This window comes from Rhizobiales bacterium NRL2, from assembly GCA_001664005.1.
In the GTDB taxonomy this organism is placed as follows: domain Bacteria; phylum Pseudomonadota; class Alphaproteobacteria; order Minwuiales; family Minwuiaceae; genus Minwuia.
Window position 1 is genome coordinate 4,222,036 of sequence record CP016093.1, and the last position, 56,927, is coordinate 4,278,962.

The window sequence follows — 56,927 nt, forward strand, 5'->3', positions numbered from 1 at the left end:
ACTATCTGCTGAACAAGCGGCTGATGGCCGCCGACGGCAAGCTGCTGCGCCTGGCCGAGAAGCATGGCGTCGACCGCCAGGAGTTCCTCGACGCGCACTACGATTCCGAGCTGGACGAGAACTGGACCGCAGAGGTCGCCAAGAAGGGCAAGCCCTGGATGGCCTTCGCCTCCAACGAACTGGAGCGCGTCGAGGCCCTGCGCGACGAGTTCCGCATCGTCGCCGCGCTGGCCGGTCTGACCATCAGCGACTTCCGCCGCATCGTCTCCACGATCCAGCAGGGCGAGCGCGACGCCCGCCGGGCCAAGAAGGAGATGGTGGAGGCGAACCTGCGCCTGGTCATCTCCATCGCCAAGAAGTACACCAACCGCGGCCTGCAGTTCCTGGACCTGATCCAGGAAGGCAACATCGGCCTGATGAAGGCGGTGGACAAGTTCGAGTACCGCCGCGGCTACAAGTTCTCCACCTACGCCACCTGGTGGATCCGCCAGGCGATCACCCGTTCCATCGCCGACCAGGCGCGCACCATCCGCATTCCCGTGCACATGATCGAGACCATCAACAAGCTGGTCCGCACGGGCCGGCAGATGCTGCACGAGATCGGCCGCGAGCCGACCCCGGAGGAACTGGCCGAGAAGCTCGGCATGCCGCTGGAGAAGGTCCGCAAGGTGATGAAGATCGCCAAGGAGCCGATCAGCCTGGAGACGCCGATCGGCGACGAGGAAGACAGCCATCTGGGCGACTTCATCGAAGACAAGAACGCCATCCTGCCGATCGAGAGCGCGATCCACTCCAACCTGCGCGAGACCACGACCCGCGTGCTGGCCAGTCTGACCGCCCGCGAGGAACGCGTCCTGCGCATGCGCTTCGGCATCGGCATGAACACCGACCACACCCTGGAGGAGGTCGGCCAACAGTTCTCGGTCACCCGCGAGCGCATCCGCCAGATCGAGGCCAAGGCGCTGCGCAAGCTCAAGCACCCCTCGCGGTCGCGCAAGCTGCGCAGCTTCCTCGACAACTGAACCGACTGCTGACCGGCGTCCCTCCCCTCCTTGTCATGCCCGCCGCCATCCGGCGCGCGGGCATCGAGGGCCCATGGGACTCCGGGACCCGGTTTCTGCCGATCCCCGAGTGGCGCCAAAGCCATCGGGGATGACGTCAGGACGATGCAGCCCTGAGCCGCGCCGGCGACCCATTCCCTTGCGCCCGGCAATCGGCTAGCTATCGGACTGGTTGTTCCTGGGGAGGGGAGCCTTTGGCTCATCGTCACGTGCTGGACGGCGTCACCGTCCTGGATTTCACGCAGTTCATCGCCGGTCCGGCCTGTACCCGCCTGATGGCGGAGATGGGTGCGGAGGTGATCAAGATCGAGGTCGCCCCCAACGGCGATCTCTGCCGCGTCCTGCCCGTGCTGCGGGAGGGACGCTCGGCCTATTTCGTCCAGCACAACCAGGGCAAGAAGTCGGTCTGCGTCGACCTGCGCAACCCGGACGCGATCGAGCTGCTCAAGGGGCTGATCGCCCAGGCGGACGTGGTCATCGAGAACTTCTCGCCCGGCGTGATCGGCCGCCTCGGCCTCGGCTGGGACGTGGTCCATGCGGTCAATCCGAAGGCGATCATGTGCTCGATCTCGGCCTTCGGCCAGTCGGGACCGCTGAAGGACCTGCCGGGCTTCGACTACATCGCCCAGGCCTTTTCCGGGGTGACCTCCATGATCGGCGACCCGGACGGCAAGCCGCCCCTGGCGGGACTGGCCGTCGGCGACGTCGGCACCGCCATCTCGGCGCTGGCGGCCATCAACGGCGCGCTGTTCCACCGCGAGCGCACCGGCGGGGACGGGCAGTATCTCGACATCTCGCTGGTCGATTTCTACTTCCACGCTCACGAGATCAACGTGCAGACCTATTCGATGTCGGGCGACACGCCCCATCGTTCGGGCAGCCTGCATCCGCTGGTGGCGCCGCTCGGCATCTACCAGGCGAAGACCGGCTTCATCGTCATCGTCGCCATCGGCGAGCAGTGGGAACGGCTGTGCCGCGCCATGGAGCGTCCCGATCTGCGCGAGGACACGCGCTTCGCCACGCCCGAGAAGCGGCTGGAAAACCGCGAGACCCTGTCCGACCTGATCGAGGCCTGGCTGGGCGGTTTCGAATCGGACGCCGCCGCCATCGCCGCGCTGGAGAAGGCCCGCGTGCCGGTGGCGCCGGTGCTGAGCGTCGCGGAGGCGACCAACCACCCGCACCTGATCGGCCGCGGCACCGTGCGCACGATCCACGACCGCGGCGTCGGCACCTTCCGCATTCCCGGCATGCCGCTGCGCTTTTCCGACTTCCCCGGCGAACTGGATCTGACCGCGCCCTTCCTGGGCGAGCACAACGCCGAGGTGCTGCAGAGCCGGCTGGGCCTCGACGACGCGCGGCTGGCCGCGCTGCGCGAAGCCGGTGTGCTGGTGGAAGCGCGGCGCTGACCGCCGCCGCCGCCCCGTCCGGTCGGGCCCGGTTGGATCGCGGCCCTCCAGCGCCTACAGTAGTGCGGCCTGCCGCGATCTGGAGTAGCCGTCATCGCCATGGGTGAATCCGAGGAGAGCGCCGACGCCTTCACCCTGAAGGTGACGGGCGACATCTCGACCGTCGCCGCCGAGGACTGGGACGCCTGTGCGGGCGGTGACAATCCCTTCGTCTGCCACGCCTTTCTGCTGGCGCTCGAGGAATCCGGCTGCGCCAGCGCCGAGGAGGGCTGGATGCCGCAGCACCTGCTGCTGGAGGATCCCGCGGGGCGGCTGGTCGGCGCGGCGCCCATGTACGTGAAGTCCCACAGTCAGGGCGAGTACGTCTTCGATCACGGCTGGGCCAACGCCTTCGAGCGCGCCGGCGGGCGCTATTACCCGAAGCTGCAGATCGCCGTGCCCTTCACGCCGGCCACGGGCCCGCGCCTGCTGGTCCGCGCGGGCGAGGATCATGCCCATGTCGTGCGCATGCTGCTGCAGGGGGCGGTGCGCGTGGCCGAGCAGTTCGACGTCTCCAGCCTGCACGTCACCTACCCCACCGAAGCCGAGGCGGAGATCGGCCGCGAGTTCGGCCTGCTCCACCGCACCGGCGAGCAGTTCCATTGGTTCAACGAGGGCTACGCGGATTTCGAAGCCTTCCTCGCCGCGCTTTCGTCACGCAAGCGCAAGGCCATCCGCAAGGAGCGCCGCGAGGCGCTCGCCAACGGCATCGAGGTCGAGGAAGTCACCGGCGACGCCCTGAGCGAGGATCACTGGGACGCGTTCTACGCGTTCTACATGGACACCGGCAGCCGCAAGTGGGGCCGGCCCTATCTCAACCGGCGCTTCTTCTCGCTGCTGGGCGAGCGGCTGGGCGACCGCGTCGTGCTGATGCTGGCGAAGCGCGAGGGCCGCTACATCGCAGGCGCCCTCAATCTCGCCGGGACCCGGGCGCTCTACGGCCGCTACTGGGGCTGCGTCGAGGACCACCGCTTCCTGCACTTCGAGCTCTGCTACTACCGCGCCATCGACTGGGCGATCCGCCACGGGCTCCAACGCGTCGAGGCGGGCGCGCAGGGGCCGCACAAGCTGGCCCGCGGCTACCTGCCGGTGACGACGCACTCGGTGCACTGGATCGCCGATCCCGGCTTCCGCCGCGCGGTCGCCGAGTATCTGGAGCACGAACGCCGCGAGGTGGAGCGGGAGATGGACTATCTCGGCGAGCTCTCGCCCTTCCGCAAGGACGGCCCCCACAAGCCGGACGAAGACGCGATCTGAGCGTCGAAACCTCCCGCGTCCCTATTCCCGCGGCTTGACGGTCAGCTTGACCTCGATTTCGCCGGCGTGCTCGAAGATCAGGGTGACGGGAATGCGGTCGCCGGCTTCCACCTTCTGGGTCAGGCCCATGATCATCAGGTGCAGCCCGCCGGGTTCGAGTTCCGCGCCGCCGAAGGGATTGATCTCGACCGCCTCCACGGGCCGCATGCGCATCACGCCGTCGACCTCCGAGTGGCCGTGCAGTTCCACCCGGTCGGCCTGCGCCGAGCGTGCGCCGACCAGCCGGTCAGGCGTCTCCTTCATCGAAATGATCTCGAAATAGCCCGCCATGACCTTCGCCATGCCGATCGGCGCGGGCGTCCATGGATCGGCGATGTGGATGCCGCCCTTCTCGTAGTCGTGGGCCAGGGCCGGACCGCAGAGCAGCAGGACAATGAAAAGCAGGAAGCGGCGCGGCATGTTCTCGAACTCCTCGAAGGCTGCAGGCGCTGCTTCACTAGCCCAGCCGGCGGACAGTGCGAAGGCGGCGCGGCGTCGCTCCCCCCGGCGCATGCGCTACGGCCGCGGCAATGGTAGGATTCCGCCGCCGCCAGGGAGAGCCGTTCATGAAGATCGCCGCAGGCCCCGTCATCGGACCGATCGAGGACTTCGGCGTCCCCGGCGCCTTCGAGGCGCTGGAAATGCGGCCGGGGGCCGACATCGCCCATCTGGCGCTGCGCTATCAGGGCTACAGCGAAACGGTCTCGAGCCTTTCCGTCGATCGGATGCCGGCGGCGCTGTTCTTCCCCGTCATCGTCAATTTCGGCTCCCGCTTCGTCATCCATCCGGCCGACGAGGACGCGGCTGCGCGGGCCCATGACAGCTTCGCCGCCGGCCTGATCGACCGCTTCACGACTGTCCGCTTCCAGGAGCGGGCTGCCTGCATGCAGGCCGACTTCTCCCCCTTCGGCGCGCGCGCCTTCTTCGGCCGCCCCCTGCACGAGCTGACCGGCCAGGTCGCGGCGCTGGAGGATGTGATCGGCCCATCGGCGCGGGAGCTGGAAGACCGCCTGCGCGCGGCGCGCGACTGGCCTGCGCGCTTCCGTCTGCTGGATGGCTTCGTCCGCGACAGGCTGGCCCACGCGGCGGCGCCCCGGGGCGAGGTCGTCCACGCCTGGCGGCTGATCTGTGGGAGCGCGGGCGGGGTCCGCATCGGCGACGTCGCCCGCGAGGTCGGCTGGAGCCGCCGCCACCTGATCCAGACCTTCCACGAAGCGGTCGGCCACCGGCCGAAGACCGTCGCCGGCATCCTGCGTTTCCAGCACGCGCTGCGTCTGGCGCATCGAAACGGCTTCGACTGGGCGGCCACCGCCTACGACGCCGGCTATGCCGATCAGGCGCATCTCGTGCGCAGCTTCGGCCGCTTCGCCGGCCTGAGTCCGACGGCCTATGTCAGGTCAAATTCGTTCAATATGCGCCAGCCCGAAGTCGGCATGCTCGACGGAACGCAACCGAACGGAGGACCGTCATGAGCGCCGATATCGAGCCGCCCCGCATCTACGCCACCCGCCGCTACCGCGACACGCGCAGCATGATCGACTGGCTGGAAAAGGCCTTCGGCTTCCAGCGTCACTTCATCGTCGACGGCGAGGATGGCGGCGTGGCCCACGCCCAGATCGCCTTCGGCTCCGCCATGATGATGATGGGCGATCACCGCGACGACGACTTCTCGAAGAAGGTGGGCGCGCCCGGCGGGGACTCGGGCGGCCAGTCCGTCTACATCGCCGTCGACGACGCGGATGCGCTGTACGAGCAGGCGAAGGCGGCCGGCGCCGCGATCGAGCGGGAAATCGCCGACACCCCCTATGGCAGCCGCGAGTTCGGCTGCCGGGACCCGGAGGGCCAGCTGTGGAACTTCGGCACCTACTGGCCCAGAGCCCACGAGGCGCCCGAAGACGCGTGACGCGGCGCCGAGCCATCTTGACATTTGCACCTCCCCGCCAAATAGTACGCTAACGTACTAAATTGGAACCTGGGGAGGTTCGCCATGCGCCGCGACCGGCAGCTCGAACTGATGCGCCGTCTGATGAAGTACCTCGACGAGGGCTCGACGGCGAAGAAGGAGCGGATGTTCCGCAATCCGATGTCGGCCTATGCCGACCCGGAACGCCACAAGCGCGAGCGCCAGGTCTTCTTCCGCGACCGCCCCGTGCTGCTGGGCCTCACCGGCCGCATCCCGAATCCCGGCGACTACGCCACCGACACGGTCGACGGCGTGCCGCTGATCCTGGTGCGCGACAGGCAGGGCGTCGCCCGCTGCTTCGTGAACGTCTGCCGCCACCGCGGCGCGCGCCTCGTCGAGGGCGAGGGCTGCGGGCTGAAGATGTTCTCCTGCCCCTATCACGCCTGGACCTACACCCTGGAAGGCCGGCTGAAGGGCATCCCGGACGCGCGCAGCTTCGACGAGGTGGACAAGGCCGAACAGGGTCTGATCGACATCCCCGTCCGCGAATCCCATGGCCTGATCTGGGCCGGGCCGATCAACCGCGACGCGCCGGTTTCCGACAGGGACCCACTGGGGCCGCTGGAGGGCGAGATCGAGGAATGGGGCTTCGAGAGCTACGTCTTCTACGACACCATCCGCATCGTCAGGCCGATGAACTGGAAGTTCGTGATGGATACCTTCATGGAGGGCTATCACATTTCGGCGCTGCACAAGAACACGATCGATCCGATCATCCACACCAACCTGTCGACCTTCGACGCCTATGACGACCACCACCGAATGGTGATCGCGCGCAAGACCTTCGACGAACTGCGCGGCAGGCCCGAAGAGCAGGTTGATCTGATCCCCTACGCCGGCTTCATCTACAGCCTGTTCCCGCAGGCCATGCTGATCATCCAGGGTGCGGCGAACGTGGAACTCTGGCGGGTCTCGCCGACGGGCGACAACCCGGGCGAGTGCCAGATCGAGATGACCTCCTACATCCCCGAGGCGCCGAAGTCGGAGAAGGCGGACAATTTCTGGCGCAAGAACTTCGACCTGGCGATCAAGACGGTCGAGTCGGAGGACTTCACCCTCGGCGCGACCATTCAGGAGAATGCCGCCGCGCGCCTTCAGAAGGAAGTCATCTACGGCAAGAACGAGCCGTCGCTGACCCACTACCACTCCGGCATCCGCCGCCACCTGGGTCTGGACAGCCTGCCCGGCATGGAGGACTGACAGGAAAATGCGTCACGAAGATCAGATCCAGATGGTCCGGCGTGTCATGCGGCACGTCGAGGAAGGCACGACGACCTACGCCGACAGAATGCACCGCAATCCGGTGTCGGCCTACACCTGCCCTGAGCGTTTCGAGCGCGAGCAGGAAACCGTGTTCCGCAAGTGGCCGCTGCTGATCGGCATGAGCAACCTGGTTGCGGAGCCCGGCGACTACGTCACCGAGGACATCGCCGGCATCCCTGCGATCATCGTGCGCGACCGCCAGGGAAAGGTCCGCGCCTTCAAGAACGTCTGCCGCCACCGCGGCGCGCGCCTGGTCGAGGGCGAGGGCTGCGGCCTGAAGATGTTCTCCTGCCCCTATCACGCTTGGACCTACACCCTGGAAGGCCGGCTGAAGGGCATCCCGGACGCCAAGAGCTTCGACGAAGTCGACAAGGCCGAACAGGGCCTGTTCGAGATGAACGCCATCGAGAAGTACGGCCTGATCTTCGTCCAGCCCGAGGGCGAACCGGTCGACATCGACGAGGCCCTGGGCGGCATGCAGAGGGACATGGAGGGCTACGGCTTCGAGAACTTCCACCCCTATCGCCACCTGACGATCCGGCGGAAGTTCAACTGGAAGCTCAGCCCCGAGACCTTCATGGAAGGCTACCATCTGCAGTACCTGCACAAGGACACCGTGGGGCCGATCTTCTTTTCCAACCTGATGCCGTTCGACGAGTTCGGCCGCAATTCCCGCCTGGTGGTGCCGCGGCGGCGGATCATGGAGCTGAGGGACCGGCCGGAGGACGACTGGAAGCTGATCCCGGAGACGGCGATCGTCTACACCTTCTTCCCGCACGTCACCTTCATCATGCAGGCCGGCCATGTGGAGATGTGGCGTTCCTACCCCGACGGCGCCCCTGACCGCGCCCGTGTCGAGGTTTCGGTCTACACGCCGCAGAAGGTCGAGACCGAGAAGGCGAAGGCCTTCTACGACAAGAACATCGATCTGGCGATCGCCACGGTCGACAAGGAGGACTTCCCGCTCAGCGAGGGTATCCAGGCGGGCCACATGGCGGCGATGCAGGATCACGTGACCTATGGCCGGAACGAGCCGGCGCTGATCCACTACTGCACCACGATGGAAGCGGCGACGGCCTGACTCGCCGCGGTCGACGGGCCGGGGCAGGGCCGGTTAGGCTTCGCGAATGGATAGCGAGAAGTTCCGCAAGCTGCTGGAAGAGCGCCGCCAGGCGCTGACCGAGCTGCGCGACATGTCGGCCGAGTCCCGGCGCGCCGTGGAACTCGACCAGAGCAAGGTCGGGCGTCTCAGCCGCATGGACGCGATGCAGCAGCAGGAAATGGCCAAGGCCTCCGAGCAGACCCGGATCCGCGAGATCCAGCGCATCGACGTGGCTCTCGAACGGATCGAGTCCGGCGACTACGGCTACTGCACGGAGTGCGACGAGGAGATCGCCGAAAAGCGCCTGCTCATCGATCCCGCCGCCGCCCGCTGTATCGACTGCGCGGAGCTGGCCTGACCGGTAGGCGCAAGAGATCCGGGGCGCCTTCGCCGCAAATCGTCGGTTTGACCGGATGCCCGCATGAAGCGGGCATGACACGCTGATCCGGCCTCAGCCGAATTTGCCGGACTTGTTGAAGCCGCGCGGCGGCAGGCGGCCGGCGGAGGCGCGCTTGCCGAGCCAGCCCATCAGGTCGTCCTCCCGCATCACCCGGCCCGAGGCCGTGATCCAGGTCAGCCCGTCGGCCTTCGCGAAGCACTTGATGTCGGCCAGGCCGCCGTCGCGGTAGCGCTGCAGCATCACGCCCTTGCCGCGGGTCAACTCGGGCAGTTCCTCCAGCGGGAAGACCAGCAGCTTCCGGTTCTCGCCGATCACCGCGACCATGTCGCCCTCGGCGGGAACGGGAACGGCGCATTTCGCCTCCTCGCCGGAACCGACGTTCAGCACCTGCTTGCCATTGCGGGTCGAGGCCAGCACCTCATCCTCGGCGAAGACGAAGCCGCGGCCGGCGTCGGAAGCGATCAGGCGCTTGCGGCCCGGCTTGTGGACGAACAGGTCGACGATGTCGTGCTCGTTGTCCATGTCGACCATCAGGCGGATCGGCTCGCCATGCCCGCGCCCGCCGGGCAGCCGGTCGCAGGGCAGGGTGAAAATGCGGCCGTTGGTGGCCACGACCAGCAGCCGGTCCGTGGTCTGCGCCTGAATGACGAAGCGGCTGCGGTCGCCTTCCTTGAACTTGAGCTCGCTGCCGGGATCGATATGGCCGCGCGCCGCGCGGATCCAGCCCTTCTCCGAGCAGATCACCGTGATCGGCTCCTTCTCGACCAGGATCTCTTCGGCCGCCTGCGCCAGTTCCTCCGACGGCGCTTCGGCGAAGCCGGTGCGGCGCAGCCCCAGATCCGGGCGCTCCGTCAGCCATTTCCGGAGTTCGCGGATCTGGCCGGCGATCGTCTTCCAGCGCCGCTTCTCGTCGGCCAGCAGCGCTTCCAGATCGGCCTGCTCGGCGGTCAGCGCCTCGTGTTCCTTGCGGAGTTCCAGTTCCTCCAGCTTGCGGAGCTGACGCAGACGCATGTCCAGAATCGCCTGGGCCTGGCGCTCGGTCAGTTCGAAGCGGCTGATGAGGACCTCTTTCGGCCGGTCCTCGGTGCGGATGATGCGGATCACCTCGTCCAGGTTGAGGAAGGCGACGAGATAGCCGCCCAGCACCTCGAGACGGTCGGCGATCTTCGCCAGCCGGTGCCGCGTGCGGCGCTCCAGCACCACGTGGCGGTGGTCGAGGAAGGCGACGAGCGCCTCCTTCAGCGACATCACCCGGGGCGTGCGCGTGGCGTCGAGGACGTTCATGTTGAGGCCGAAGCGGACCTCCAGATCGGTCTGGCGGAACAGTTGCTCCATCAGCGCGTCCGCGTCGACGGTGCGCGCGCGGGGCTCCAGCACCAGCCGCACGTCGTCGGCCGATTCGTCGCGCACGTCCGCCAGCGCCGGCAGCTTCCGGTCGTTGATCAGGCCGGCGATCTTCTCCACCAGCTTGCCCTTCTGGACCTGGTAGGGCAGTTCGTGAACCACGATCTGGTAGCCGCCGCGGCCGGTTTCCTCCTTCTCCCAGCGCGCCCGGAGCCTCAGGCTCCCGCGGCCGGTCTCGTAGGCGTCGACGATCCTTGCCCGGTCCTCGGTCAGGATGCCGCCGGTGGGAAAGTCCGGCCCCGGCACGTGCTCCATCAGTTCGGCGACGCTGGCCGAGGGCTTGCGGATCAGCAGCTCCAGCGCCTCGCAGAGCTCGGTCGCGTTGTGGGGCGGGATGTTGGTGGCCATGCCTACGGCAATGCCGGAGGCGCCGTTGGCCAGCAGGTTCGGGAAGGCCGACGGCAGGACGATCGGCTCGGATTCCTCGCCGTCATAGGTGGGCTGGAAGTCGACGGCGTCCTCGTCGATGCCCTCCAGCAGCCGCTCCGCGATCTCCGTCAGCCGCGCCTCGGTGTAGCGCATGGCCGCGGCATTGTCGCCGTCGACATTGCCGAAGTTCCCCTGCCCCTCCACCAGCGGATAGCGCACCGCGAAGTCCTGCGCCAGGCGGACCAGCGCGTCGTAGATCGCCGAATCGCCATGCGGGTGGAACTTGCCCATCACGTCGCCGACGATGCGCGCGCACTTCTTGAACCCGGCGTCCGGGTCGAGGCGCAGCAGCCGCATCGCATAGAGCAGCCGCCGGTGCACCGGTTTCAGCCCGTCGCGCACGTCGGGCAGCGAACGGGAGACGATGGTGGAGAGTGCGTAGGCCAGATAGCGCTCGCTCAGCGCTTCGCCGAGGGGGACGGGCTGGATGTTCTCGCGTTCGGGAGGGGTCTGTTCAGTCATGGGTTCAAATCACCAGATGTTGTGGTCTCACGCAACAGGATCTCCACAAATCGTCCTCTGACAGCCGGCATCCCCTTGCTTTCATGGCTGAAGACATGCCGCTCCAGGAAGTGGCCGGTGAGCTGCGCGGCGTCGGCGAGATCCGTCCGGGGATGATTCGCGATCGGGCGGCCCCTTTCGCCCACCAGAAAGCGCGGCAGGGGCAACAGCTTCTCCCGCCAGGGCGCGCCGGCCTCCAGCGAGACGGCGCGGCCCGACTTCGGCGAGACGTAGCCCAGGTTCTCCCGCCGCCCGTCGCCGGCGCACTTCTCCAGGTCGAGTCCGAAACCGAGTTCGGCCAGAAATCCCAGTTCCCAGGCGAAATACGCCTCCGCCCAGTCGTCCGTCGCGGCGGCCAGCGCATCGAAGAGCACGGCGGTGGCGTTGTAGAGCGCCGGATGGGCTTCCCGCTCCATCAGGCCCTGATCGAGCAGGGCGCAGGCGCTGGAGAGCGCCGCCAGCCGCGCCGCATCGTCCATGATGAAACCGGCCCGGGACATCGCGGGCTCCACATGGACCGTGCCCAGATGATCGGCGATGCGGGCGCGCCAGCTCGCCCGGACCTCGTTGCCCGGCATGACGACGCCACGCAGGCGCTTCGAGCCCGCGCCGCGCAGCAGGCCCGCGTGCCGCCCCCGCTCCCGGGTCAGAAGGGAGACGATGGCCGACGTCTCGCCGTGCCGGCGGGTCGAGAGCACGATGGCCTGATCGGTCCATTCCAAGGCTTCAGACCACCTCGATCCGGGCGCTGGCGCTGCTGCGTGCGTTGTAGTCTGAAATCCAGATCACCTCGATCAGGCCGGAGTCCACCGCCTTCAGGTGAAAGCTGAGATAGGGGTTGGCCGAGACCGAGCTGAACCAGTCGGCGCTGAAGACCTCGACGCCGTTGTAGAAGGCCGTGACCGCCTGGAGGATGTGGCGCGGATGCACGATCAGGTTGCCGGCGTCGAAACGCACGCCCGGCTCCATCGGATGCCGCGCCAGGGTGCGCACCAGAAAGACCTCGCCGCGGCGGACGCGCTCGGGCACGTGGATGCGCCGGTCCGTCCCCGCCATCAGCCGCAGGCCCCGGCCAGCACTTCGACGCGCTTGCGCACCAGCCCGGCGCGGCCGTCGGCCATCTCGGCGACGATGACGACCTCGGAGCTCTGGCGCATGCGCATGCGCATCTCGGTCCGCGCGCTGCCGTTCCACGGCCCGTAGCGGTAGCGCGCGACCTCGGGAAAGGGATTGTCGATGACGAAGATGTGGACCACCGCCGGGTAGTCCGAGCCCTCCATGGCGCAGTTCACGTCGAAGACGAGCGGCACCGATTCGCCGTTCTCGGCGATGCCGCCCAGGTCCAGTTCGATCAGGTCCGGCGCCGGCTCGCGGCCGCGCAGCACGCGGGCGACCATGCGCTCGGCATAGTCGGGATCGGGCGGCGTCGGGAAGGTCTGGCGAAAGCGGGCCAGCCGGTTGCGCACGCTCTCGGCCAGCGCCGCCGGGGCGGTCCCGAGCGTCAACAGCCCGACCGCCCAGCCCAGCAGGCGCCGCCGGCTCGTGCCGGCATCTCTGCTCTCACCGGGCTTCATCGGCGGGTGCGTCCTCCGTCAGGGTGAGCAGATAGGCTATCACGTCCTCGATCTCCCTCGCGCTCAATATGGGTTGACCCGCCCGGTCGCGGCGGACGCCGTGCAACCCCTCGACCCGGTGGAAGGGCGGCATCACCGTCGCCCGGTTGACCCGGGTCGAATCCACCAGACGGAGACGCAGTTCGCCGGCCGAGAAGACGGCGCCGACACCATGCAGCGGCGGGCCGATGGTGCCGTGGAACGGCTCCTCGGGAATGGGCGCGGCGTGACAGGCCAGGCAGTTGCCGCGGCGGCCGGCGACCACCGCCCGGCCCCGCTCCGCGTCGCCCGCCAGGCCGCAGAGCGGCCGCTCGATCACGCCGCCCTCGCTGACCTCATAGGGCGCGACGGGATCGCCGCAGGCGGCGGCGGGCCGAGGCGCGAAGGCGATCACGAAAAGCGGCGCGAGCACGATCGGGACGCAAGCGAAACGATGAAGGTTTGACAGAATGACGTAGCGTCCCCCACTATTTCTTCCATTGGGGATTGATTAACGGGTCGAAACAAGCTGCCGTCAAGGCGAGTCCCGCGACAATCACCTGCCAACAACAGAGAAGCAGGCGCCGGAAAAAACAAGGGCGCTCAACGGGAGGTAACATGACCACGCTCAAGATCAACGGGGCGACCAAATCGGTCGATGTCCCCGCGGATACCCCCTTGCTGTGGGTGATCCGGGAACATCTGCGTATGACGGGCACGAAATTCGGTTGCGGCAAGGGGCTCTGCGGCGCCTGCACCGTCCATATCGACGGCGTCGCGACGCGGAGCTGCGTCACGCCGGTCGAGGCCGCCGAGGGCGTGGAGATCACGACCATCGAGGGTCTGGACCCGAACGGCCAGCACCCCGTCCAGAAGGCCTGGATCGCCGAACAGGCGCCGCAATGCGGCTACTGCCAGTCGGGCCAGATCATGACGGCCGCCGCCTTCCTCGCCGAGAACAGGAATCCCAGCGAGGACGACATCGTCAATGCCATGACCGGCAATCTGTGCCGCTGCATGGCCTACACGCGTATCAAGAAGGCCGTGGCGCGCGCCGCGGCCGATATGGCGTGAGGGAGGCGACAATGACCAAACAGGAAAAGATCGCCCTTTCGCGCCGCGGCTTTCTCGTGGGCTCGATGGCCGTCGGCACGCTGACCATGGGTTACGCCCTGCTGGGCGGCCCGCTGGGTATCCGCGAGGCCATGGCGCAGGGAACCTTCGCGCCGAACGTCTGGTTCGACATGGACAGCCACGGCAAGGTCACCGTCAACATCACCAAGGCCGAGATGGGCCAGCATGTGGGCACTCCGCTGGCGCAGGCGCTGGCGGAGGAACTGGACGTGCCGTGGGAGAACGTCTCGATCCGCTATGTCTCGACCGCGCCGCAATACGGCCTGTTCGTCACCGGCGGCTCGTGGTCGGTCAACTGGACCTTCGACCAGATGTCGCGCGCCGGCGCCGCCGGCCGCATCGCCCTGGTCGAGGCGGCGGCGAAGATGTTCGGCGTCCCGGCCTCGGAGCTTTCCACCGAGGACGGCATGGTCGTGCATTCGGGCTCGGGCCGGAAGATCAGCTATGGCGCGCTGGTCGGCCAGGGCGTCGAGCCGCGCGAGTTCTCCGAGGAGGAACTCAAGGCCATCCAGCTCAAGGACCCGACGACCTGGCGCTATGTGAACCAGTCGGTCCCCGCGCTGGACATCCCAGCCAAGACCAACGGCTCGGCACAGTTCGGCCTCGACGTCTTCGTCGACGGCATGGTCTACGGCACGCCCAAGGTGCCGCCGGTGCGCTACGGCGCCAAGGTGACCTCGGTCGACGAGAGCGCGGCGAAGAAGGTCGCCGGCTATCAGGGCCATGTGGTGATCGAGGATCCCACCATGACGACCACCGGCTGGGTCGTGGCGCTGGCGGATTCCTATCCGCAGGCGATCAAGGCCCGGGACGCGCTCAAGGTTTCCTATGACGAGGGCCCGACAGCGAAGGTTTCCTCGGCGGACATCCTGAAGGAAGCCGAGGAACTGCAGAAGTCCGGCAAGGGCGCGCAGCTTTTCGTCATGGACGGCGACTCGGCGGCGGCCATCAAGGGCGCCAAGACCACCCACGAAGCGACCTACACGACGCAGCTCAACATCCATGCGCCGCTGGAGCCGCTCAATGCGGTGGTCGAGGTCAAGGACGGCGTCTACCACATCCACACCGGCAACCAGTTCCAGACCCTGGCGCTGGGTCTGGTGCCGGCGGCGCTGCAGATCGAGCCGACGCAGGTGGTCGTGCATCAGTACCTTCTGGGCGGCGGCTTCGGACGCCGGCTGGAATCCGACTACATCGTGGTGGCGGCGCTGACCGCGAAGTCCGCGGGCAAGCCGGTCAAGCTGATCTACAGCCGCGAGGCCGACAACCTGATGGACTTCACCCGCACCATCACCCACCAGGTGCTGCGCGGCGGGGCCAGCGACGGCAGGATGGTCGGCATGGAGCAGCAGGTCGTCTCGGCCTGGGCCACCGCCCGTCAGGCGCCGGCCTTCCTGGCCGATTCCGCCGACAAGTCGGGCAAGGTCGACCCGTTCTCCATCAACGGCTCCGACCACTGGTACACCATCCCCAACCAGACGGTCCGGACCATCAAGTCGGAACTGGCCCAGGCGGCGACGCCGGCCGGCCAGCTCCGTTCGGTGGCGCCGGGCTGGACGTTCTGGGCGGTGGAGTGCTTCCTGGACGAGATGGCCCACAAGGCCGGCATCGACCCGCTGAAGTTCAAGCTCGCCATGCTCGACGCCACCGGCAAGAACGCCGGCGCGGCGCCCATGTCGGTGGGCGGCGCGAAGCGGCTGGCGAACGTCCTGCAGATGGCGGCCGACAAGGCCGGCTATGGCGGCAGCATGCCGTCCGGCACCGGCGTCGGCCTGGCGGCGGTCTCCGCCCAGGAACGCGCCACGCCCACCTGGACGGCCTGCGCCGCACAGGTGGCGGTCGACAAGTCCACGGGCGAGTTCGACATCCAGAAGCTCACCCTGGTCATCGACGTCGGCACCGCCGTCAACCCGGACGGCGTCAGGGCCCAGGTGGAAGGCGGCGCTCTCTGGGGCGTCTCGCTGGCCACCAAGGAACTGGCCACCATGGAGAACGGCGCCCTGCAGCAGGACAACTTCGACACCTACACCCCGCTGCGCATGGAGGACATGCCGGAGCTGGACGTCACGGTGCTGTCCACCGGCCACTACCCGGTCGGCGCGGGCGAACCGGGCGTGACGGTCACGGCCCCGGCGATCGCCAACGCGATCTTCGCAGCCTCCGGGGCGCGGGTGCGCGACCTGCCGATCACGCCGGAGAAGGTGAAGGCCGCGCTCGGCTGACGCTTCTCCAAGGGCAACGGAAACGGGAGCGGCGCCGGAGCGATCCGGCGCCGTTTCTGTTTTGCCCGATGATCGGATGCCGCGCGCTACCCCACCATGCGCCCGGAATCGGGCCAGTATTTCGCGCGGATGGCCTTCTTGTCGGGCTTGCCGATGGGCGTGACCGGGATCTCGTCGACGAAATCGACCGACTTCGGCGCCTGCACCGCGCCCTTGTGATCCTTGACCAGCTGCATCAGCGCCTGCGGATCGGGCCTGACGCCCGCCTTCGGCACGATCAGCGCCTTAACCGCCTCGCCCCATTTCTCGTCGGGCACGCCGATGACGGCCGCCATGGCGACGTCCGGGTGGGAGGTCAGCACGTCCTCGATCTCGCGCGGGAAGACGTTGAAGCCGCCGGAGACGATCATGTCCTTCTTGCGGTCGACGATATAGAGATAGCCCTGCTCGTCGGCACGGGCGATGTCGCCGGTGTGCAGCCAGCCGCCGGCGAAGGTCTCGGCGGTCTGCTCGGGGCGGTTCCAGTACTCGTCCATCACCTGCCCGGAACGGACGCAGATCTCGCCCGGCTCGCCCTCGGCCACCTCGTTCAGGTCTTCATCCAGCAGGCGGACCTGCACGTTGGGACAAGGAAAGCCGCAGGAGGCGAACAGATCGGGCCGCTTCCTGTCGTGATCGGCCTTGCGCAGCACCGAGATGGGATAGCCCTCTGTCTGGCCGTAGAGCTGGCCGAAGACCGGACCGATGCGCTCCAGCCCCTCCATCAGCCGCGTCGGCGACATGGGGGAAGCGCCATAGAGCAGGTATTCGAGGCTGGAGAGGTCCGTCTTCTCCAGCCTCGGGTGGTCGAGCAGCAGGTAGATCATGGTCGGCACCAGCAGGCTCGTGGTGATCCGCTCGCGCTCGATGGTCGCCAGAACCTCCTCCGGGTCGAAACCCTTCATGAAGGTGACCTTGCCGCCCAGGTGCAGCACCGCCGGCAGCTTGGTGCCGCCCACATGGCTGATCGGCGCGACGGCCAGATAGTTGGTCCAGGCGGGGAATTCGAAGCTGGCGAGGATCGAGGTCGCCATGGCGACGAAGCTGGGATGGGTGCGCAACCCGCCCTTCGGCTTGCCGGTCGTGCCACCGGTATAGCTGATCCAGACCGGGTCGTCGGTATGGGCCTCGATCACCGGGTTGACCGCGCCTGCGGCCTCTGCCCCGGCGCGCAGATCGAAGCCATAGTCCGCCGGCCCCAGCGTGAAGGTCTGCTTCAGCCGGCCGACGCCACCGGTCAGCTCCCGGCCCCGGTCCATGTAGTTCTCGCTGTCGACGAAGAGATAGTCGATCTCCGCGTCTTCCAGCGTGAAGCGGTGGTCCTCGAGGGAGCCCAGCGTGTGCAGCGGAGTCATGCAGACGCCCAGCGCCTGCGCGGCGATGCCGGCCAGATAGGCCTCGGCGCGGTTGGCGTTGAGCAGGGAAATGCGCTCGCGCCGCTTCACGCCGTGCTGCTTGAAGACCGCCTGATAGCGGGCGACCAGATCCAGCGCCTGGGCATAGGTGCAGCGCCCGCCATAGCCGTCGAAGGCGACCCGGTCGCCGAAGCGCCGGAAATCGCGCATCACCATCTCCGACGACGTCATGCCCGTATGAAGACCGTCGCTCATGCTCGTCTTCCTCCCCTGTGCCGTTTCGCGCATTGTTCCTCCGATGACGGCCGCTCGGCAATGACGCAGATGAGGCGACGGAGACCGCCGGCCTGCGCTACAATCGGCCGTCCGCAGCGGGGGGAGATGAGTGATGAAGATCCGGAACGTGACGGCGCGCGCGGTCCTCGTGCCCATGAACCGGCCGCTGGTGACCGGCGGCGGCTCGGTCGAGAAGACGGCCTTCGTGCTGGTCGACCTGGAGACGGACAGCGAGATCACGGGCCGGGCCTATGTCTTCGCGGTCAGCCCGGTGCTGGCGAAGGCCCTGGCCGAACTTGTCGAGGGCATCGGCGCGACGCTCCAGGGGGAGGCCGTTGCGCCGCGGCCCCTGCACGAGCGCATGTCGAAGTCCATGCGCCTGGCCGGCATGGAGGGCTTCATCGGCTGGGCCGTGGCCGGCATCGACATGGCCGTCTGGGACGCCTTCGCCAGGAACGCCGGCCTGCCGCTCTGGCGCCTGCTGGGCGGCGAGCGCCGCCAGATCGACGCCTACAACTCGAACGGGCTCGGCCTGATCGGGCCGGACGCGGCGGCCAACGAGGCCGCGGAACTGGCCGTGGGCTATGGCGCGGTGAAGGTGCGGCTTGGCTATGGCGACATCGACACCGACGTGGAGGTGGTCGAGGCCGTAATGGAAGCCGTGCCCGCCGACATGCCGGTGATGTGCGACTACAACCAGTCGCTGACCCGCGCCGACGCCAAGGCGCGCATCGCCGCGATCGACGATCTCGGCCTCGCCTGGATCGAGGAGCCCATCGCCCATGACGACGTCGAGGGTTACGCCTCGATCTGCGGCTATGCCGAGACCGCCATCCAGCTGGGCGAGAATGCCCGCAGCCCCGCCGAGGTCGGCCGGCTGATCGCGGCGGAGGCCGCCGACCTGCTGATGCCCGACGTCGCCAAGATCGGCGGCATCACCAACTGGCTGAACGCCGCCGAGCAGTGCCACGCGGCCGGCATCCGCCTCTCGACCCATCTCTTCCCGGAAGTCAGCGTGCACATGATGGCGGCCAGCCCCGCCGCGCACTGGCTGGAATATGTCGACTGGGCCAATCCGTTTCTGGCCGAGCCGCTGCGGGTCGTGGCCGGCAAGGCGACGCCGCCCGAGACGCCCGGCCTCGGCATCGACTGGAACGAGGACACGGTCGAGGGTTTCCTGATCTGAATCGCGCCATCACCGTTTCCCAGCGTCACCCCCGCCCCCCGAACGGGGGCAGGGGCAGGCTTGTGCGGGGGTCCGGTCGGGACAGTAGTGCAAGCTCGGGAGCAGCCATCGGCTCTTCCCGGATGCCCGCACGAGGCGGGCATGACATCGCCGGGGCGCCCGCCCATGCGTTCTAAGCCCCCTGCCGCATCACCACGCGCTGGCGGCGGCGGCCCCAGTCGCCGGGCGGGCCGTCGAAGCGGCCTGGCAACTGCGTGCCGCAGTTCACGCAGGCGCCGCGGTGATCCAGCCGCCAGTCGGAGAGCCGGTGCCAGTCGCGGCCGATCACCTTCGTCCCGCAGCCGTGGCAGTAGGTCGACTGCGCCGCCTCGTCATGGATGTTGCCGACATAGACATGGCGGACGCCGTTCTTCAGGGCGATGCGCCGGGCGCGGTGGAGCGAACCGGGCGGGGTCCGCTCCTTGTCCATCATGCGGAAGTCCGGGTGGAAGGCGGTGAAGTGCATGGGCACGTCGGGGCCCAGGGCCGCCACGACCCATTGCGTCATCTCCTCGATCTCGGCCTCCGAGTCGTTCTCGTCCGGGATCAGCAGCGTGGTGATCTCGACCCAGACGTCCGTCTCGTTGACCAGATAGGCCAGCGTCTCCTTGACCGGCGCCAGCTCGGATCCCGTCACCTTGCGGTAGAAGTTCTCGGTGAACGCCTTCAGGTCAACGTTCGCCGCATCCATGTGGCGGTAGAACTCCTCGCGCGGCTCGGCGCAGATATAACCCGCCGTGACCGCGACGTTCTTCACGCCCGCCTCGCGGCAGGCGATGGCCGTGTCGACGGCGTATTCCAGGAAGATCACCGGGTCGTTGTAGGTATAGGCCATGGAGCGGCAGCCCAGCCGCTTCGCCGTGTCGGCCAGCATCTGCGGCGGCGCGGCGTCCGCCAGCGTGTCCATCTCCCGGCTCTTCGACATGTCGTGGTTCTGGCAGAACTTGCAGGTCAGGTTGCAGCCAGCAGTGCCGAAGCTCAGCACCGATGTGCCGGGGTGGAAATGGTTGAGCGGCTTCTTCTCGATCGGGTCGATGCAGAACCCTGACGAGCGGCCATAGGAGGTGAGCACCATCTGCGCGCCTTCGCGCTTGCGGATGAAGCACAGGCCGCGCTGGCCGTCCTGGAGCCGGCAATAGCGCGGGCAGACCTCGCAGCGGACGCGTCCGTCCGGCTGCATGGAATAGTATCGGCCCGGCACGGTGCCTACATGATCGAGCATTGTTTCATCGTGGCGGTTCAGGCCCTGTGGCACAATGGACTCAAGAACGCGACTTCTCGCGACAGGCGGATCGCCGCGATTGCGGCGAACGAGGTGGGTGCTATCCTTCATATTCAATCGCCATGGGAGAAATTGTGATGGCCGAACGTAAGCCGACCGCGGCGAGTGCGCCCAAGCGGCCACGGCTGGAGGAATTGCTTCGCAAGGCGCGTGGGACTGTGCTTACGGAGGAAGACCTGCGGGAGCAGCAGGCGAGCTTCGTCTTCGGGAACGCGCCGGAGGGCTCGAAGATCACGAAGGACTCGGCACGAGAGTCGGTGGGGCGCATTCTACTCCGTGACCCCAAGCCTGTGAGCTGATCTCCGGGCCAATGTTCATTCTTCGCCAAGAGGATGAAGATCTTTTCGATCGCGTAGAGCAGCAGAATCTGATCCGCCAGTATGGCCTGCTGTCCAACTGCATCGAGATCGGACTGCAGAAGGGGCCGGTGGCGTTCGACAAGCACCTCTTGTGGGCGCTCAACCACGTGGCGGTCGCCAATATCTCGCAATTCGGCGGTCGCTTCCGGCGGGAACCGATCTATGTCGGCGACCACAAGCCGCCACATTTCAATGAAGTCGACGAGCAGATGGACCGGTTCATCTCCAATGTGCAGGAGAACTGGTATGTCTGGGAGCCGACGGAGTTGGCGGCCTACGGCCTCTGGCGCATGAACTGGATTCACCCGTTCATCGAAGGCAACGGACGAACGGCACGGGCGGTCTGCTACTATCTGCTCTGCACGCGATCGGGCATGATGCTGCCGGGACGGAAGATTGTGCCGGAACGGATTCGTGAGACGCGAAATGAATATGAAGCAGCGCTGAAGGCAGCGGATCGCGCTTGGGACGACGGCGAACTGAACTTCTCGCAAATGGAAGAATATCTCGCTGCGCTGCTTGAGGCCCAACTTGATGACGATGGCCTGCCCTATCAGGGATCATCGTCGGTTTGACGAAGGGAATGCGGTGAAGAGCATCCGACCCGCTGCGGTGGCCGGCGCCTTCTATCCCGGCGGCCGCGAAGCCCTGATGCAGAGCGTCGACGGCCTGCTGGCCGAGGCGGAGAGCCGCATGGCCGGGCCGGTGCCGGTTCCGAAGGCGATCATCGCGCCGCACGCCGGGCATGTCTTTTCCGGCGCCGTGGCCGCCAGCGCCTATGCCCGCGTCGCCCAGGAACCGAAGCGGTTCAGCCGCGTCATCCTGCTGGGCCCCGCCCACCGCGTGGCCTTCCGCGGCTTCGCCCTGCCGTCGGTCGACGCCTTCGACACGCCGCTGGGGCCGGTGAAGCTCGACCGTGAGATCCTCGACCGGCTGGCCGCGCGTCCCGACGCCGAAATCCGCGACGACGCCCATGCGCAGGAACACAGCCTGGAGGTCCACCTGCCCTTCCTGCAGCGTGTCCTGGGCGATTTCACGCTGGTCCCCGTCGTCGTCGGCGACGCCCGCCCCGAGCAGGTCGCGGACCTCCTGGAGAGCGTCTGGGGCGGCGACGAGACCCTGATCGTCATCTCCACCGACCTCTCGCATTTCCACGATTACGACACCGCCCGGCGGATCGACGGCGAGACCGCGCGCAAGATCGGCCTCATGAAGGCCGGCAGCTTCGGGTCGGAGCAGGCCTGCGGCAGCCGTCCCGTCAACGGCCTTCTGCTGCTGGCCACGCGGCTGGGCCTGCGGATCACCGAACTCGACGTGCGCAATTCCGGCGACACCGCCGGCAGCAGGGACCGTGTGGTCGGCTACGGCGCCTGGGCGCTCACACCTTCCGACGGCTCCGGCTTTGCCGACAGCCACCGGGACCTCATGGTCACCACAGCGGCGCGGGCGCTGGGCGTGCGGCTGGCCCGCAACAAGCGGCCCGCGGTGAACCTGGAGACCTTCCCGCACGAACTCCGCACCATGGGCGCGAGCTTCGTGACGCTGAACCTGAAGAAGCGGCTGCGCGGCTGCATCGGCTCGCTCAGGGCGCACCGCCCGTTGGCCGAGGACATCGCCTGGAACGCCGTCTCCGCCGGCTTCGAGGATCCGCGCTTCGAGCCGTTGACGGTGGCCGAGTTCCGCGACAGCGAGATCGAGATCTCGGTGCTCTCGGCGCCCGCGCCGATGGACTTCCGCGACGAGGCCGACCTGGCGGCGCAGCTTCGCCCCGGCATCGACGGCCTGATCCTGCAGGACGGTGAGCGCCGCGGCACCTTCCTGCCCAAGGTCTGGGAAAGCCTCGACACACCCGGGAGCTTCCTCGCCGGACTGAAGGTCAAGGCCGGTCTGCCGCGCAATCACTGGTCGGCCGACGTGAAGGTCTGGCGCTACACCACCGAGACTTTCGGCGGTCCGGTGCCCCGGAGCCTGTTCACAAAGGCCGCGTAGCGGACCTGACTGTTCCCCGCTGGCCACCCCCCGCCTTCGTGCGGGGGTCCGGAGCGGCTTCGCCGCGATTCGATGGTTTGCCGGATGCCCGCACAGGGCGGGCATGACACACCAGAATGGGTGAATCGACAGTCGCTATTGCGGCCAGTGGCAGACCGCCTGCAGCTTGTTGCCGTCCGGGTCGCGGACATAGGCCGCGTAGTATTTCGGGTGATAGTTCAGCCGCAGTCCGGGCGCGCCCTCGTCGGTTCCGCCATGGGCCAGGGCGGCCTTGTGAAAGGCGTCCACCGTGGCGCGGTCCTTCGCCAGGAAGGCCGCGTGCCAGCCGTTCCCCCGGTGCATCTCCTGCCCGTCGTAAGGCCGGGTGACGACGAACTCCGGCTGAAAGGTTTCGGATGTGGACTCCGAAAGCTGCATCACGCCGTAGCCGACGGCCTCGCCCGCTTCCTCGAAATTGCGCGGGATGCCGAGAACGGCCATGACGGCATCGTAGAACTTGCTGGCGCGCTCGAGGTCACTGGTACCGACAGTGATGTGGCTGAACATCATCTACCTCCGTCGGGTGGGAACGATCCGGACCAGCATCGCCGAAACGGTCCAGGCGATCCAGAAACCGAAACTGGCGCTGACGGTGTTGAGCATCAGGTCGAATCCGGCGGGCGCACGGTTGGGGCTGTAGAGCTGCAGCATCTCGCAGAGCGCGGCGAATCCGATGGCCAGCAGCCAGATGGCGGGCGCACTCGAGCGCCCCCGCGCCAGGCTGAAGGCGAAACCCACGCCCAGGAACATCAGCACGTGTCCCGCCTTGGCGATGGAGAACATGTTGGCCGAGACGGCGGCCTGCCTCTCCTGCTCCGTCGCCGTTTCGCTGGCGACCAGGTCGACGGCGCCCGCGGTCACGTCGCGGGCCGGCGCCGTGGCCTCCCCCGGCAGCACGCTCAGGGTCATGGCCGTCACGCCCACCAGCCAGCAGAAGCCGATCAGCCACCGCCGCTGCCGCACGCGCAGGCCGGCCCAGACCGTCACCGCCAGCGCCAGCAGCGCCCAGCCGCCGGTCAGGAAGGCGGCGGCGGGCCGGAACCCGGGCGCTTCCGCCAAGGGTGTCGCGGTGACCGAACGCACCTCGAGCCGGCCGGCGGCCTTCAGCAGTTCCAGGCGAAGCTGCAGGCTGGCGGCGCCGGGGCTGGCGGCGAAGATCTCCTCGAAGGCGCCCTTCGGCGTATCGCCCCGCAGCAGCGCCACGACGTGGGGCAGATCCCAGCGGCCCCGGCCTTCCGCGTCCCGCTTGACGAAAACGACCCGGCCGCGCTGCCAGGGCCGCGGACCGGCGGCGATACCGATCGCCTCGGCCAGGGCGCGGATGCGGACGAAGGGCGTCGCCGGGTCCAGCGGCACGTCGATATCCAGCCGCTCGACGCCCTCGCGGTCGGGGTTGTCCAGCACGACGCCGCCCGGCGGCAGCAGCTCGACCGCCGGCCCGGTCGCCTGGTAGCGGTCGAGGGCGAAGAAATTGAGCCCGGTCAGTGCCGTCAGCAGCAGCGCCGCGCCGATCAGCAGGACGGCCCAGCCCTGGCCTGACTCAGGACCGGAAGAGTGCGTCATAGGCGGCCAGCAGACGCGGGACCTCGTGATCCCAGCTCAGTTCCTCCTCCACCCGGCGGCGGCCGAAGGCGCCCATGCGCGCGCGCTTCTCCGGATCGGCGAGCAGTTCCAGGATCTTCTCCGCCATGTCTTCCGGGTCGTTGCGCTTCGCGTAGAGCGACGCCTCCTGCGCCGAGAAGCGGCCCTCGGTCAGGTCGAACTGCACGATCGGCTTCCCCAGCGCCATGTATTCCACGATCTTGTTCATGGTCGACTTGTCGTTCATTTCGTTGAACGTGTCCGGGTTCACGCAGACATCGGCCGTGTTCAGCATCTCCAGCAGCGTCCGGTCAGGCGCGCGCCCGGTGAAGGTGACATGGTCCGCGACCTCCAGCTCGGCTGCCATGCGCTTCAGGTCATCCAGTTCCGGCCCGCCGCCGACGAGGCCGAAATGCACGTCGGTCCGGCCCTTCTCGTGGACGATGTGGCGGACCGCCTGCAGCAGCAGGTCCAGTCCCTCCTGCGCGCCCATGACGCCGACATAGCCCACCAGGTAGTCCCGCCCCTGCTTCAGTTCCGGCACGGGGGGAATGATCTTCAGCCGCTCCAGGCTGGGGCCCGAGCGGACGACGAAGACCTTTTCGGGGTCCATCTTCCCCCGCTCGATGGCGATCCGCCTGTAGCTCTCGTTGGTGGCGATGGAGACGTCGGCGGTGCGGAAGGTCCAGCGCTCCCAGGCCAGCATCACGCGGTAGAAGAAATCGCGCCGGCCGAACTTCGCCTCGTAGAGTTCCGGGTTGATGTCATGGTGGTCGAACAGGAATTTCTTCCGGAACAGCAGCTTGAAGAAACCGCCGACGAGGAAGATGTTGTCGGGCGGGTTGCAGGCGTGGATGGCGTCGAAACCGCGGGTCAGGAACACCCGCCAGGCCAGCACGAACTCCCAGAACAGCGCCGCCGAGTATTCCAGCGCGTAGCCCGCCGCGCCCTTGGCGTCGAGCGGCAGGTCGTGGCGAAGGATGTGGATGCCGTCGATGACCTCGCGCTTCTTCTCGTAGCCCTTGCCCGTCGGGCAGATGATCGTGACCTCGTAGCCATGTTCGTGCAGCGTCGTCGCTTCCTGCCAGACGCGCCGGTCGAACGGGCTCGGCAGGTTCTCGACGATGAACAGGACGCGGCGCGGCTTGTCCTCTCTCACGGAGCTACCACGCCACGCCGTCATAGCGGCCGGGCTCGCTCTTCGCGTTCATGACGCGGACGAAGTCGACCAGCACCTGGCCGTCCTTCATCCGGTCCGGCACCTGGCGGAAGGCGGGATCGCCATTGCCGATCACGAGCACCTCGGCGTGATCGATCACCTCCTCGACCGAATCCACCATCAGGTTCGAGATGTGCGGGATCGCCTTCATGATATAGTCGCGGTTGGCGCCGGTCAGCCGGGCCAGCGAGACGTTGCGGTCGTAGAGCTTCAGATCCATGCCCTTGCCCAGCAGCCGCTCGATCACCTCCACCAGCGGGCTTTCGCGCAGGTCGTCGGTATTGGCCTTGAAGCTGAAGCCGAGCACGCCGACCTTCCGCTTGCCCTTCGACAGCACCATGTCGACGCCGGCCTCCACCTGCCAGCGGTTGGACGGCAGCACCGCGTTCAGCATGTGCACCGGCAGGTCGAGCTCGCGGGCCTTGTAGGTGATGGCGCGCAGATCCTTCGGCAGGCAGGAGCCGCCGAAGGCGAAGCCGGGCTTCAGGTAGTAGGGCGAGATATTGAGCTTGGTGTCCTGGCAGAAGATGTCCATGACCCTGTGACTGTCGATGCCGAGACGCTTGGAAATCGCGCCGATCTCGTTGCCGAAGGTCACCTTGACCGCGTGCCAGGCGTTGTCGGCGTACTTCACCATCTCGGCGACCTCGATCTCGGTGCGGATCAGCGGCGCGTCCAGATGGGCGTAGAGTCCGGCCAGGGCCGCACCGGCGCGTTCGTCGCTTTCCCCGATCACGGTCTTGGGCGGCTCGCGGAAGTCGCGCACGGCCGAGCCCTCGCGCAGGAATTCGGGATTGTTGCAGAGGCCGAAGCCTTCGCCTGCCTTCTTGCCCGAAGCCCGCTCCAGCGCGGGCTGCACCGTTTCCCGGATGGTGCCGGGCAGCATGGTCGAGCGGATGACGACGATGTGGAAGTCGTCCTTGTCCTTCAGGCAGGCGCCGATTTCCTCGCAGACCCGGACGAGGTACTGCAGATCCAGGTTGCCGTTCGCCTGACTGGGCGTGCCGACGCAGACCATCGACAGCTCGGTGTGGCGTACCGCCTCGGCCGGATCGGTCACGGCGCGCAGCCGCCCGGCCCTCACGCCCTCCTCGATCAGCTCGGCCAGGCCCGGTTCGACGATCGGCGAACGGGCGTCGTTGATCAGCCCCACCTTGGTCTCGTTGGGATCGACGCCGATCACGTGGTGGCCGTCCGCGGCGAAGCACGCCGCCGACACATTGCCGACATAACCCATGCCGAAGACGCTCAGGCGCATGGCCTTTCCTTCCCTCCTGATCCCGCGGCGCCGAGCATAGCGGCCCCTTCGTCCATCGCAATCATGGCGGCCCGTCGCCCACCGAGAGCCCGAACACGACCGGGGTGCCGGTCGCCAGTTCGCCCGCGAAGACGATGCGCGGGGCCGGCGCGCGGACGCCGAAGCCGGGCGAGTGCCAGCCGCGCTCGGGCGCGGTGCGGCCGGTCTCGACCCAGCCCGACAGCGGCCCGTCATGGCGGATGCTGAGCGTCGTGGCCGTCTCGTCGCGGATGACGAACCCCGTGCCCGACGCCTCCACCCGGAAATGCGGCGAGACCAGGAAGCCGATCTCGACCCGATGGTCGCCCGGCGCGCCGGTCAGGCTGTCGGTCAGGCGGAAACGCCCCGCTCCCGCCCGCTCGACACGGCGTTGATGGCGCACGCGGTGCGTCTCCAGATAGCCGTCATGGTCGGCGGTCACCGACCAGCGCTCGGGATCGTCGTCCAGCGCGAGGACGCGCGCCCCGGCCTTGCGCGCCCAGTTGAAGGGACCCGAGATCTCGGAGCTGTTCTCGCCGGCGATGGTCAGCGTGTTGTGGGCCACCGTGCCGCGGAAGTGGTCCCGCCAGGCATGACCGGCGTGATAGAGGTAGGTGCCAGCGTCGATCAGCACCGGCCGCCCGTCGACGTGCAGCCACAGCGCAAGGGTGTCGGCATGGCCGTGGGCGGCGATGGAAAGATAGCCCACCGGGCCGTGATCGAAGACCAGCAGATGGTCCGGCACCCCGCCCGCGCGGTTGCGGCGGTCCACCGTATAGCCGCCCTCGGCGAAGTGGCGCATGCCGACGGGCCAGAGCCGGTCCGGGACCGGCGCGGGGAACAGCGCGTTCCTGAGGTGCGCCGTCGGCACCGGGGGCGCCAGCGCGGCCTCGCCGCAGGCGCTGGCGATGCAGCCCAGCACTGAATTGATCGTGTCTTCGCTCGCCATGCCGTTGCCGATGACGCGGCTGTCGTCATCGTCGCCGATACGCGGCTGACCGCCGGTGCTGTCGGTGATCCACTTCAGGAACTCGCCGGCGCGGGCGATGCGCCGCCAGTAGTCGCCGGAAAAGGCCTCGCCCGTCCGCCGGCCCAGATCGCCGGCAAGCAGCAGCCATTCCAGCGTCAGAGCGGCATAGGCCGGCGACTGCTCCCGGCCCACGCCGTCGGGCGCGATCTGGTTCAGCACCTCCCGCTCCAGACTGCGCCGCCCCTGGGTCCGCCAGCGCCGCGCGCCCGGCAGTTCCGGGGCCAGCGCGCCGAGCAGATAGAGCGCGGCGGCCTCCGCCACCAGATGGTTGTTGGCCGAGGAAAACCGCGAGGGGAAGCGGTCGATCCACCAGCCGTGCTGGTAGAGGGTGCGCATGATCTTCCGCCGCAGCGCCGCATCGATCCGCGCCTTCAGCAAGGTGACGATGACGATGATGCTGACGACCCTGAACGCCAGCTCGATCATCGACGGCCAGTTGACCCCCCTGTAGGGCGGATTGGCGTCGATCCAGGCGGAAAGATGATCCAGGCAGAGCCGGGCTGCGGCGTCGTCCTCGGCGACCACGGCATAGGCGGCCACCGGCTGCAGGTACTGCAGGCGCGACAGCTCCCAGACGTTCTTGACGTCGCCGAAGTCCGTCTCGTGACGATAGGGAATGTCGAAGCACCACGCGTCCGGGGGCCAGCGGCGACCGGTCACCGGGTCCAGATGCCAGTCCGGCGGCGCCCCCGGCGACGCCGCCTCCGGCCAATCGATACCGAGAAAACGGAACCGCCCGGCGCGGACAGCCTCGACATGGGCCGCCCACTGCGTCATCAGCCTGGTGCCGGCAGCAAGGCCGCCGACGCCCTCGGCCAGGCCCGGCCATTCGGGCAGGGCCATGTCGCCCGGATCGAAGGCCGTGACGGACGACGGCAGGCGGCGGGCCGAGACCAGCCGCCGCGCCATCTCGAGCACGCGGTGGGCGATCTCTCCCGCCGACATGGCGCGCAGACGGTTGCGGTACCATCTGACCCGCCGCACGAACCCCGCCAGCGCGGCGGTGCTGTCGGCCTGCGTCCCGCTCATTCTCCGTTCCCGGCCAGCAATCTCCGGTAGCCCCCCTCCAGCACGTCGAGAACCCGCTCGGCGACGAACTGCCGCCGGAGCCGCTCTTGCGCGGATCGTGCCAGTTTCAGGCGCAGCGCCTCGTCCTCCGCCAGCCGACGGATCGCGCCGGCAAGGCCCCCGGCGTCGCCGGGCTCGATCACCAGGGCCTCGGCCTCGTCGTCGGCGATCTCCGGCACCGCGCCGACGGGCGTGACGACGCAGGCCAGCCCCGCCGCCATCGCTTCCAGCAGGCTGTTGGGAAAGCCTTCCCCTAAGGAAGGCATGAGGAAGATGTCGGCGGCCCGCAATTCCTCGATGAACTGCGCGTGCTCCATGAAGCCTTCCAGTTCGATCCGCTGCGGCAGGCCGGCATTCCCGATCTGCGACGCCAGGGGCTCGATCACTGCCAGAAAGCGAAACGCCGCGCGCACTTCGGCCAGTTCGGGCGTGGCCAGCGCCTGCAGCACCACCTGTGCGCCCTTGCGCACCGATTCCGAGCCGGCGAAGAACAAGACGCGCGGCGGGTCGTTGCGCGGGCCTTCGATGGGCACGATCGAGGCCTCGGGGACGGAATTGTAGAGCACGATCACGTTCTCGCTGCGACCGACCGTGGCGAGATAGCGCCGCCAGCTTTCCGACTGCACGATCAGGATGTCGGGCGCGGCGACGCCGCGGCGGATCAGCCCCTGCACGCGCGGGGACGAGCCTTCGTAGAACTTGTCGAAGACGCCGCCGAGACGAAGCATGGTGGGCCGGCGAAGCGCCTTCGCCATCAGCAGGTAGAGGCAGCTTTCCCAGAAGGTCTGGAAATCCGAGGACTGGATCTGGACCAGGTCGACGCGACGGAAGAGAACCACGAAGGGAAAGGCGACGAGGTGCCAGAGCGTCGCCCAGGCGGCGCGGATCAGCCGGCCGACGCCACCCTTGAACATGGCCGCATAGCCGTAGTTGTCGACGACGTTCTTCTTCGCCGGCCGGGAGGTCGTGTGGGCGATGAAGTCATAGCGATCCGCCAGCGGCGAGCCCATGACGTTCAGCATGAACGTGGTGACGCCGCCCCGGGTCGGCGGAAACGGCCCGACCATGAGAATGCGCGGCTTGGTCACATGGTCCGGCACTGGCGTCAGCTCCCGGCGGGGCGGATAGGCACGGCGCGGCGCAGCCGCTATAGATGTTGCGAGTCGCTCTCGCATCCGGTCTAGGGTCGGGGCCGACGCCTGTCAATCGAAGGGGATGGCATGCTCTGGAAACTGTTCCGCCGGTTCTCGCGCCATTCCCGGCAGAAGCGGGCGCAGCTGTTCCGCGAGAGCTTCGAGATCGGCCCCAATACCCGGATCCTGGATCTGGGCGGCGGCACCGGCGGCCATATCGCCTCCATCCTGACCGGACCGGCGGCGGTGACGGTGGCCGACATCTCCGAAAGCGATCTGGCGGAGGCTGCGGGCCGCGGCTTCGCGACGGTCCGGCTCGACGGCGACGACGAACGCCTGCCCTTTGCGGACGGGGCCTTCGACATCGTCTTCTGCTCCTCGGTGATCGAGCACGTCACCGGACCGAAGGAGGAGATGCGCTGGATGACCGACGACCGGCGCTTCCGCGAAATGGCGGAACGCCACCAGTCGGCCTTCGCCGCCGAGATCCGGCGGGTCGGGCGCGGCTATTTCGTGCAGACGCCCTACCGCTATTTCCCGGTGGAAAGCCACAGCTGGCTGCCGGTCTTCATCGTCATGCTGCCGCGCAACCTGATGGTGCCGACGATCCGTTTCACCAACCGCTTCTGGCCCAAGGGGACGCGGCCGGACTTCCAGCTTCTGACGCACCGGTCCATGCGCCGGCTGTTCCCCGACGCCGAGATCGCCGAGGAGCGCGCGGCCGGATTCACCAAGTCGATCATCGCCATCCGCCGCCCCGCCTGATCCGTTTCTTGCATGCCCGGCCGGCAGGTCAATTCAGGAGGTCCTTCATGAACCGCGTCCTGCACCTTCTCGCTTCGATCGGCATTGCATTATGCGGTCTGGCCGCGACCGCGGCCGATCGCGTCGACCCCTGGCAGTACTACATCGAGACACTGCCCGAAGGGCCCGAGATTTCCGACTGGCTGTCGCCGCAGACCGAGCTGGAAATGCCGGTCTATCCGTTCAACGCGGCGGTGGCGGTGCAGAACCCGCCGGTCTTCCACTGGCGCTACGAAGGCGAGGATCTGTCCTACGAAGTGGTGATCGAGCCCGCCGGGAGCGGCGCAGAGCCGATCCGGCGGATCACCGAATACAACCACCTGATGCTGAATGCGCCGCTCGCCATGGGCGACTGGCGCTGGCGGGTCCGGCGCTGGCACGACCGCGAGGGCGCCGGCGACTGGGGCGAGTGGCGGTCCTTCCGTATTCACGAGAAGGCCCACGAGTTCGTCGCGCCATCGGTGCAGACCGCCTGGGACCGGGCCTGGGAGCGGCGGCGGCCGCGCAGTTTTCCCGGCAAGGAAGGCTTCAACACGCTGCGCCGGGATCTGAACCAGGGTGAACGGCGGCTGGTCTTCCGCGAGGTGATGCAGAACGTCGAGGAGAACATGATCGGCGCGGAGCTGGACCCCGAACCGCCGACCGCGACCTTCGAAGTGGAGGATTTCTACGAGCGCATCCGCGTCGCCCGCTTCATCGCCCAGGTGGTCAACCGTGCGACCGTACAGCTCGGCACCACGGTCTATACCTGGTACCTCACGCGCGACGAGAAGATGCTGGAAGAAGCCTGGCGGCGCGCGCTGGACCTGGCGTCGTGGGATCCGGAGCACTCGACGGGCGTGCGCTCCAGCGACCTCTCCAACCTGCGCATCGCCCTGGCGCTGGCGCTGGTCTACGACATCACGAAGAACGAGCTCGACGAGGACAAGGAAACCACGCTGCGGCGCATGATCGAATACCGCACCCAGGCGGCGTTCGACGAGTATGTCGTCAACCCGCGCCGGGCGCTGGAGCTCAAGCCCTACAACAGCCACGGCTTCCGCCAGGCGGGCGCGGTCACCGCCATCGCCGCCCTGATGGCCAGGGACACACCGCGGGCGCAGAACTGGTTCTTCCGCACCTATCCGATCTACCTGGCCGTCAACAATCCCTGGGGCGGGGCCGATGGCGGCTTCGGCAATGGCGTGAACTACGGCATCTGGGACGCCGTCAACAACATGCAGTACTGGGACATCATCGAGAACGCGATCGACGTGAACCCGACGCGGATGGGCTGGCCCATGCAGGCCGGCGTCTTCTTCCAGTACCTGGTGCCGCCGGGCACGCCCAACAGCAGCTTCGGCGACGGCGGGGAGAACTGGTTCCCCGACGTCTGGGCACTGGTGGCGATGATGTACCGTCAGCGCATCGACACGCCGATCAGCCGCCGCTTTGCCGCGCAGTGGGAGCCGCAGCGCCCCGAATACTACCTGCATCTCTACGGCCCCCTCTACGAGGAACCGGAACGTCCCTTCGACCCGGCGAAGCATCCCGAACTGCCCGACACCGCGGTCTTTCCGTCCATCGGCTGGGTGGCGATGCATTCCGAGCTGGACGACCCCGACCGCTATTCCATCCTGTTCAAGTCCAGCCCCTATGGCAGCTTCAGCCACAGCCACGCCGACCAGAACAGCTTCATCATCAACGGCCGGCAGCAGTCGCTGGCGCTCGATTCGGGCTATTACGACACCTGGAAATCGAAGCATCACCTCGCCTGGACGATGCAGACGAAAGCGCACAATGCCATCACCTTCGACGGTGGGCAGGGCCAGCCGGAACAGGACCGCGGCGCCCAGGGCCGGATCGCCGATTTCGCCCGCTGCGGCCACCACGACATGGCCGTCGGCGACGCGACCCGGGCCTATGGCGGCGCGCTGTCGAAGGCGGTGCGGACCATCGCCTATCTCAGGCCGAACCTTGCCCTGATCTACGACGATCTGGCCTCGGACGAGGCGCGGACATGGGAGTGGAACCTGCACGCCTGGACGGAAATCGCCGAGGAAGGCGAAGGGCGCTTCAACATCGACATGGGCAAGGGCAAGGCCTGCTTCCGGGTGCTCGCGGCGCCGGACTACGCCGCGAGCCAGACGGACAGGTTTCCCGAGGATCCGGATCCCTTCTTCGTGCCCGACTGGAAGAACCAGTGGCACCTGACGCTGGCCAGCACGGCGAAGTCGACGAAGGCGAAATTCCTGGTCGCCGTGGACCTGGACTGTACCGGCGCCGAGATCGGAACGCCCGAGGCGGCCGGCGATGGCGGCTTCGCCGTGCGTCTGGGCGACCATCGCGTAGAAATCGACGCATTCGGCGCCACGGCGCGCCGCCTCGGTCCCGCCGCGGAACCGCCGGTCTGCGCGGTGCCCCCGAAGGGGCGCGCGGCGGCGGACCGGTAGGTTCCTAGTCGTTCAGATTGGCGTAGCGGCCGCGGAAGAAGACCAGCGGCCGGCCATCCGGATCGGCCTCGATCCGGCTGACGCGGCCGATCACGATCCAGTGGTCACCACCTTCATGCAGCGATTCGCAGGTGCACTCCAGATGCGCCAGAGCCCCCTCGATCACGGCGCAGCCATTGTTTCCGGTGGTCCAGGTGAAATCCATCTCGGCGAACTTGTCGTCGGTCTTGGAGGCGAAGTGGTTCGACTGCGGCTGCTGGTCGTCGCGCAGCACGTTGACGACGAAAGGCCGTCCCTCGGCGAAGGCGCTGGCGCAGTTCGCGTTGCGGTCCAGGCTGAAGAGGATCAGCGGCGGATCCAGGGACACGGAATTGAACGAATTCGCCGTCAGGCCGACGGGCCGGTCCTGATCGTCGACGCCGGTAATGATGGTAACGCCTGTCGCGAACGAGCCCAGCACGTCGCGCAGTTCCCTCGGGCTGACCGCCATGTTCCTCCCCATCGACAAGTCGGTTCGGGGCGGAGTTTACCAGCCGAACGCCGCGGCGAAAGCCCCGGCCGCGGAACGCGCAGCGCTAACGCCATCTTAACCGTGCGCGGGCGACACTCGGCGCCGATCGAGATCAAACCGAAGCGGAATAGCTCCATGTTCTTCATCATTGGCGTCGTGGTCGTCATCGGATCCGTCCTCGGCGGGTACCTGCCGCACGGCTCCTTCGCGGTGCTGATCCAGCCCCTGGAGGTGGTGATCATCTGCGGATCCGCCTTCGGCGCGTTCATCATCTCCAACCCGAAGACAGTGATCTTCGGCGTATTCAAGTCGATCGGAAAGATTCTCAAGGGCCAGCCCTACAACAAGGCCACCTACGAGGAACTGCTGACGCTTCAGTACACCATCTTCAAGCTGGCCAAGGCCAAGGGCATGCTGGCGCTGGAGGCGCACATCGAGGACCCGGAGAAGAGCTCCATCTTCACCGCCTTCCCGGGCTTCATGAAGAACCATCACGCCGTCGAGTTCGTCTGCGACTATCTGCGTCTGATGACCATGGGCACCGAGAACAGCCACGAGATGGAAGCGCTGATGGACGAGGACATCGAGACCCATCACCACGAACAGCACGCGGTCTCCGCGGCCGTCACCACGGCCGGCGACGGCCTGCCGGCCTTCGGCATCGTGGCGGCGGTGCTGGGCGTCATCATCACCATGCAGTACATTTCCGAGCCGCCCGAGGTGCTGGGCGGCAAGATCGCCGCGGCGCTGGTCGGCACCTTCCTCGGCATCTTCCTCGCCTACGGTTTCGTCGGCCCGATGGGCAAGAGCCTGGAGGCCTATGCCGAAGCCGAGACCAAGTACTACCAGTGCATCAAGGCGGGGCTGCTGGCCTACATGAACGGCTACGCCCCGGCGGTCGCCGTGGAGTTCGCGCGCAAGACCCTCTACAGCCACGAACGTCCGTCCTTCAAGGAAGTCGAGGACGCCGTCGAGAGCGCTCCCAAGGTCTGACGGAGCGCCCCTGCCATGGCCGACGGCAACCAGCAGCCAATCATCGTCAAGAAGATCGTCAAGGGCGGTCATGCCCACCATGGCGGCGCATGGAAGGTCGCCTATGCGGATTTCGTGACCGCGATGATGGCCTTCTTCCTGCTGCTCTGGCTGCTCAACGTGACCACCGACGAGCAGCAGCGCGGCATCGCCGACTACTTCGCGCCGGCCGCCGTTTCCCAGCAGCAGTCGGGCAGCGGCGGCGCGATGGGCGGTCAGACGATGGTCCGCGACGGCGCGCGCATATCCAACGCCGGGCTGCCGACTGTCGTGGTCTCGATCGGCGATATCGAGGACGAGGAAGAGAATCACGACGACGGCAAGAAGTTCGACCCTGCCGGTGACGAGATCGACGAGGAAGGCATCTCCAACAACGACGAGAAGGTCGAGGACAGCGAGCGCGGCAAGCAGGGCCGTCCCGGCGAGGACGACGTCGCCGAGGAACTGGCCCGGCGCGAGGAGGAAGCCTTCAACGAGGCCATGGACGCCATCGAGCAGGCCATCGAGCAGGCCGCGCCGGAAATGCAGGAACTGGCGCAGAACCTGATGGTCGACATGACGCCGGAGGGGCTGCGCATCCAGCTGGTGGACTCCGGCGGCCGCTCCATGTTCCCGAAGGGCAGCCCCGCCCTGGAAGGCCACGCCAAGCAGATCCTGATGCTGGTCACCGACGTGATGACCCGCCTGCCCAACAAGATCAAGATCACCGGCCACACCGACGCCACCCCCTATCGCTCCAGCAACGGCTACGGCAACTGGGAGCTGTCGGCGGACCGCGCCAACGCCAGCCGCCGGGCGCTGCTGGAACTGGGCGTGCCGCAGAACCGCATCGACCAGGTGACGGGCAAGGCGGCGCAGGAACTCCTGGTCGCCGAGGACCCCTATGCCGACGCCAACCGCCGCATCTCCATCGTGCTGATGCGCCAGGCGGGCCTCGCCGCCGAGCAGCAACCGGTCGACGCGCTGAAGAGCATCGGCCTGAAGGTCCACGGCGTGGAAGACAGCGGCCGCTGATCCGCCGCGACGCCGGCGCCGTAATCTGGCCATGAGACATCGCGGCACCGCCTGCCTATATGAAGGGCAGACGGACAGGCGAAGGGGTTCCATGGCCAATCGGGAAGACGGCTTCGGCTCTCAGGTCAGACGCTATGCGCGCGTCGGCCGCTCGATGAGCGGCCTGGCGGCGAAGCTGGCCGGCGAGCGCTATCTGGGCGTGAAGATCGATCGCGACGACCACGCCCGCGAACTGCGTGCGGCGCTGGGCGGGCTCAAGGGCCCGCTGATGAAGGTCGCACAGATCCTGTCGACCATCCCCGAGGCCCTGCCCAAGGAGTATGCGCAGGAACTGGCGCAGCTCCAGGCCGACGCGCCGTCCATGGGCCCGGCCTTCGTCAAGCGCCGCATGACGTCGGAACTGGGACCGGCCTGGCGGAAGAAGTTCGGCGCCTTCGAGCGGGAGGCGGCGGCCGCGGCCTCACTGGGTCAGGTGCATCGGGCGGTCGACCTCGAAGGCAACGAACTGGCCTGCAAGCTGCAATATCCGGACATGCGCTCGGCGGTGGAAGCCGACCTCCGCCAGCTCAGGCTCATCTTCTCCATCTACCGCCGCTATGACCGCTCCATCGACACCCGCCATATCCATGACGAGATCGCCGCGCGCCTGCGCGAGGAACTCGACTACGAACTCGAGGCGCGGCACATCGCGCTCTATCGGGAGATGCTGGCCGGCGAGCCCCGCGTCCACGTGCCCGAGGTCTATCCGGCGCTCTCCACGGGCCGCCTGCTGACCATGAGCTGGCTGGACGGCCGGCGGCTGCTGGAATTCCGCGAGGCGCCGATCGAGGTCCGCAACGAACTGGCGGTCAACATGTTCCGCGCCTGGTACGTGCCCTTCTACGGCTATGGCGTGATCCACGGCGACCCGCATCTGGGCAACTACTCGGTCCGCGACGATCACGCGATCAACTTGCTGGACTATGGCTGCATCCGCACCTTCCAGCCGAAATTCGTGAAGGGCGTCATCGACCTCTACCGGGCGATCCGCGACGACGACCGGGATCTCGCCGTTCACGCCTATGAAAGCTGGGGCTTCGAGGGTCTGACGAAAGAGGTCGTGGACACGCTGAACCTCTGGGCCAGCTTCGTCTACGCACCGCTGCTGGAGGACCGGCCGCGGCGCATCCAGGAGTTCGGCGAGGACGGCATGTACGGCCGCGAAACCGCCGAGCGCGTGCACCGGGAGCTGAAGGAGCGCGGCGGCGTCACCCCGCCCCGCGAGTTCGTTTTCATGGACCGCGCAGCGATCGGACTGGGCGGCGTCTTCCTGCACCTGAAGTCGGAGATCAACTGGTACCGGATGTTCCACGAACTGATCGAGGACTTCGACGTCGATGCACTGGCCGAACGGCAGAAATCGGCCTTCGAGAAAGCCGGCGTGCCACGGCCATAGGCCCGAGCCTGCCCGTCGACGCACTGTCTTTGTGTTCTCTCCCCTTGGCTGCGCCGCAGCCAGAGGGGGGTGTAACAGAACGCACTGCGTGGGATGAAACAGCCCGCACGCACGCCTTTCGATGCCACCTTCGAGTCCTGCGCGGGCCGCAGGCCTGGCGCGGGACCCATGCCTGAGCAGATCCGGCCACGCCCCATCCGGCGGAAAGGCTCAGGCGTGGGTCCCGGGCCCCGGCTTCGCCGGTCCCAGGACGCGGAGAGCGGCAGCCCGGCCATCCCCCTAGGGGGAATGAGCAGTACGCCGGCCGGTCAGCCAAGCGATCCTACGCTTCCCGCAGCTCCACCGCGGGCCGGCGGCGGAGCGCGCGGTGCGCGCCGACAAGACCCAGCGCCGTCGTCGCCGCGATGGCGCCGACGACGACCACGGCCAGCCGGGCCGGCATCAGCTCGAACTCGCCCTGCATGACGAAGACGATCACGCCCCAGGCGGCCACGCTGCCGGCGATGGCGGCGACGATGCCGGTGGCGAGGCCGAGGACAGCGAACTCGGCGGCGTGGATCTTCAGAATCTGCCGGCGCGTCGCGCCGATCACCTTCAGCACGACCGATTCCCGGACCCGCCTGCGGTGGCCGGCGGCGATGGCCCCGGCCAGCACGATCAGGCCGGCCAGAAGCGTCACGGCGGAAGCGGCGCGGATCGCCGTCGCCACCTGGCCCAGCAGCTTGTCGAACAGTTCCATCGCTTCCTTCACCCGGATCACGGTGATGTTGGGGAAGCGGTCGGTGACGGCGCGGAACAGTTCGCTGTCCGCCGCGCCGGCCGCCTCCGCAGTGGCAAGGTGGGTGTGCGGCGCGGCGCGCAGCGTGTTGGGGCTGAAAATCATGATGTAGTTGATCTGGAAGGTCGACCAGTCGATCCGGCGCAGACTGGCGATCTCCGCCGTGATGTCGCGGCCCAGCACGTTGACAGTGATCGTGTCGCCCACTTCCAGGCCGAGTCCGGCGGCCGCCTCGTCCTCGAAGCTGACCAGCGGCGGCCCGTCATAGTCGGCCGGCCACCACTCGCCGGCAACGACGGGGCTGTTGGAGGGCGGTTCCGTGGCGTAGGTCAACCCCCGGTCGCCGCGCAGCACCCAGCCCTCGTCCGGGTCGACCATCTGCACGTCTTCGGACGGCACGCCATCGACGGCGCTGATCCGGCCCCGGAGAGACGGCACGCTGCGGACATCGGAAACGCCGGAAATCGCGCGTGCAGTCTCCAGGAAGGGCTCGAGCTGATTGGGCTGGATGTCCACGAAGAAGAACGACGGCGCCTCCTCGGCCACGCGGCGGTCGACCTGTCCCGCCACATTGCCTTCGATCTGGGCCACGGCGGCCAGCAGGGTGACGCCCAGGCCGAGCGAGATCATCACCGAGGCCGTGGGCGCGCCGGGCCGATGCAGGTTCGCCAGCGCCATGCGGAAGGCCGTGCGCTTCGGCCCGCCCGCCCGTTTCGCCGCCCAGGCGATGCCCGCCGCAGCCAGCCGGAGCACGATGAACACGCCGGCCGCCCCCAGCACGAACCAGAGTGCGAAGACCGGCCGGTCGGCGGAGAAGATCGCGAGACCGGCAAGGCCGAGCAGCGCCAGCGCCGTGCCGGCGATGAAGCCGCGGCCGGGGACGCCGCCGCTTTCGCCCATCGCCGCACGGAACAGCTCGGCGGCGCGGGTGCGCCGCGCCACGCCCAGCGGCCAGAGCGCGAAGGTGAGCGTCACCAGCACGCCGAAGGCCGCGGCAAGCACGAGCGGCATGGCGTAGAGGCCGACGCTGGGCGGCGTGGGCAGCGCCTCCGCCAGCAGACCCACGGCGATCATCGGCACGACCGCGCCGATGATCAGCCCGATGGCAATTCCGACCGCGGCAAGAACAAGTATCTGGAAGAGGTAGATGCGGGTGATGTCGCCGCCGGTCGCGCCCAGCGCCTTGAGCACAGCGATCTGGCTGCGCTTGGCGTCCAGATGCGCCTTCACCGCATTGCCGACGCCCACGCCGCCGACCAGCAGCGCGGTCAGCCCGACCAGGGTGAGGAAGATGCGCAGCCGCTCCAGGAAGCTCTCGATGCCCGGGGCGCCGTTGCGGTGGTCGCGGATGCGCCAGCCGGCGTCCGGAGTCTCCGCGGCGAGACGCCGGCGGAAATCCTCGACCGTGTCGCCGGGCGCCAGCTTCACCTTGTAGTGGCGGCTGATCAGACTGCCCGGCTGGACCAGGCCCGTTGCAGCCATGGCCTGGTCGTGGATCATGATGCGCGGCGCCAGGGTCAGCGCCCCGCCCGTGCCGCGGTCCGGTTCGTTGGCGATCAGCCCGCGCAGTTCGAAACTGACGTCGCCCACCCGCACCCGGTCGCCGACAGAGAGTTCCAGACGCTGCGCCAGCACGGGCTCCGCCACCGCGCCGAAGACGCCGTCCCGCCGGGCCAGGGCGTCGTGCAGTTCGCCGCCGTCCTCCAGCCGGACCGCGCCATAGAGCGGATAGGCGTCGCCCACCGACTTGAGCTCCGCGAGGGCGCGGCGATCGCCTGTTCCGGCGCGGGCGATGGTGCGCATTTCCATTGTCCTGAGCAGCGTGCCCGCTTCCCGTTCCAGCCACGTCACCGCCGCGTCGGGCGGTACGATCTGACGCATCCTGAGATCGATGTCGGCGCCCAGGATCTCGCGGCCGTTCTCCTGGATGCCGCCGATGATGGAGGCGGTCAGCGAGCCGACGCCGGCGATCGCGGCGACGCCGAGCGCCAGCGACAGCAGGAAGACCCGGAACCCGCTCAGACCGCCGCGCAGATCGCGCAGGGCCATGCGGAAAGCGGCGGTGACCATCAGGCGGCGCGCTCCACACCCGGCTCCTCGGAGGCGATCACGCCATCCTTCAGCCTGAGGATGCGGCCGCAGCGCTTGGCCAGCTTCTCGTCATGGGTGACCAGCAGCAGCGTCGTATCGCGTTCGCGGTTGGCGCGGAACAGCAGATCGACGATCCGCCCACCGGTTTCGCCGTCCAGATTGCCCGTCGGCTCGTCGGCCAGGATGACCTCCGGATCGGCGGCCAGCGCCCGGGCGACGGCGACACGCTGCTGCTCGCCGCCGGAAAGCTGGCTGGGATAGTGGCCGGTGCGCTCGGCCAGGCCGACGGTCTCGAGTTCCCGCGCGGCGCGGCCGAAGGGGTCGGCGCGGCCGGCAAGCTCCAGCGGCGCCGCGACGTTCTCCAGCGCCGTCATGGTGGGCAGCAGGTGGAACGACTGGAAGACGATGGAAACGTGGTCGCGGCGGAACAGCGCCAGCTGGTCCTCGTTCAGGCCGGTCAGGTCGCGACCGCGGAACGACAGCGCGCCGGAGGTCACGGCCTCCAGCCCGCCGACGATGGAAAGCAGGGTCGACTTGCCGGAACCGGAAGGCCCGAGGATGGCAACCGTCTCGCCAGCCCCTATATCAAGGTCGATGCCGCGCAGGATCCGGACCGGACCGGCGGCGCCGTCGAGCGTGACATGCACGTCCTTCAGGGTGATCTGACTTTCGGCCATGCAAATTCCTTCAGTCCCGCGCGTTCCCGCCAGCACCCGATATGGCTGGCCCCGCGCCGCGATCAACATGCTGTTGCTTTTGGTTACGCTCACGATCGCACAACCGATCAGCGCTGCCGAAGGATGGCGCGTCGTCATGCTGGGCGATTCCATCACCGCGGGCTATGGCCTGGCGCAGGGCGACGCCCTGCCTGTCCGCCTTCAGGAGGCGCTGACCGACCGCGGCCTGGACGTGACGATCGAGAACGCCGGCGTTTCCGGCGACACCACGGCCGGCGGCCTCTCCCGCCTCGACTGGGCGGTGCAGGGCGAGCCGGATCTGGTGATCGTGGCGCTGGGCGGCAATGACGGACTGCGCGGTATCGACCCGGCCGACACCCGGCGCAACATGGACCGGATCGTCGGCCGGCTGACGGAGCGCGGCATACCCGTCCTGGTCGCCGGCATGCAGGCCCCGCCCAACATGGGCGGCGACTACGCCCGGGCGTTCAACGCCATCTTCCCGGAGGTCGCGGAAGCGCACGGCGCCGCCTTCTATCCCTTTCTGCTGGAAGGCGTGGCCGCCGACCCGGCGCTGAACCAGCCAGACGGCATCCATCCCAACGCCGAAGGCGCCCGACTGATCGCCGAACGCATGTCCGAACCGGTCGCCCGGGCGTTGAAAGGTTCGTGATCCGGCGGCGGGCCGGCGGCGAATCGGCGTTATAGTGAAAGCGGCATATCCTGCAGCGACGGAGGACGAGCATGAGCGTCACGATCTACCACAACCCCCGTTGCTCGAAATCGCGCGAGACCCTGAACCTGCTGAAGGAGCGGGGCGTCGAGCCGACGGTCATCGAATATCTCAAGACGCCGCCGACCGCGGCCGAACTGGCCGATATCCTGACCAAGCTCGGCATGACGCCGCGTGATCTGATGCGCCGCAAGGAGCCGGAGTACAAGGAACAGGGCCTGGACGACCCCGCACTCTCCGACGGCCAGCTCATCGAGGCGATGGTGGGCACGCCGAAGCTGATCGAGCGTCCCATCGTGCTCTCCGGCGCGAAGGCCGCCCTCGGCCGGCCGCCGGAAAAGGCGCTCGACATCGTCTGAGCGCCGCCCTGCCCCTCTGCGACCATGGAGCGGATCCATGCGCCTGTTCATAGGCATCCGACTGCCCGAGCCCGTCGCCGAGCGCCTGGCGATGACGGCGGGCGGCGTCCCCGGCGCGCGGTGGATCCCGCGCGAGAACCTGCACCTGACCCTGCGCTTCCTGGGCGACACGGAAACGCCCATGGCCGAGGATCTGGTGGACGAACTGTCGGCGCTGCGCGCGCCGGCCTTCGACCTGCGCCTCGCGGGCGTCGGGCTGTTCGGCGACCGCAGGCGCACGCGGATGCTCTGGGCCGGCGTCGAGCCGCAGCCGGCGCTGACCCACCTGCAGAAGAAGGTCGAGCAGGCCGCGCAGCGGGCCGGCTTCGAACCGGAACGGCGCAAGTTCCATCCGCACGTGACCCTCGCCCGGCTGAGAGACGCGCCGCGCTCCAGGATCCAGCAGTTCCTGCACGAGAACGGCGATCTCTCCACGCCGCCCTTCGAAGTGGTCGATTTCACGCTCTACCGCAGCTTCCTGTCCTCGGACGGCGCGCGCTACGAGCCGCAATGCGACTTCGAACTCGACCCGCCCGCGGACCCGCTCAGGGCGGCGGCTGTTTAGACATATGTGTGGTGACGACACCCCCTCCCCGCCCCTTCCCCTGTCAGGGGGAGGGTGGTCGAGCGTCGCGAGACCGGGAGGGGGTCGAGAGCGGGCCCGGAGCTACTCCCCCGCCTGCTCGGGCAGCATGCGGGCGGCGTGGAGCGCCTTCTGTTTGGCGTGCTCCATGTCGTAGTGCTTGCGGGTAACGATGCGCTGGGCGTAGAGCCCGCCGCCGGCCTGGATGTTGGTGACGTAGCGCCAGCCGCCCATGGCGTCGGCGGTGAGGTCCCGGATGGCGTGAAACAGCTTCATGCGGTACTCGCCGTCGATCTCGGGATTGGCTGTCATGTACTTGCGCACCAGCGGGCCGACCTCGTTGTTCTCCAGGTCCGCGATGGCCGGCGCGGTCAGCACCGAGCCGCCGGCGATATCGTGGAGATGGCGGCACATCATGTTGTACTGGGTCGCCGCCTGGTACTTGCCGGCATTGGTGTAGAGCTCGGAGGGGAAGGCCGCGCCGTTGTCGCCGATGACGCAGTTGGCGATCGCCGCCTCCAGCGCGCCGCGGATCAGCGTCGCGTGAATGATCATTTCCGAGATCTTCTCGCGGACGTGCTGCACCTTGGCCAGGCCGTTGGCTTCGGCGATGAGCTGTGCGAAGCCGACCAGTTCGTCGGCCTCGTTGGCCATGAAGGTGAGCCCGCCCAGCCGCTCCCACAGACCCAGTGAATGCGCGAACTGCCCGGCGTGTTTCGTCTCGCCGTTCAGGAAGATGCGCTCCTCCGGCACGAAGACGTCGTCGAAGATGACGAAGCCTTCCGGCATGTGGTTCTGGCGGCTGACGGGGAAGACGCGGTCGTCCTCGTGGCGCGGCGCGTAGGAGGTGTTGACGATCTTCACGCCCGGCGCGTTGACCGGCACGGCGCAGGCGATGGCGTAGTCCTCCTCGCCCGGCTTCATCGCCTTGGTGGGAATGACCATGGTCTCGTGGCCCAGCGAGGCGCCGGTGATGTGCAGCTTGGCGCCCCGGATGACGACGCCGTCGGGGCGGCGTTCCACGACGCGCGTATAGGCGTCCGGGTCGGCCTGCTTGCCGGGGCTGAGCGAGCGGTCGCCCTTGCCGTCGGTAATGCACTCGGTGATGCGGATATCGCGGCGCTGGGCGTCCTCGATCCAGGCCTGGATGCGCCGGGCGTATTCGGGATGCTCGTCGCCGATGCGGCCGGCGGCCGTCATCAGGGTCATGATCGACTGGTTGGTCGTGTTGGCGACGATATCGGCGTCGGAGACCACCGGCAGGCGCGCCTTGAGGTCCTCCGCCGAGCGCGGAATGGACATCAGCGGGCTGGTGGCGTCCGGCCCCGGGCGGTAGAGCTTGTCGTAGCCCTCGGCGATCAGCCGGGCCGACTCGCCCATGATCTTGTCGTCGAGAATGTTCTCGATCTTGCGGCCTTCGAAATAGGTCGCGCGCCCGTCGTCAAGCGACGCCAGGTACTGCTCGCCTGTCATCATGGTCCGGATCCTCCCCGATCGAACGTTCACAAAGTTGCGCCTATCGTGACAGCACCGCCGGTAGCGTCAAGCGGCGCCGGCCGGGGGGTCGGGAATGTCAGGGGCGCACGGGCTCCAGAACCGCCGCCGGCGGGCACGGCGCCTGTCCGGGCCATGGCCCCTCTCCGCGCCGCAGATAGAGGTCGAAGTCGACATGCTGCAGCGTCTCGGCGGCGGCAGTCTGCTGCGTCGAGCCATGCAGCGGCCGGACCGCGATGTCGATGTCGCCGAAGCGTCCGCGGTAGACCGGATTGGCGCCCGCCTCCGCCGCGAGCAGCGCCGCCGTCGGCAGCAACGCCACCCGGCAGGCGCCGAGCCGGATTTCCAGACCGGTCTCGTCCAATTCCGCAGTGAGCCGCGCGGCGTCCGCCCCAGGCAGCACGAATCCGGCAGGGCCGGAGCCGCCGCGGACCGTTGCGATCATCCGGGTCACCGCCCACAGGCCGGGCAGCACTTCCAGCGGCATGCCCCCTTCCGACCATTGCTCAGGGCGGTAGTTCCGCTCCGCCAGCGGCCCCGCCTCTGCGCGCCGTTCGGCCTCCCGTTCGCCCCAGGGCGCCAGGTAGGTGGAGGTTACGGGGAAGGCCGCGGCGATCCCGGCCAGCATCGCCGCGACGAAGCCGGTCGCCAGGCGCGGCGCGCGCGGCTCCGCCCGCCAGGTGACATAGAGCGAGGTGCCCAGCAGCCAGAGCAGCAGGGTCAGCGCGAAGGCGCCGATATAGCTCTCCTCGAAATGCTCCGCCGGCCAGGTGACCGCGTAGAGGCCGACGGCGACCGGCGCGATGAGAACCGCGCCCATCCAGCGCCGCCAGCGCGCCATGACCGTGCTGCGGCCGGCATGGCGGAGCGCGGTGGCGTAGCAGATCGCTGTCGCCAGCCCGCCCGCGGCCACCAGCGCGGCGACCGCATGGGCCGGCACATTCTCGCCGCCTTCGAACAGCCAGCGGCCGAGCCCGGCATAGGCGATGGCGGCGAGCGCCAGCCAGCCGGGCAGGACGATCCAGTGCGCGGCCAGACGGAACCAGCGCGGGGTCGGTGGCACCTCGGTCGGGTCGCGCCGGTCGATGCGGGGCAGTTCGCTGAGCGCGTACCAGGGCCAGAACAGGCAGAGCGCGACGGTGGCGAACACGCCGATCACTTCGGCTTCGGGGTCGATGCCGGCGACCATCGTCGCGCCGAGGTAGACCGCCATGAGCACGGCAAGCGCCAGCCCGGCGATGAACAGCCCCAGGAACCCGGCGAAGATCGAAGCGATCGTCCACCAGATGAAGCGGTCATTGCCCACCCGCCCCGCGGCATAGGGCAGGACGAAGGCCGCAACCACGCCGGCGGCCACGAGATGCAGGGCGACGGCGTTGGCCTGCGCCCGCTGCAGTGCCGCCGTCTCCGCCCAGCGCAGGCCGAGCGAAAAGGCGAAATCGACGGAAACCAGGATCATGCAAACGAGGATCGCCGGCGCCGGCACCGCGGCCGCGAGGATCGCCAGCCGCCGCTTCAGATGCGGCGCCCGTTCGCCCAGCCGCGCGAGACCGAGTGTCACGAAGAAGCTGACGAGACAGCCCAGGAAGATCCCGTAGACCATGCGGGGGGTCAGGATCCAGGGCGGACCGTCGTTGAACAGCTGCTCCCAGACCAGCCAGAGCGCGGTTCCCGCCGCGATGGCGAAGGGCCAGGGGAAACGCCGCGGCACTTCCGACAGGTCCTGCCAGAATCCGCCCCCCGCCTTCGCCGGCCCTTCCGTCATCGCGCAACGCTCCGCCGTCCGTCCGAGTTTCTCAGACTAACGGCGAATATGGCGCGGATGGGACGGGATTGCGCCCCCGCAATGCACGGCTAAAGTCGTCCCACGCATTGCAGGGGGAGCAGCGGCCATGGCCATCATCACCTACGTCAACCAGTGCCATATCGAGCATGGCGCCATCGACATGCTGGCCGACAGCCTGGCGCAGCTCGGCATGCGCCGGCCGCTGATCTGCACCGACCGGGGGCTGGTCGCACTGGGCATGGCCGACGAACTGCGCCGCCGCATCCCCAACGACGTCCAGGCGACGCTCTATGACGGCACGCCCGAAAACCCGACCGAACGGGCGGTGAAGGACGCGCTCCGGCTGTTCCGCGAGAACGACTGCGACGGCATCGTGGCGCTCGGCGGCGGATCGTCCATGGACCTGGCCAAGGGCGTGGCCCTGCTGGCCACCCATGACGAGCCCCTGGCCGGGTACAACGCCGCCACCGGCGGCGGCGCGAAGATCGGTCCCTGCGCGCCGATGATCGTGATCCCGACCACCTCCGGCACCGGCTCCGAGGTCAGCCGCGGCGCGGTGATCATTACCGAAGACGGCCGCAAGCTGGTCTTCGGCAGCCCGCACATGCTGCCGAAGATCGCGCTCTGCGATCCCGACCTGACGCTCGGCCTGCCGGCGCGGCTGACCGCGGCCACCGGCATGGACGCCGTCACCCATCTGATGGAGGCGGTGATGAGCCCGGTCGACAACCCGCCGGCGGAGGCCATCGGGCTGGACGGGCTGTGGCGCGCCGTGGGCCAGGGCAATCTGATCCGCGCGACGGAGAACGGCCGGGACAGGGCGGCGCGCAAGGAGATGATGATCGCCGCCGCCGAGGGGGCGCTGGCCTTCCAGAAGGGCCTCGGCGCGGTCCACGCCATGAGCCACGCCATCGGCCGCATCGCCGCGCTCAACCTGCACCACGGCACGCTGAACGCCGTCTGCCTGCCGGCCTGTCTGCGCTACAACGACGAGGTATTGGGGGAGAAACGCGACAGGCTGCGCCACGCCATGGGCCTGAAGGCGGGCGAGCCGCTGGACCGGGCCGTCGAGGCGCTGAACGCGAAGCTCGGCCTGCCCGCGAACCTCTCGGAGATGGGCGTCACCGAGGACATGATGCCCGGCCTGATCGAACACGCGCTGGCCGACCCCACCACGCCGACCAACGCGCGGCCGGTCGATGCCGCCGGCTTCGAGGCGCTTTACCGCGACGCAATGGGCATCGGCTGACTGCGACAGACCGGGTTCCGGGATCCAGTCCCGGAACGGGCCCGGTTCCGGCTACCAAGCCCACTATCTCGTTTCCCGGCCCCGGGACTTGATCCCGGGGTCCAGCACGACATCTCTCTCGCTCCTCTATTTTCCGGAGAATCATCCAGATGAAAGCTCTCTGGGGGCTGGCGCTGGGCAATTTCGCGGTCGGCACCGGCGCGCTGGTCGTGGCCGGCGTGCTGCCCGACATCGCCCGCGACCTGGGCGTCCCGGACGCCCGCTCCGGCCATCTCATCTCGCTCTACGCCATCGCCTATGCGCTGGGCGCGCCGCTGCTCGGCTCCCTGACCGGCGGGTTCGACCGCCGGCGGCTGCTGGTCGGCGCGGCGGCGCTGATCGCCGTCGCCAACACGGTGGCGGCCGTGGCGGCGAGCTTCGATCTGCTGCTGTTCGCGCGCATCGCCTCGGCGCTGGGCGCGGCCATCTTCTCGCCGATCGGCGCCGCGGTGGCCAGCACGCTGGTCCCGCCCGAACGCGTCGCCCGCGCGCTCTCGCTGGTCTTCGGCGGCTTCGTCGTCGCCACGGTCCTCGGCGTGCCGCTGGGCACCTGGCTGGGCGGCAATTTCGGCTGGCCCGTGACCTTCTGGTTCGTGGCCGCCCTGGCCGCGGGCGCCACGATCTCGGCCCTGGTCACGGTTCCGAAGGGTCTCAAGGCGCGGGGCGCGGGCTTCCGGCCGCTGATCGCGGTGCTGTCCAACCACCGCATGGTGCTGGCGCTGTCGGTCGGCGTCGGCCACATGGCCTGCCAGTTCATCCCCTATACCTTCATCGCCCTGATCCTGAGCCAGCGGTCCGGCGCGGACACCAACGACATCACGGTCGTGCTGCTGCTGTTCGGCCTGTTCAGCTTCATCGGCAATATCGTCGGCGGGCGTATCACCGACCGCTTCGGCACGACCGTCACGATTCTGGGCGGGCTCTTCACCCTGCCTGTCATCTTCGCCGGCTTCGACCTGCTGGACACCGGGGTGATCGCCGCCTGCATCATGCTCTCGGTCTGGGGCGCCGCCGGGTTCAGCTTCGCGGTCGCCCAGCAGGCCCGGCTGGTCGGCCTCGCGCCCGAGCAGAGCAGCACCGCGCTCTCGCTGCACGCCTCCTCGATGTATCTCGGACAGGCGCTCGGCGCCCTCGTCGGCGCCCAGGTGCTGCGCGGCATGGACCTCTACGCGCTGCAGTGGTTCGCCCTCGCCGGCGCGCTGCTCACCCTGACGCTGTTCCTGATATCGCGGCGGCAGTGGCGCGGCCGCTGACGCGCCGGCCGCGATCGGATAGACTGGCGGCCATCGACCAAGCCACCGAACGGGGAGAACAACAATGTCAGCGAACGTGGCCCGTCATCCCAGCGCCCGCCCCGACGGCATCACCGCCGAGGAATGGCAGGCGCGGCTCGACCTCGCCGCCTGCTACCGGCTGGTGCGCATGTTCGGCATGGACGACCTGATCTACACCCACATCTCCGCCCGCGTACCGGGACCGGAAGAGCATTTCCTGATCAACGGCTTCGGCCTGCTCTACGAGGAGATCACGGCGTCGAACCTGGTCAAGGTCGACCTGGACGGCAACGTGGTCTCGGAGAGCGAATACGGCATCAATCCCGCCGGCTACGTCATCCACAGCTGCATCCATCGCGAACGCCCGAGCGTCGGCTGCGTGCTGCACACCCACACCGTCGCCGGCACCGGCGTCTCGGCGCAGGACGGCGGTCTGCTGCCGCTCAGCCAGACGTCCATGCTGTTCACCGACAACGTCGCCTACCACGACTACGAAGGCATCGCGCTGCGCGAGGAGGAACAGGAGCGGCTGGTGGCCGACCTGGGTGAGAAGAACGTCATGATCCTGCGCAATCATGGTCTGCTGACCGTGGGCGAGACCGTGGCCGAGGCGTTCCTTTACATGCATTACATGGAACAGGCCTGCCGCATGCAGATCGCCGCCCAGGCCGGCGGCAAGCTGGTGACCCCGCCGAAGCAAGTGCAGGAATATGTCCGCCAGGCCGCGATGGGCGGCTTCGGCGCCGGTGTCGGACAGCGCGAGTTCGCCGCCCTCATCCGCCGCCTCGACCGCCAGGACACGAGCTGGCGGGAATAGCGTTCGAAACCGATCGGGTCACCCCCGCCTTGCGCGGGGGTCCGGTCGGGCGTGCCCGCCTGGCTGACGCCGGCGAGGACTGAAACCTCCGCGCTTCCCGGATGCCCGCACAGGGCGGGCATGACAAGTAGCGGACCGCCGTCAGATCGGGCTGATCGCGCGCTTCTTCGGCGGACCGGAATCGTGCGGGCGCGGGGCCGCCATGGCGATCGCCTCGGCCAGCACGCGGCGCGTGTCGCGCGGGTCGATGACGTCGTCGACGCCGAAATGCTCGACCGCCCGGAGCGCCGTCAGGTTCTTGCGGATGTCGGCCTCCAGTTCGGCCTTGCGCGCCGCCGGATCGGGCGCGTTCTGCCAGTCCCGGCGGTAGGCGACGTTGAGCGCGGTCTCGATCGACATGGCGCAGAGCTCGGAGGTCGGCCAGACCCAGCAGCCGTCGGCGTGGAAGCCGCGGCCGCCGTTCATGGCGTAGTAGCCCGCGCCATAGCCCTTGCGGACCATCACCGAGTAGCGCGGCACGCTGGCCACGCCCAGTTCGTAGAGCATCTTGGCCGAACGCAGGCCGAGCGTCGTCGCCTCGGCGCCCGAGCCGACGAAGATCCCCGGCATGTCGACGAAGTAGATCAGCGGCAGACCGAAGGCGTCGGCGATGGCGATGTGGCGCGCTGCCTTCTCGGCGGCCTTCGAATCCAGCATGCCGGCCAGGAACATCGGGTTGTTGGCGACGACCGCGACCGGATGGCCGCCGATCCGGGCGAAGGCGGTGACCATGTTGCGCGCATGGCTCGGCTTGGTCTCGAAGACGCTGTCCCGGTCGAAGACCAGTTCGAGGATGCGGCGCATGTCGTAGGCGCGGCGCGAGCTATCCGGCACGATGTCCGCCAGCGCCTGTTCCCGGCGGTCGATCGGATCGTCCGGCGCCGCGACCGGCGGCCGCTGACCCGAATTGGACGGCAGGTAGGAAAGATAGCGGCGCATGGCGCGGAAGCAGTCCTCCTCCGTCTCCGGCGCCATGTCGGCGAGCCCCTGACGGTCGGCCTGCACCCCGGCGCCGCCCAGCGCCTCGGTCTCGATCTCCTCGCCGGTGGCGGCGCGGACCAGCGCCGGGCCGCCAATGCCCATCTGCGAATGCCCCCGCCACATGACACGGAAGTCGGCAAAGGAGGCCATGTTGGTCGGTCCGGCATAGCCCGGGCCGAGGACCGCGGTGACGATCGGCACCCAGCCCGAGAGCCGCGCCAGGTGCCAGAAGGTTGTGCCGGCGGACGCGAAGTGGCGGCTGTCCAGCCCGTCCTGGATGCGGTGGCCCGCCCCCTCCAGCAGCCAGATCAGGGGATGGCCGTTCTTCTCGGCCATGTCCATGATGCGGTGCGTCTTCTCCGCGCCGACGACGCCCACCGAGCCGCCGAGCACGGTGAAGTCGTCGCCCAGCAGATAGACCGGCCGTCCCTCGATCTTCCCCCAGCCGGTGACGATGCCGTCGGCCGGGGCGTTCAGGGTGCTGGTCAGTTCCGTGTCCCTGGCCGGCTCCACCAGGCCACCGATCTCACGGAAGCTGCCGGGATCGAGCAGCGTCCCGATCCGCTCCCGCACCGTCATCCGCCCCCGGCCATGCTGCCTTGCTGCCGCTTCCGGGCGGCCTTCGTCCGAAACGCTCAGCCGTCTGGCCGCGATCTCCTCCAGGCGCCGGCGCGCCGCTTCATCGGTCATGTCCTTCGAGCCTCCCCTGCCCGTCAGATGATAGATGCGGCGCGCGCCGCCCTCCGGTCAAGCCGCGCCGGGTTCGACGATAGGCCCGGGCGGGTGATCCCGGTCGGCCCACAGGCCGACGCCGAGCGATACCGTCGTGCAGATGCCGAAGCCGATCATCAGCGGAATGACGCTGCCGTCCAGCTGACTGCCGATCAGGATGCCCTGGGGCACGGCGAGCGCGGTCGGCACGAAACCGACGAAGGCCGAGGCGATGCCCGCGATGGCGCCCATCGGCTCCATGGCGAGCGCATTAAGGTTGCCGAAGACCATGCCGACGGCGAAGAAGATCGCCATGAAATAGACCATCAGCCAGAACAGGCTCGGCTCGACGCCCATCGCCAGCGCGATGGCGGCCATGACGAAGGACGTCGCGGCGGACGCGGTCTGGGAAATACGCACCAGCCGGCGCATGCCATAGCGCATCACGATCCGGCCGTTGAGAAACGAGGCGACGCCGAGCGATGCCGCGCCGCCGGCGAAGTACAGCGCGAAGGCGTCGCCGGTACCGTATTGGTACTGGAAGATCTGCTGCGCCGAGCTGAGATAGGCGAGGAACGGCCCGAAGGTGAAGCCCGTGGCGATGGTGTAGCCCAGCGTGATCCGGTTGGTCGCGGCGGTGCGGAATCCGCGCGCGATGTTGGAGAGAGAGAACGGCACCCGGCGGGCCGGCGGCAGGGTTTCGAACTGGCGCAGGCCGAACCACGTCACCGCGATGCCGGCCAGCCCGATGAAGAAGACGAAGATCAGGTGCCAGTCGCCGGCGAACAGGATTCCCTGCCCCACCATGGGCGCCAGGATCGGCACCAGGATGAAGACCGCCATGATGAAGCTCATGACCTGAGCCATGCCCCGGCCGGCGAAGCGGTCGCGGACCACGGCGATGGTGACGATCCGCGCCGACGCGGCCCCCAGACCCTGCAGCGCGCGGCCCACCAGCATGGTCTCGAAATCCGGCGCGAACAGCGAGGCGAGACAGCCGGCCAGGAAGATCGCGATGCCGATGTAGATGGCCGGCTTGCGGCCGATGCTGTCCGACAGCGGGCCGTAGATCAGCTGTCCCAGCCCCAGGCCGGCGAACAGCACGGTGACGATGAGCTGGTTGTCGGTCACGTCGGCGACGCCGAGATCGCGCCCCATGACCGGCAGCGCCGGCAGCACCGTGTCGATCGAGAGCGCTACCATGGAGGTGAGCAGCGCCATCATCGTCACGAACTCCGTCCGTCCCGGTCCCGTCCCGCCATTTGCCGAATTGCTCATCCGCGCCTCTCGCCAGAGGCGGGGAACCTATCGCGCAATGCCGGCGAGGGAACAGCCGATTTCGCAGGTGCGGTATTCGCGGCCTCAGCCGGCCCTGGCGCCCGTCTGGTGTTTCCAGGGTCCGACATAGCCCGCCGACCAGTCCGGCGGCAGTTCGCAGCCGCGCGGATCGTGGCAGGAGAAACGGGCCGGCTTGCCGCGCACGATGGCGCCCTCGTAGGGGCTGGGGATCGGATTGGTCACATAGGGCATGGAATCGGCGGAGCTGTAGACGTTGAGCAGCATCGGCCGCATGCGGTCCGAACGGTTGGCCTGGCTGCCGTGAATGACGCGGCAGTTGATCAGCACCGCCGAGCCCGCCGGCCCGGTCAGACTGACCACGTCGTCGCGCCAGCCCTCGTACAGGTCCTCCTCTGGAATGCGCAGCACCCAATTGCCGTCGCGGTCGTACATGGAGTGCATGGGCGGCTTGTGACTGCCCCGGATCGCCAGCAGCGGCCCCTGCGGCTCGCCGGTGTCCTCCAGGTAGATGCCGACGGTCATGGGGCTGTAGTCGGTATGCGGCCAGGCCGGCACGTCCTGGTGCCAGTCGAACTTGTGGCCACCCTTGGGCCATTTGAAGTTGAGCTTGGAGTGATAGAATTTCACGTCCGGCCCGCAGACGTCCGCCGCGATGTCGGCCGAGACCGACTCGCTGGCGAAGGCCCAGAACTCGGGATGGTGCGTGACGGGACTGACCAGCCGCCTGAGCCGCGGGTCGTCGGGCGAATGCCCCTCCTCCAGGATGAAGCGGCCGTCATCCTCCGCAACCTCGCGGCTGAGATCGACCATCTCGTCCATCGCATCCTGCAGACGCTTCAGCCAGGCGGCGTCGACCGCGCCCTCGATCACGGCGCAGCCATCCTCGAAGAACTGTTCCCGCTGCGCCTTGCTCAGCACCGTCGTGGGATGCTTCAGCACGTCTTCCATCAACATGAACTCTACTCCACTACCCGATTGTCGGCGGCTCCGCGCAGACCTGCTCGTAGGCGAAGCGCTCGGTCAGTCCGCCGGACTGCTGATAGATGTCCAGGGTCGCCTCGTAGGCGTCCCGCGTGATCTCCACATGGGGTGTCCAGCAGCCGAGCCGCTGGTAGGCCGCGATACAGTCGGTCAGCGCCGCCTCGGTGATGTCCGGGAAATGCGGCTTCTCGGCGCGGGCGATCTCGGCGGCCGACGCTTCGTTCATGTAGCGCCGCGTCTTCGCATAGGCCCGCATGAAGGCGCGCGCCGTGTCGGTCGCGAGCCATTCGCGCTTCGCCGCCAGGCTGGAAAAGCCGCAGCGGCCGACCTTCGGGCCGACCTGCGCAACGACGCGACCGACGCCGTCGGCCTCGAGTTGCTGCGGATAGGGACCCTGCTGCTGCACGTACTGGCCCTGCCCTTCCCGGTAGGCGCGGTCGATGGCGTCGGCCCCGCCCGGCGTGATCGCCTTGATCCTGTCGAAGTCGATGCCGGCGCGGTGGCAGGCGTACTTGAACATCACCTGGGGCTGGCCGCCGCCGAACATGACGACCTCCGCCCCCTCCAGCTTCTTCCAGTCGAAGTCCGGGTCGGCCTCCCGCCCGGTGATGAAGAAGCCGTCCATCTCGTTGACCTGGGCGAAGTGGACCGCGCTCGGCGTCTCACCTTTCTGCAGCGGCCCGAATCCCTGGCTGAGCGCCGACTGGATGACGTCCGCCTCGCCACGCTCCAGCGCCTCGATCGCCGAGACCCCCGGCTTCGCCACCGACCAGTCCGGCTCGAGGCCCTCCTCCTGCAGGAAGCCGCCCGTGAAGGTGGAAATCAGCGGCGAATAGAACGCCGAGAACAGCGTGAACTGGATGCGGATGACGGTCATTGTCTTGCCTCCCCTTGATTGCGCCGATCTTGCCCGCCCCGCCCCCGGCGAACAAGGTCGAGGCGGCGCGGCGACGCCGGCCCTTGGCCCCTGCCGCCGATCATGATGAAATCGCTGCGGGAGAAAATGCATCATGGCCGAGTTCGAAACCGAACCCCTGCACGACGATTTCGGCGCGCGGATCACCGGCGTCGACCTGACGCCGCCTCTGGCGCCGGATATGGTCGAGGCGATCCGCGAAGCGATCGACGAGCATTCGCTGCTGATCTTCCCCGATCAGGGTCTCGACGACGCGGCGCAGCTCGCCTTTACCGGCCTGCTGGGCGAACCGGAGCCGAACCACGTGATCCTCGGCCAGACCGGCCGCCGGGAATATTTCGGCACCATCGGCAATATCGACGCCGAAGGCCGGCAGATGGGCAACGACCACAAGCATGTCCGGTTCCTGACCGGCAACAACATGTGGCACACCGACTCTTCGTTCCGCGACGTGCCGTCCTTCGTCTCGATCATGTCGGTCCACGAGGTGCCCGACGAGGGCGGCGAGACCCTCTATGTCAGTGCCCGCGCGGCCTATGACCGCCTCTCCGAGGCAGAGCGCGACGAGATCGATCCGCTGGTGACGATCCACGATTACGTCTTCTCCCGCTCCAAGGTCGGCCCTGACGCGGTCACGCCCTCGCACGCCGCCAGCCTGCCGCCGGTGCGGCAGCGGCTGGTGCGCGCCAATCCGCGGACGGGGCGGAAGAACTATTATGTCGGCTCCCATGCAAAGACCATCGAAGGCTGGGAGGACGCGCGGAGCCGCGACCTGCTGGACGACCTGCTGGCGCGCGCGACGCGGCCCGAGCACGTCTACACCCTGCGCTGGCAGCCGGGCGACCTGGTGATTTGGGACAACCGCTGCCTGCTGCACCGGGGCGTCGGCTACGACGCCGACCGCTACCGCCGGCTGATGCGCCAGACCCGCGTCGCCGGAAGGTGCAACACGCTGGCGGAGTAGCGCCGTCCGGGGCGCGGTGTCCTGCCGGCTCAGCCCTTGCGCGCGGTGATGCACCAGATCGCGCCGGGCAGCTTCACACCCTCGTCGGTCTGATGTTCCGCCAGCATGGCGCGCAGCGCCGGCTTCATGCGCTCGACGGCTTCGGGGCCGGCCTCACGCGCCGCGCCGCCGACGGGGCCGATCTCCAACGCCGAGACCACCGCCTCGTCGGCGTCCGCGCCCAGGCGCAGCATCCGGTCGACGGGCTCCAGTTCGATGTCGGTGAAACCGCCGGCCGCCAGGATGCGCTTCACCCGGTCGGGATCGGCGAAGGACATCGGTCCCGGTTCCTCCGGTCCGGGGCGCGGCGGCAGCTCGATGAACGACTTGGCGACGATGACCGGCTTCAGCATCCACGGGTTCTCGGACAGCGCGCGCCAGCAGGCCAGCGCCAGCCGTCCGCCCGGTTTCGTCGCGCGGCCGATATTGGCGAAGGCGGCATCGGCGTCGCGAAAGAACATCACGCCGAAGCGCGAGAAGACGAGGTCGAAGGCGGCGTCGCCGAAATCATGGGCCGCCGCATCGGCCTCGACGAAATCGACCGCCGCGGCGCCCGGCCGGGTGCGGGCGTGTTCCAGCATGGGCCGGGAGACATCGACACCGATCACGCTTGCGCCCGTCGCCGCGATGTCGATGGCCGTGCCGCCGCAGCCGCAGCCGATGTCGAGCACCGTCTCGCCCGCCTCGGGCCGCGCCGCCGCCAGCACGTGATCGCTGAAGGGCGCCAGGGTCGCGTCCATGCGCGCCTGGTTGCGCACCCATTTGGCGCCGTTGGGTCCGTTCCAGTATTCGATCTGCTCGGCATTGATCGCGTTCATTTCTTCCCCTCCGGTCGATGGCGCGGCGCGCCTATCCCGCCAGCCGCGCGGCCATCCGGTGGCGGTCGGCCTCGAACTGACGGCGACGATATTGCGCGGCCAGACCGGCGATGCAAATGACCACGGCGAGAAAGAACATCTCGAAGGGCATGGGTCTCAGCGACAGGCCGTTGCCGATCAGCGCCGTGACGAAGACGGGCGTGAACAGACAGATTCCGTGCCGGTTCAGCGCCAGCATCATCATGATCAGCGCGCCGAAATAGGCGAAGAAGCCCAGGATCCCGTTCTCGATGATCATGGTCAGATAGGTGTTGTGGGAGGTCGTCTCCTTCAGCCGCCAGATGATCGAGGACATGTTGTCGGAGCCGATGCCGGTGCCCAGCCAGACCTCCGCGCTGTCACGGCCCGAAATGATGTCGAGCCGCTCGATCCAGGTGCCGAGACGGCCCGAGCCCAGCTCCTCCAGCTTGATGTTGGTGTCGTTGCGGACCGCGGCCTTGCGCTCCTCGTTCTCGATGGCGATCAGCGCCAACAGCAGCACGCCGGCGACCAGCACCACGGCCTTGAGCGGCCGCGGAATGCGTCGGGAGTACATGCCGTAGCAGCCGAAATAGGACACCGCCGCCACCAGCACCTGGGTGGAGAAGCAGCCCACGATGTAGAGCATCGCCATGCCGACGAAGGCGGCCATGACCTTCGTCGACAGATACCCCCAGTACCATGCCTGGTGGACGACCAGCATGAAGGCGAGGGTCATGTAGCCGCTGGAGTGGGGATTCTCGGGACCGCCGTGGTAGGGCGCGAGGCGGCCATTGCCGACCAGGGCCGCCCACCAGCCCGGCACCGGATCGTCGAAGACGGCCTCGTTGGAATGCAGGTAGAAGGGCTGCGTCGCCGACCAGATCATCACCCAGAATATGGCCCCGCAGGCCAGCCAGGCGATCAGCCGGAGCGGGAACTTGTCGTAGTGTCCGAAGGCGAGAATGCCGAGATAGAATGGCCCGAGATAGCGCAGCATCTGGGGAAAATCGATCCGGTGCTGCAGAATCAGATGCGACACCAGCCAGATGACCGGCAGGCTGCTCACCAGGAACAGCAGCCGCCAGCGCCAGGATGACGGCCGGGCGGCCACGCTGATGAACGACAGACCCGCGAGGCCGCCGAAGATCAGCGCCGCCAGCGGCGTCAGCAACCCCTCGGGCAGGGCGTTGTAGAAGGCGGCGTAGAAGAAGCCGAGCACGACCAGCGGCGGCAGCGCCAGCTCGAAGAACGGCAGATGCTGACCGCCGCGTTCGCCTGCCCGCCCCTGTATGTCGCTGATCGCCAAGCCTTGCGCCCCTCAGCCGTGG

The 56,927-nt window shown here is 68.2% G+C and carries 51 protein-coding genes (1 of these 51 running past the window's edge); 26 read left to right on the top strand and 25 right to left on the bottom strand.

Features of this window, described 5'->3' with window-relative positions:
* The 3 genes from TEF_19760 to TEF_19770 all read left to right on the top strand — a co-directional run.
* On the top strand, nt 1–1,022 hold the 3' portion of the coding sequence (locus TEF_19760) for an RNA polymerase sigma factor RpoD (GenBank protein ID ANK82781.1). Its footprint begins 991 nt before the window's first position; the window shows 1,022 of its 2,013 coding nt (coding positions 992–2,013); the start codon falls outside the window, past its left edge; its stop codon occupies nt 1,020–1,022.
* A 233-nt stretch (nt 1,023–1,255) separates the two neighbouring features.
* Entirely contained in the window at nt 1,256–2,467 is a 1,212-nt protein-coding gene (locus tag TEF_19765; GenBank protein ID ANK82782.1) for a hypothetical protein, read from the top strand.
* A gap of 99 nt (nt 2,468–2,566) precedes the next feature.
* A complete protein-coding gene (locus TEF_19770) occupies nt 2,567–3,763 on the top strand; it encodes a hypothetical protein (protein ANK82783.1) in 1,197 nt (398 codons plus the stop codon).
* A 21-nt stretch (nt 3,764–3,784) separates the two neighbouring features.
* Here TEF_19770 and TEF_19775 read toward each other — a convergent pair whose 3' ends face one another.
* Nucleotides 3,785–4,222, bottom strand: coding sequence for a hypothetical protein (locus TEF_19775; GenBank protein ANK83623.1), 438 nt, complete (start codon nt 4,220–4,222; stop codon nt 3,785–3,787).
* Between the two features lie 146 nt (nt 4,223–4,368).
* On the opposite strand from TEF_19775, the gene TEF_19780 reads away from it, so the two are divergent.
* The 5 genes from TEF_19780 to TEF_19800 all read left to right on the top strand — a co-directional run bounded on the left by TEF_19780 (nt 4,369) and on the right by TEF_19800 (nt 8,488).
* Entirely contained in the window at nt 4,369–5,274 is a 906-nt protein-coding gene (locus tag TEF_19780; GenBank protein ANK82784.1) for a hypothetical protein, read from the top strand.
* Entirely contained in the window at nt 5,271–5,705 is a 435-nt protein-coding gene (locus tag TEF_19785; protein ID ANK82785.1) for a glyoxalase, read from the top strand. The genes TEF_19780 and TEF_19785 overlap by 4 nt, the downstream gene beginning before the upstream one ends.
* A gap of 84 nt (nt 5,706–5,789) precedes the next feature.
* Nucleotides 5,790–6,965 carry a hypothetical protein gene (locus TEF_19790; GenBank protein ANK82786.1) on the top strand — a complete coding sequence of 392 codons (1,176 nt, stop codon included), beginning with the start codon at nt 5,790–5,792 and terminating at the stop codon, nt 6,963–6,965.
* 7 nt (nt 6,966–6,972) lie between these two features.
* Nucleotides 6,973–8,109 (top strand): hypothetical protein, encoded by a 1,137-nt coding sequence (locus tag TEF_19795; GenBank protein ID ANK82787.1) that lies wholly within the window; start codon nt 6,973–6,975, stop codon nt 8,107–8,109.
* 46 nt (nt 8,110–8,155) lie between these two features.
* Nucleotides 8,156–8,488 carry a hypothetical protein gene (locus TEF_19800; protein ID ANK82788.1) on the top strand — a complete coding sequence of 111 codons (333 nt, stop codon included), beginning with the start codon at nt 8,156–8,158 and terminating at the stop codon, nt 8,486–8,488.
* Nucleotides 8,489–8,581: 93 nt separating this feature from the next.
* On the opposite strand, the gene TEF_19805 is transcribed toward TEF_19800, so the two are convergent.
* The 5 genes from TEF_19805 to TEF_19825 are packed head-to-tail and all read right to left on the bottom strand — an operon-like array spanning nt 8,582 to nt 12,892.
* Complete coding sequence (locus TEF_19805) at nt 8,582–10,825, bottom strand: DNA topoisomerase IV subunit A (protein ID ANK82789.1); 2,244 nt, start codon at nt 10,823–10,825, stop codon at nt 8,582–8,584.
* Nucleotides 10,822–11,586 carry a DNA repair protein RecO gene (locus TEF_19810; GenBank protein ID ANK82790.1) on the bottom strand — a complete coding sequence of 255 codons (765 nt, stop codon included), beginning with the start codon at nt 11,584–11,586 and terminating at the stop codon, nt 10,822–10,824. The genes TEF_19805 and TEF_19810 overlap by 4 nt, the downstream gene beginning before the upstream one ends.
* Nucleotides 11,587–11,590: 4 nt before the next feature.
* On the bottom strand, nt 11,591–11,920 hold the full coding sequence (locus tag TEF_19815; protein ANK82791.1) for a hypothetical protein: 330 nt from the start codon (nt 11,918–11,920) through the stop codon (nt 11,591–11,593).
* Complete coding sequence (locus tag TEF_19820) at nt 11,920–12,438, bottom strand: hypothetical protein (GenBank protein ANK82792.1); 519 nt, start codon at nt 12,436–12,438, stop codon at nt 11,920–11,922. The genes TEF_19815 and TEF_19820 overlap by 1 nt, the downstream gene beginning before the upstream one ends.
* Nucleotides 12,425–12,892, bottom strand: coding sequence for a sulfur oxidation c-type cytochrome SoxX (locus TEF_19825; protein ANK82793.1), 468 nt, complete (start codon nt 12,890–12,892; stop codon nt 12,425–12,427). The genes TEF_19820 and TEF_19825 overlap by 14 nt, the downstream gene beginning before the upstream one ends.
* A gap of 182 nt (nt 12,893–13,074) precedes the next feature.
* Between TEF_19825 and TEF_19830 the strand changes: the two genes are divergently transcribed.
* Together TEF_19830 and TEF_19835 are read left to right on the top strand one after the other, a co-directional pair.
* On the top strand, nt 13,075–13,530 hold the full coding sequence (locus TEF_19830; GenBank protein ANK82794.1) for a (2Fe-2S)-binding protein: 456 nt from the start codon (nt 13,075–13,077) through the stop codon (nt 13,528–13,530).
* 11 nt (nt 13,531–13,541) lie between these two features.
* Nucleotides 13,542–15,812, top strand: coding sequence for an aldehyde dehydrogenase (locus TEF_19835; protein ANK82795.1), 2,271 nt, complete (start codon nt 13,542–13,544; stop codon nt 15,810–15,812).
* Nucleotides 15,813–15,898: 86 nt separating this feature from the next.
* Here TEF_19835 and TEF_19840 read toward each other — a convergent pair whose 3' ends face one another.
* A complete protein-coding gene (locus tag TEF_19840) occupies nt 15,899–17,461 on the bottom strand; it encodes an acyl-CoA synthetase (GenBank protein ANK82796.1) in 1,563 nt (520 codons plus the stop codon).
* A 133-nt stretch (nt 17,462–17,594) separates the two neighbouring features.
* Here TEF_19840 and TEF_19845 point away from each other — a divergent pair, with 133 nt between their 5' ends.
* Nucleotides 17,595–18,668 carry a hypothetical protein gene (locus TEF_19845; GenBank protein ID ANK82797.1) on the top strand — a complete coding sequence of 358 codons (1,074 nt, stop codon included), beginning with the start codon at nt 17,595–17,597 and terminating at the stop codon, nt 18,666–18,668.
* A 172-nt stretch (nt 18,669–18,840) separates the two neighbouring features.
* Here the strand turns inward: TEF_19845 and TEF_19850 are convergent, their stop codons facing one another.
* A complete protein-coding gene (locus TEF_19850; GenBank protein ANK82798.1) occupies nt 18,841–19,929 on the bottom strand; it encodes an AmmeMemoRadiSam system radical SAM enzyme in 1,089 nt (362 codons plus the stop codon).
* 122 nt (nt 19,930–20,051) lie between these two features.
* Here TEF_19850 and TEF_19855 point away from each other — a divergent pair, with 122 nt between their 5' ends.
* From TEF_19855 to TEF_19865, 3 genes are read left to right on the top strand one after another with little or no spacing between them, the layout of a single operon-like run.
* Nucleotides 20,052–20,288 carry a hypothetical protein gene (locus TEF_19855; protein ANK82799.1) on the top strand — a complete coding sequence of 79 codons (237 nt, stop codon included), beginning with the start codon at nt 20,052–20,054 and terminating at the stop codon, nt 20,286–20,288.
* An 11-nt stretch (nt 20,289–20,299) separates the two neighbouring features.
* A complete protein-coding gene (locus TEF_19860; protein ID ANK82800.1) occupies nt 20,300–20,923 on the top strand; it encodes a cell filamentation protein Fic in 624 nt (207 codons plus the stop codon).
* Nucleotides 20,889–22,337, top strand: a complete 1,449-nt coding sequence (locus TEF_19865; GenBank protein ID ANK82801.1) for a hypothetical protein — start codon at nt 20,889–20,891, stop codon at nt 22,335–22,337. Before TEF_19860 ends, TEF_19865 begins: the two co-directional genes overlap by 35 nt.
* A 135-nt stretch (nt 22,338–22,472) precedes the next feature.
* Here TEF_19865 and TEF_19870 read toward each other — a convergent pair whose 3' ends face one another.
* From TEF_19870 to TEF_19895, 6 genes are all read right to left on the bottom strand, one after another.
* Nucleotides 22,473–22,883: a lactoylglutathione lyase gene (locus TEF_19870; GenBank protein ID ANK83624.1), complete on the bottom strand. Its 411-nt coding sequence runs from the start codon at nt 22,881–22,883 to the stop codon at nt 22,473–22,475.
* Between the two features lie 3 nt (nt 22,884–22,886).
* Complete coding sequence (locus TEF_19875; protein ANK82802.1) at nt 22,887–23,939, bottom strand: hypothetical protein; 1,053 nt, start codon at nt 23,937–23,939, stop codon at nt 22,887–22,889.
* Nucleotides 23,917–25,140: a glycosyltransferase WbuB gene (locus TEF_19880; protein ANK82803.1), complete on the bottom strand. Its 1,224-nt coding sequence runs from the start codon at nt 25,138–25,140 to the stop codon at nt 23,917–23,919. Before TEF_19880 ends, TEF_19875 begins: the two co-directional genes overlap by 23 nt.
* On the bottom strand, nt 25,121–26,434 hold the full coding sequence (locus TEF_19885; GenBank protein ID ANK82804.1) for a GDP-mannose dehydrogenase: 1,314 nt from the start codon (nt 26,432–26,434) through the stop codon (nt 25,121–25,123). Before TEF_19885 ends, TEF_19880 begins: the two co-directional genes overlap by 20 nt.
* Nucleotides 26,435–26,495: 61 nt before the next feature.
* Nucleotides 26,496–28,427, bottom strand: coding sequence for a hypothetical protein (locus TEF_19890; GenBank protein ANK83625.1), 1,932 nt, complete (start codon nt 28,425–28,427; stop codon nt 26,496–26,498).
* Nucleotides 28,428–28,507: 80 nt separating this feature from the next.
* A complete protein-coding gene (locus TEF_19895) occupies nt 28,508–29,650 on the bottom strand; it encodes a hypothetical protein (protein ANK82805.1) in 1,143 nt (380 codons plus the stop codon).
* A 120-nt stretch (nt 29,651–29,770) separates the two neighbouring features.
* Here TEF_19895 and TEF_19900 point away from each other — a divergent pair, with 120 nt between their 5' ends.
* Complete coding sequence (locus TEF_19900) at nt 29,771–30,448, top strand: hypothetical protein (GenBank protein ID ANK82806.1); 678 nt, start codon at nt 29,771–29,773, stop codon at nt 30,446–30,448.
* 47 nt (nt 30,449–30,495) lie between these two features.
* Nucleotides 30,496–32,919: a hypothetical protein gene (locus TEF_19905; protein ID ANK82807.1), complete on the top strand. Its 2,424-nt coding sequence runs from the start codon at nt 30,496–30,498 to the stop codon at nt 32,917–32,919.
* A gap of 4 nt (nt 32,920–32,923) precedes the next feature.
* Here TEF_19905 and TEF_19910 read toward each other — a convergent pair whose 3' ends face one another.
* Nucleotides 32,924–33,409 (bottom strand): hypothetical protein, encoded by a 486-nt coding sequence (locus TEF_19910; GenBank protein ID ANK82808.1) that lies wholly within the window; start codon nt 33,407–33,409, stop codon nt 32,924–32,926.
* A 156-nt stretch (nt 33,410–33,565) separates the two neighbouring features.
* On the opposite strand from TEF_19910, the gene TEF_19915 reads away from it, so the two are divergent.
* The 3 genes from TEF_19915 (at nt 33,566) to TEF_19925 (ending at nt 36,911) form a co-directional block, all read left to right on the top strand.
* Nucleotides 33,566–34,423: a flagellar motor stator protein MotA gene (locus TEF_19915; GenBank protein ANK82809.1), complete on the top strand. Its 858-nt coding sequence runs from the start codon at nt 33,566–33,568 to the stop codon at nt 34,421–34,423.
* Nucleotides 34,424–34,438: 15 nt separating this feature from the next.
* Nucleotides 34,439–35,476, top strand: a complete 1,038-nt coding sequence (locus tag TEF_19920) for a hypothetical protein (GenBank protein ANK82810.1) — start codon at nt 34,439–34,441, stop codon at nt 35,474–35,476.
* 91 nt (nt 35,477–35,567) lie between these two features.
* Entirely contained in the window at nt 35,568–36,911 is a 1,344-nt protein-coding gene (locus TEF_19925) for an ABC transporter ATP-binding protein (GenBank protein ANK82811.1), read from the top strand.
* 322 nt (nt 36,912–37,233) lie between these two features.
* Here TEF_19925 and TEF_19930 read toward each other — a convergent pair whose 3' ends face one another.
* On the bottom strand, nt 37,234–39,759 hold the full coding sequence (locus TEF_19930; protein ID ANK82812.1) for a hypothetical protein: 2,526 nt from the start codon (nt 39,757–39,759) through the stop codon (nt 37,234–37,236).
* A complete protein-coding gene (locus TEF_19935; protein ID ANK82813.1) occupies nt 39,759–40,457 on the bottom strand; it encodes an ABC transporter in 699 nt (232 codons plus the stop codon). Before TEF_19935 ends, TEF_19930 begins: the two co-directional genes overlap by 1 nt.
* A 67-nt stretch (nt 40,458–40,524) precedes the next feature.
* Between TEF_19935 and TEF_19940 the strand changes: the two genes are divergently transcribed.
* The 3 genes from TEF_19940 to TEF_19950 all read left to right on the top strand — a co-directional run bounded on the left by TEF_19940 (nt 40,525) and on the right by TEF_19950 (nt 42,153).
* Nucleotides 40,525–41,130: an arylesterase gene (locus tag TEF_19940; GenBank protein ANK82814.1), complete on the top strand. Its 606-nt coding sequence runs from the start codon at nt 40,525–40,527 to the stop codon at nt 41,128–41,130.
* 71 nt (nt 41,131–41,201) lie between these two features.
* On the top strand, nt 41,202–41,549 hold the full coding sequence (locus TEF_19945; protein ANK82815.1) for an arsenate reductase (glutaredoxin): 348 nt from the start codon (nt 41,202–41,204) through the stop codon (nt 41,547–41,549).
* Between the two features lie 37 nt (nt 41,550–41,586).
* A complete protein-coding gene (locus TEF_19950; protein ANK82816.1) occupies nt 41,587–42,153 on the top strand; it encodes a 2'-5' RNA ligase in 567 nt (188 codons plus the stop codon).
* A 102-nt stretch (nt 42,154–42,255) separates the two neighbouring features.
* Here the strand turns inward: TEF_19950 and TEF_19955 are convergent, their stop codons facing one another.
* A complete protein-coding gene (locus tag TEF_19955; protein ANK82817.1) occupies nt 42,256–43,647 on the bottom strand; it encodes a 4-hydroxyphenylacetate 3-hydroxylase in 1,392 nt (463 codons plus the stop codon).
* 97 nt (nt 43,648–43,744) lie between these two features.
* On the bottom strand, nt 43,745–45,430 hold the full coding sequence (locus TEF_19960; protein ANK82818.1) for a hypothetical protein: 1,686 nt from the start codon (nt 45,428–45,430) through the stop codon (nt 43,745–43,747).
* Between the two features lie 127 nt (nt 45,431–45,557).
* Between TEF_19960 and TEF_19965 the strand changes: the two genes are divergently transcribed.
* From TEF_19965 to TEF_19975, 3 genes are all read left to right on the top strand, one after another.
* Complete coding sequence (locus TEF_19965; GenBank protein ID ANK82819.1) at nt 45,558–46,700, top strand: 4-hydroxybutyrate dehydrogenase; 1,143 nt, start codon at nt 45,558–45,560, stop codon at nt 46,698–46,700.
* A 149-nt stretch (nt 46,701–46,849) separates the two neighbouring features.
* The gene (locus tag TEF_19970) at nt 46,850–47,992 is read left to right on the top strand and encodes a hypothetical protein (protein ID ANK82820.1); all 1,143 of its coding nucleotides are present in this window, start codon (nt 46,850–46,852) and stop codon (nt 47,990–47,992) included.
* A gap of 64 nt (nt 47,993–48,056) precedes the next feature.
* On the top strand, nt 48,057–48,830 hold the full coding sequence (locus TEF_19975; GenBank protein ANK82821.1) for a class II aldolase: 774 nt from the start codon (nt 48,057–48,059) through the stop codon (nt 48,828–48,830).
* A gap of 141 nt (nt 48,831–48,971) precedes the next feature.
* Here the strand turns inward: TEF_19975 and TEF_19980 are convergent, their stop codons facing one another.
* From TEF_19980 to TEF_19995, 4 genes are all read right to left on the bottom strand, one after another.
* Nucleotides 48,972–50,540 carry a hypothetical protein gene (locus tag TEF_19980; GenBank protein ANK82822.1) on the bottom strand — a complete coding sequence of 523 codons (1,569 nt, stop codon included), beginning with the start codon at nt 50,538–50,540 and terminating at the stop codon, nt 48,972–48,974.
* 57 nt (nt 50,541–50,597) lie between these two features.
* A complete protein-coding gene (locus TEF_19985) occupies nt 50,598–51,839 on the bottom strand; it encodes an MFS transporter (protein ID ANK82823.1) in 1,242 nt (413 codons plus the stop codon).
* 84 nt (nt 51,840–51,923) lie between these two features.
* Nucleotides 51,924–52,814 carry a hypothetical protein gene (locus TEF_19990; GenBank protein ANK82824.1) on the bottom strand — a complete coding sequence of 297 codons (891 nt, stop codon included), beginning with the start codon at nt 52,812–52,814 and terminating at the stop codon, nt 51,924–51,926.
* A gap of 13 nt (nt 52,815–52,827) precedes the next feature.
* The gene (locus TEF_19995) at nt 52,828–53,718 is read right to left on the bottom strand and encodes a hypothetical protein (GenBank protein ANK82825.1); all 891 of its coding nucleotides are present in this window, start codon (nt 53,716–53,718) and stop codon (nt 52,828–52,830) included.
* Between the two features lie 133 nt (nt 53,719–53,851).
* Between TEF_19995 and TEF_20000 the strand changes: the two genes are divergently transcribed.
* Entirely contained in the window at nt 53,852–54,721 is an 870-nt protein-coding gene (locus TEF_20000) for a hypothetical protein (protein ID ANK82826.1), read from the top strand.
* Between the two features lie 29 nt (nt 54,722–54,750).
* Here TEF_20000 and TEF_20005 read toward each other — a convergent pair whose 3' ends face one another.
* Nucleotides 54,751–55,578, bottom strand: a complete 828-nt coding sequence (locus TEF_20005) for a hypothetical protein (protein ANK82827.1) — start codon at nt 55,576–55,578, stop codon at nt 54,751–54,753.
* 31 nt (nt 55,579–55,609) lie between these two features.
* Entirely contained in the window at nt 55,610–56,905 is a 1,296-nt protein-coding gene (locus TEF_20010; GenBank protein ID ANK82828.1) for a hypothetical protein, read from the bottom strand.
* Nucleotides 56,906–56,927 lie beyond the last annotated feature (22 nt).

Bases quoted from the DNA above. Each gene is read 5' to 3' on its own strand.
- TEF_19770 (ANK82783.1), top strand. From the start codon at position 2,567: ATGGGTGAATCCGAGGAGAGCGCCGACGCCTTCACCCTGAAGGTGACG.
- TEF_19775 (ANK83623.1), bottom strand. From the start codon at position 4,222: ATGCCGCGCCGCTTCCTGCTTTTCATTGTCCTGCTGCTCTGCGGTCCG.
- TEF_19780 (ANK82784.1), top strand. From the start codon at position 4,369: ATGAAGATCGCCGCAGGCCCCGTCATCGGACCGATCGAGGACTTCGGC.
- TEF_19785 (ANK82785.1), top strand. From the start codon at position 5,271: ATGAGCGCCGATATCGAGCCGCCCCGCATCTACGCCACCCGCCGCTAC.
- TEF_19790 (ANK82786.1), top strand. From the start codon at position 5,790: ATGCGCCGCGACCGGCAGCTCGAACTGATGCGCCGTCTGATGAAGTAC.
- TEF_19795 (ANK82787.1), top strand. From the start codon at position 6,973: ATGCGTCACGAAGATCAGATCCAGATGGTCCGGCGTGTCATGCGGCAC.
- TEF_19800 (ANK82788.1), top strand. From the start codon at position 8,156: ATGGATAGCGAGAAGTTCCGCAAGCTGCTGGAAGAGCGCCGCCAGGCG.
- TEF_19805 (ANK82789.1), bottom strand. From the start codon at position 10,825: ATGACTGAACAGACCCCTCCCGAACGCGAGAACATCCAGCCCGTCCCC.
- TEF_19815 (ANK82791.1), bottom strand. From the start codon at position 11,920: ATGGCGGGGACGGACCGGCGCATCCACGTGCCCGAGCGCGTCCGCCGC.
- TEF_19820 (ANK82792.1), bottom strand. From the start codon at position 12,438: ATGAAGCCCGGTGAGAGCAGAGATGCCGGCACGAGCCGGCGGCGCCTG.
- TEF_19830 (ANK82794.1), top strand. From the start codon at position 13,075: ATGACCACGCTCAAGATCAACGGGGCGACCAAATCGGTCGATGTCCCC.
- TEF_19835 (ANK82795.1), top strand. From the start codon at position 13,542: ATGACCAAACAGGAAAAGATCGCCCTTTCGCGCCGCGGCTTTCTCGTG.
- TEF_19840 (ANK82796.1), bottom strand. From the start codon at position 17,461: ATGAGCGACGGTCTTCATACGGGCATGACGTCGTCGGAGATGGTGATG.
- TEF_19845 (ANK82797.1), top strand. From the start codon at position 17,595: ATGAAGATCCGGAACGTGACGGCGCGCGCGGTCCTCGTGCCCATGAAC.
- TEF_19850 (ANK82798.1), bottom strand. From the start codon at position 19,929: ATGCTCGATCATGTAGGCACCGTGCCGGGCCGATACTATTCCATGCAG.
- TEF_19855 (ANK82799.1), top strand. From the start codon at position 20,052: ATGGGAGAAATTGTGATGGCCGAACGTAAGCCGACCGCGGCGAGTGCG.
- TEF_19860 (ANK82800.1), top strand. From the start codon at position 20,300: ATGTTCATTCTTCGCCAAGAGGATGAAGATCTTTTCGATCGCGTAGAG.
- TEF_19865 (ANK82801.1), top strand. From the start codon at position 20,889: ATGGCCTGCCCTATCAGGGATCATCGTCGGTTTGACGAAGGGAATGCG.
- TEF_19870 (ANK83624.1), bottom strand. From the start codon at position 22,883: ATGTTCAGCCACATCACTGTCGGTACCAGTGACCTCGAGCGCGCCAGC.
- TEF_19875 (ANK82802.1), bottom strand. From the start codon at position 23,939: ATGACGCACTCTTCCGGTCCTGAGTCAGGCCAGGGCTGGGCCGTCCTG.
- TEF_19880 (ANK82803.1), bottom strand. From the start codon at position 25,140: ATGACGGCGTGGCGTGGTAGCTCCGTGAGAGAGGACAAGCCGCGCCGC.
- TEF_19885 (ANK82804.1), bottom strand. From the start codon at position 26,434: ATGCGCCTGAGCGTCTTCGGCATGGGTTATGTCGGCAATGTGTCGGCG.
- TEF_19890 (ANK83625.1), bottom strand. From the start codon at position 28,427: ATGTCGGCGGGAGAGATCGCCCACCGCGTGCTCGAGATGGCGCGGCGG.
- TEF_19900 (ANK82806.1), top strand. From the start codon at position 29,771: ATGCTCTGGAAACTGTTCCGCCGGTTCTCGCGCCATTCCCGGCAGAAG.
- TEF_19905 (ANK82807.1), top strand. From the start codon at position 30,496: ATGAACCGCGTCCTGCACCTTCTCGCTTCGATCGGCATTGCATTATGC.
- TEF_19910 (ANK82808.1), bottom strand. From the start codon at position 33,409: ATGGCGGTCAGCCCGAGGGAACTGCGCGACGTGCTGGGCTCGTTCGCG.
- TEF_19915 (ANK82809.1), top strand. From the start codon at position 33,566: ATGTTCTTCATCATTGGCGTCGTGGTCGTCATCGGATCCGTCCTCGGC.
- TEF_19920 (ANK82810.1), top strand. From the start codon at position 34,439: ATGGCCGACGGCAACCAGCAGCCAATCATCGTCAAGAAGATCGTCAAG.
- TEF_19925 (ANK82811.1), top strand. From the start codon at position 35,568: ATGGCCAATCGGGAAGACGGCTTCGGCTCTCAGGTCAGACGCTATGCG.
- TEF_19930 (ANK82812.1), bottom strand. From the start codon at position 39,759: ATGGTCACCGCCGCTTTCCGCATGGCCCTGCGCGATCTGCGCGGCGGT.
- TEF_19935 (ANK82813.1), bottom strand. From the start codon at position 40,457: ATGGCCGAAAGTCAGATCACCCTGAAGGACGTGCATGTCACGCTCGAC.
- TEF_19940 (ANK82814.1), top strand. From the start codon at position 40,525: ATGCTGTTGCTTTTGGTTACGCTCACGATCGCACAACCGATCAGCGCT.
- TEF_19945 (ANK82815.1), top strand. From the start codon at position 41,202: ATGAGCGTCACGATCTACCACAACCCCCGTTGCTCGAAATCGCGCGAG.
- TEF_19950 (ANK82816.1), top strand. From the start codon at position 41,587: ATGCGCCTGTTCATAGGCATCCGACTGCCCGAGCCCGTCGCCGAGCGC.
- TEF_19955 (ANK82817.1), bottom strand. From the start codon at position 43,647: ATGATGACAGGCGAGCAGTACCTGGCGTCGCTTGACGACGGGCGCGCG.
- TEF_19960 (ANK82818.1), bottom strand. From the start codon at position 45,430: ATGACGGAAGGGCCGGCGAAGGCGGGGGGCGGATTCTGGCAGGACCTG.
- TEF_19965 (ANK82819.1), top strand. From the start codon at position 45,558: ATGGCCATCATCACCTACGTCAACCAGTGCCATATCGAGCATGGCGCC.
- TEF_19970 (ANK82820.1), top strand. From the start codon at position 46,850: ATGAAAGCTCTCTGGGGGCTGGCGCTGGGCAATTTCGCGGTCGGCACC.
- TEF_19975 (ANK82821.1), top strand. From the start codon at position 48,057: ATGTCAGCGAACGTGGCCCGTCATCCCAGCGCCCGCCCCGACGGCATC.
- TEF_19980 (ANK82822.1), bottom strand. From the start codon at position 50,540: ATGACCGATGAAGCGGCGCGCCGGCGCCTGGAGGAGATCGCGGCCAGA.
- TEF_19985 (ANK82823.1), bottom strand. From the start codon at position 51,839: ATGAGCAATTCGGCAAATGGCGGGACGGGACCGGGACGGACGGAGTTC.
- TEF_19990 (ANK82824.1), bottom strand. From the start codon at position 52,814: ATGTTGATGGAAGACGTGCTGAAGCATCCCACGACGGTGCTGAGCAAG.
- TEF_19995 (ANK82825.1), bottom strand. From the start codon at position 53,718: ATGACCGTCATCCGCATCCAGTTCACGCTGTTCTCGGCGTTCTATTCG.
- TEF_20000 (ANK82826.1), top strand. From the start codon at position 53,852: ATGGCCGAGTTCGAAACCGAACCCCTGCACGACGATTTCGGCGCGCGG.
- TEF_20005 (ANK82827.1), bottom strand. From the start codon at position 55,578: ATGAACGCGATCAATGCCGAGCAGATCGAATACTGGAACGGACCCAAC.